At 34.7% G+C, this 56,359-nt stretch carries 55 protein-coding genes; 12 read left to right on the forward strand and 43 right to left on the reverse strand.

The window, feature by feature from the left end; translation table 11 throughout:
- Positions 1-238: 238 nt before the first annotated feature.
- From DER71_RS03495 to DER71_RS03525, 7 genes are all read right to left on the reverse strand, one after another.
- Positions 239-652 carry a DUF86 domain-containing protein gene (locus DER71_RS03495; RefSeq protein WP_158531787.1) on the reverse strand — a complete coding sequence of 138 codons (414 nt, stop codon included), beginning with the start codon at positions 650-652 and terminating at the stop codon, positions 239-241.
- A gap of 2 nt (positions 653-654) precedes the next feature.
- The gene (locus tag DER71_RS03500) at positions 655-1,077 is read right to left on the reverse strand and encodes a nucleotidyltransferase domain-containing protein (protein WP_114458822.1); all 423 of its coding nucleotides are present in this window, start codon (positions 1,075-1,077) and stop codon (positions 655-657) included.
- A 398-nt stretch (positions 1,078-1,475) separates the two neighbouring features.
- Positions 1,476-2,021 carry a site-specific integrase gene (locus tag DER71_RS03505; RefSeq protein ID WP_114458823.1) on the reverse strand — a complete coding sequence of 182 codons (546 nt, stop codon included), beginning with the start codon at positions 2,019-2,021 and terminating at the stop codon, positions 1,476-1,478.
- Positions 2,022-2,148: 127 nt separating this feature from the next.
- Positions 2,149-3,255, reverse strand: a complete 1,107-nt coding sequence (locus DER71_RS03510) for a Wadjet anti-phage system protein JetD domain-containing protein (protein WP_158531788.1) — start codon at positions 3,253-3,255, stop codon at positions 2,149-2,151.
- Positions 3,230-7,714 carry a hypothetical protein gene (locus DER71_RS03515; RefSeq protein WP_114474318.1) on the reverse strand — a complete coding sequence of 1,495 codons (4,485 nt, stop codon included), beginning with the start codon at positions 7,712-7,714 and terminating at the stop codon, positions 3,230-3,232. The genes DER71_RS03510 and DER71_RS03515 overlap by 26 nt, the downstream gene beginning before the upstream one ends.
- Positions 7,698-8,471, reverse strand: coding sequence for a DUF6063 family protein (locus DER71_RS03520; protein ID WP_114474319.1), 774 nt, complete (start codon positions 8,469-8,471; stop codon positions 7,698-7,700). The genes DER71_RS03515 and DER71_RS03520 overlap by 17 nt, the downstream gene beginning before the upstream one ends.
- A 1-nt stretch (position 8,472) precedes the next feature.
- Positions 8,473-9,963, reverse strand: a complete 1,491-nt coding sequence (locus DER71_RS03525) for a hypothetical protein (RefSeq protein WP_114474320.1) — start codon at positions 9,961-9,963, stop codon at positions 8,473-8,475.
- Between the two features lie 313 nt (positions 9,964-10,276).
- Here DER71_RS03525 and murQ point away from each other — a divergent pair, with 313 nt between their 5' ends.
- The 4 genes from murQ (at position 10,277) to DER71_RS03545 (ending at position 14,706) form a co-directional block, all read left to right on the forward strand.
- The gene (gene murQ / locus DER71_RS03530) at positions 10,277-11,179 is read left to right on the forward strand and encodes an N-acetylmuramic acid 6-phosphate etherase (protein ID WP_114458828.1); all 903 of its coding nucleotides are present in this window, start codon (positions 10,277-10,279) and stop codon (positions 11,177-11,179) included.
- 43 nt (positions 11,180-11,222) lie between these two features.
- The gene (locus DER71_RS03535; RefSeq protein WP_114458829.1) at positions 11,223-12,647 is read left to right on the forward strand and encodes a PTS transporter subunit EIIC; all 1,425 of its coding nucleotides are present in this window, start codon (positions 11,223-11,225) and stop codon (positions 12,645-12,647) included.
- Positions 12,648-12,760: 113 nt separating this feature from the next.
- Complete coding sequence (locus tag DER71_RS03540) at positions 12,761-13,822, forward strand: MupG family TIM beta-alpha barrel fold protein (protein ID WP_114458830.1); 1,062 nt, start codon at positions 12,761-12,763, stop codon at positions 13,820-13,822.
- 32 nt (positions 13,823-13,854) lie between these two features.
- Entirely contained in the window at positions 13,855-14,706 is an 852-nt protein-coding gene (locus tag DER71_RS03545) for a MurR/RpiR family transcriptional regulator (RefSeq protein ID WP_114458831.1), read from the forward strand.
- Between the two features lie 41 nt (positions 14,707-14,747).
- Here the strand turns inward: DER71_RS03545 and DER71_RS03550 are convergent, their stop codons facing one another.
- The 6 genes from DER71_RS03550 to DER71_RS03575 form a co-directional block, all read right to left on the reverse strand.
- Complete coding sequence (locus tag DER71_RS03550; RefSeq protein ID WP_114458832.1) at positions 14,748-15,125, reverse strand: type II toxin-antitoxin system VapC family toxin; 378 nt, start codon at positions 15,123-15,125, stop codon at positions 14,748-14,750.
- Complete coding sequence (locus DER71_RS03555; protein WP_114458833.1) at positions 15,126-15,350, reverse strand: hypothetical protein; 225 nt, start codon at positions 15,348-15,350, stop codon at positions 15,126-15,128.
- A 67-nt stretch (positions 15,351-15,417) separates the two neighbouring features.
- Positions 15,418-15,909: a hypothetical protein gene (locus DER71_RS03560; RefSeq protein ID WP_199505613.1), complete on the reverse strand. Its 492-nt coding sequence runs from the start codon at positions 15,907-15,909 to the stop codon at positions 15,418-15,420.
- A gap of 69 nt (positions 15,910-15,978) precedes the next feature.
- Positions 15,979-16,233 (reverse strand): DUF3343 domain-containing protein, encoded by a 255-nt coding sequence (locus DER71_RS03565; RefSeq protein WP_114458834.1) that lies wholly within the window; start codon positions 16,231-16,233, stop codon positions 15,979-15,981.
- 188 nt (positions 16,234-16,421) lie between these two features.
- The gene (locus DER71_RS03570) at positions 16,422-17,186 is read right to left on the reverse strand and encodes an acyl-CoA dehydratase activase (protein ID WP_114458835.1); all 765 of its coding nucleotides are present in this window, start codon (positions 17,184-17,186) and stop codon (positions 16,422-16,424) included.
- 13 nt (positions 17,187-17,199) lie between these two features.
- Positions 17,200-18,351 carry a double-cubane-cluster-containing anaerobic reductase gene (locus DER71_RS03575; RefSeq protein WP_114458836.1) on the reverse strand — a complete coding sequence of 384 codons (1,152 nt, stop codon included), beginning with the start codon at positions 18,349-18,351 and terminating at the stop codon, positions 17,200-17,202.
- A 318-nt stretch (positions 18,352-18,669) separates the two neighbouring features.
- Here DER71_RS03575 and DER71_RS03580 point away from each other — a divergent pair, with 318 nt between their 5' ends.
- Positions 18,670-19,047: an aminotransferase class V-fold PLP-dependent enzyme gene (locus DER71_RS03580; protein WP_233487368.1), complete on the forward strand. Its 378-nt coding sequence runs from the start codon at positions 18,670-18,672 to the stop codon at positions 19,045-19,047.
- Between the two features lie 178 nt (positions 19,048-19,225).
- Here DER71_RS03580 and DER71_RS03590 read toward each other — a convergent pair whose 3' ends face one another.
- The 8 genes from DER71_RS03590 to DER71_RS03625 all read right to left on the reverse strand — a co-directional run bounded on the left by DER71_RS03590 (position 19,226) and on the right by DER71_RS03625 (position 25,827).
- Entirely contained in the window at positions 19,226-19,558 is a 333-nt protein-coding gene (locus DER71_RS03590) for a hypothetical protein (protein WP_147267761.1), read from the reverse strand.
- Positions 19,533-21,023: a [FeFe] hydrogenase H-cluster radical SAM maturase HydG gene (gene hydG / locus DER71_RS03595; protein ID WP_369834983.1), complete on the reverse strand. Its 1,491-nt coding sequence runs from the start codon at positions 21,021-21,023 to the stop codon at positions 19,533-19,535. The genes DER71_RS03590 and hydG overlap by 26 nt, the downstream gene beginning before the upstream one ends.
- A 736-nt stretch (positions 21,024-21,759) precedes the next feature.
- On the reverse strand, positions 21,760-22,437 hold the full coding sequence (locus DER71_RS03600) for a fructose-6-phosphate aldolase (protein WP_114474322.1): 678 nt from the start codon (positions 22,435-22,437) through the stop codon (positions 21,760-21,762).
- A gap of 104 nt (positions 22,438-22,541) precedes the next feature.
- Complete coding sequence (locus DER71_RS03605; protein WP_114458513.1) at positions 22,542-23,084, reverse strand: cob(I)yrinic acid a,c-diamide adenosyltransferase; 543 nt, start codon at positions 23,082-23,084, stop codon at positions 22,542-22,544.
- A gap of 110 nt (positions 23,085-23,194) precedes the next feature.
- Positions 23,195-23,596, reverse strand: coding sequence for a hypothetical protein (locus DER71_RS03610; protein ID WP_114474323.1), 402 nt, complete (start codon positions 23,594-23,596; stop codon positions 23,195-23,197).
- Between the two features lie 144 nt (positions 23,597-23,740).
- Complete coding sequence (locus DER71_RS03615) at positions 23,741-24,223, reverse strand: hypothetical protein (protein WP_199505595.1); 483 nt, start codon at positions 24,221-24,223, stop codon at positions 23,741-23,743.
- Positions 24,220-24,564, reverse strand: coding sequence for a nucleotidyltransferase family protein (locus DER71_RS03620; protein ID WP_114458515.1), 345 nt, complete (start codon positions 24,562-24,564; stop codon positions 24,220-24,222). The genes DER71_RS03615 and DER71_RS03620 overlap by 4 nt, the downstream gene beginning before the upstream one ends.
- Before the next feature lie 96 nt (positions 24,565-24,660).
- Positions 24,661-25,827: a nucleotide sugar dehydrogenase gene (locus DER71_RS03625; RefSeq protein WP_114474324.1), complete on the reverse strand. Its 1,167-nt coding sequence runs from the start codon at positions 25,825-25,827 to the stop codon at positions 24,661-24,663.
- A gap of 237 nt (positions 25,828-26,064) precedes the next feature.
- On the opposite strand from DER71_RS03625, the gene DER71_RS03630 reads away from it, so the two are divergent.
- Complete coding sequence (locus DER71_RS03630; RefSeq protein WP_114458517.1) at positions 26,065-26,319, forward strand: AbrB/MazE/SpoVT family DNA-binding domain-containing protein; 255 nt, start codon at positions 26,065-26,067, stop codon at positions 26,317-26,319.
- A gap of 129 nt (positions 26,320-26,448) precedes the next feature.
- Here DER71_RS03630 and DER71_RS03635 read toward each other — a convergent pair whose 3' ends face one another.
- The 4 genes from DER71_RS03635 to DER71_RS03650 form a co-directional block, all read right to left on the reverse strand.
- Complete coding sequence (locus tag DER71_RS03635) at positions 26,449-28,200, reverse strand: GNVR domain-containing protein (RefSeq protein WP_158531751.1); 1,752 nt, start codon at positions 28,198-28,200, stop codon at positions 26,449-26,451.
- Positions 28,201-28,558: 358 nt separating this feature from the next.
- On the reverse strand, positions 28,559-29,194 hold the full coding sequence (locus DER71_RS03640; protein WP_114458519.1) for a hypothetical protein: 636 nt from the start codon (positions 29,192-29,194) through the stop codon (positions 28,559-28,561).
- Between the two features lie 282 nt (positions 29,195-29,476).
- On the reverse strand, positions 29,477-29,815 hold the full coding sequence (locus tag DER71_RS03645; RefSeq protein WP_114458520.1) for a phage holin family protein: 339 nt from the start codon (positions 29,813-29,815) through the stop codon (positions 29,477-29,479).
- Between the two features lie 166 nt (positions 29,816-29,981).
- Positions 29,982-31,424: a PLP-dependent aminotransferase family protein gene (locus DER71_RS03650; protein WP_114458545.1), complete on the reverse strand. Its 1,443-nt coding sequence runs from the start codon at positions 31,422-31,424 to the stop codon at positions 29,982-29,984.
- 236 nt (positions 31,425-31,660) lie between these two features.
- Here DER71_RS03650 and pdxS point away from each other — a divergent pair, with 236 nt between their 5' ends.
- Together pdxS and cysK are read left to right on the forward strand one after the other, a co-directional pair.
- Entirely contained in the window at positions 31,661-32,539 is an 879-nt protein-coding gene (gene pdxS / locus DER71_RS03655) for a pyridoxal 5'-phosphate synthase lyase subunit PdxS (RefSeq protein WP_114458521.1), read from the forward strand.
- Between the two features lie 267 nt (positions 32,540-32,806).
- Positions 32,807-33,721 (forward strand): cysteine synthase A, encoded by a 915-nt coding sequence (gene cysK, locus DER71_RS03660; RefSeq protein WP_114458522.1) that lies wholly within the window; start codon positions 32,807-32,809, stop codon positions 33,719-33,721.
- A gap of 108 nt (positions 33,722-33,829) precedes the next feature.
- Here the strand turns inward: cysK and DER71_RS03665 are convergent, their stop codons facing one another.
- The 5 genes from DER71_RS03665 to purB all read right to left on the reverse strand — a co-directional run bounded on the left by DER71_RS03665 (position 33,830) and on the right by purB (position 39,615).
- Positions 33,830-34,459, reverse strand: a complete 630-nt coding sequence (locus DER71_RS03665) for a class I SAM-dependent methyltransferase (protein WP_114458523.1) — start codon at positions 34,457-34,459, stop codon at positions 33,830-33,832.
- A 132-nt stretch (positions 34,460-34,591) separates the two neighbouring features.
- Positions 34,592-35,248 carry a serine O-acetyltransferase gene (gene cysE / locus DER71_RS03670; protein WP_114458524.1) on the reverse strand — a complete coding sequence of 219 codons (657 nt, stop codon included), beginning with the start codon at positions 35,246-35,248 and terminating at the stop codon, positions 34,592-34,594.
- Between the two features lie 421 nt (positions 35,249-35,669).
- Positions 35,670-36,956 carry a phosphoribosylamine--glycine ligase gene (purD, locus tag DER71_RS03675; protein ID WP_114458525.1) on the reverse strand — a complete coding sequence of 429 codons (1,287 nt, stop codon included), beginning with the start codon at positions 36,954-36,956 and terminating at the stop codon, positions 35,670-35,672.
- Between the two features lie 26 nt (positions 36,957-36,982).
- Positions 36,983-38,254 (reverse strand): adenylosuccinate synthase, encoded by a 1,272-nt coding sequence (locus tag DER71_RS03680; protein ID WP_114458526.1) that lies wholly within the window; start codon positions 38,252-38,254, stop codon positions 36,983-36,985.
- Positions 38,255-38,316: 62 nt separating this feature from the next.
- Positions 38,317-39,615 (reverse strand): adenylosuccinate lyase, encoded by a 1,299-nt coding sequence (gene purB / locus DER71_RS03685; RefSeq protein ID WP_114458527.1) that lies wholly within the window; start codon positions 39,613-39,615, stop codon positions 38,317-38,319.
- A gap of 581 nt (positions 39,616-40,196) precedes the next feature.
- On the opposite strand from purB, the gene DER71_RS03690 reads away from it, so the two are divergent.
- From DER71_RS03690 to DER71_RS03705, 4 genes are read left to right on the forward strand one after another with little or no spacing between them, the layout of a single operon-like run.
- Entirely contained in the window at positions 40,197-41,291 is a 1,095-nt protein-coding gene (locus DER71_RS03690) for a DnaD domain protein (RefSeq protein WP_114474326.1), read from the forward strand.
- 14 nt (positions 41,292-41,305) lie between these two features.
- Positions 41,306-42,328, forward strand: a complete 1,023-nt coding sequence (locus DER71_RS03695) for an ATP-binding protein (RefSeq protein WP_114458529.1) — start codon at positions 41,306-41,308, stop codon at positions 42,326-42,328.
- A gap of 2 nt (positions 42,329-42,330) precedes the next feature.
- Entirely contained in the window at positions 42,331-43,722 is a 1,392-nt protein-coding gene (locus tag DER71_RS03700; protein ID WP_114458530.1) for a replicative DNA helicase, read from the forward strand.
- Positions 43,709-43,909: a hypothetical protein gene (locus DER71_RS03705; protein ID WP_114458531.1), complete on the forward strand. Its 201-nt coding sequence runs from the start codon at positions 43,709-43,711 to the stop codon at positions 43,907-43,909. The genes DER71_RS03700 and DER71_RS03705 overlap by 14 nt, the downstream gene beginning before the upstream one ends.
- A 26-nt stretch (positions 43,910-43,935) precedes the next feature.
- On the opposite strand, the gene DER71_RS03710 is transcribed toward DER71_RS03705, so the two are convergent.
- The 13 genes from DER71_RS03710 to ychF form a co-directional block, all read right to left on the reverse strand.
- Positions 43,936-44,178, reverse strand: a complete 243-nt coding sequence (locus DER71_RS03710) for a PspC domain-containing protein (protein WP_233487033.1) — start codon at positions 44,176-44,178, stop codon at positions 43,936-43,938.
- Positions 44,179-44,740: 562 nt separating this feature from the next.
- Positions 44,741-45,925: a dihydrolipoamide acetyltransferase family protein gene (locus DER71_RS03715; RefSeq protein ID WP_114458533.1), complete on the reverse strand. Its 1,185-nt coding sequence runs from the start codon at positions 45,923-45,925 to the stop codon at positions 44,741-44,743.
- Positions 45,918-46,631 (reverse strand): class I SAM-dependent methyltransferase, encoded by a 714-nt coding sequence (locus DER71_RS03720; RefSeq protein ID WP_114458534.1) that lies wholly within the window; start codon positions 46,629-46,631, stop codon positions 45,918-45,920. Before DER71_RS03720 ends, DER71_RS03715 begins: the two co-directional genes overlap by 8 nt.
- Positions 46,632-46,633: 2 nt before the next feature.
- Entirely contained in the window at positions 46,634-47,653 is a 1,020-nt protein-coding gene (locus DER71_RS03725; RefSeq protein ID WP_114458535.1) for an ATP-NAD kinase family protein, read from the reverse strand.
- A complete protein-coding gene (locus tag DER71_RS03730; RefSeq protein WP_114474327.1) occupies positions 47,653-48,627 on the reverse strand; it encodes an alpha-ketoacid dehydrogenase subunit beta in 975 nt (324 codons plus the stop codon). Before DER71_RS03730 ends, DER71_RS03725 begins: the two co-directional genes overlap by 1 nt.
- Positions 48,627-49,613, reverse strand: a complete 987-nt coding sequence (locus tag DER71_RS03735) for a thiamine pyrophosphate-dependent dehydrogenase E1 component subunit alpha (RefSeq protein WP_114458537.1) — start codon at positions 49,611-49,613, stop codon at positions 48,627-48,629. The genes DER71_RS03730 and DER71_RS03735 overlap by 1 nt, the downstream gene beginning before the upstream one ends.
- A 361-nt stretch (positions 49,614-49,974) precedes the next feature.
- Entirely contained in the window at positions 49,975-51,933 is a 1,959-nt protein-coding gene (locus tag DER71_RS03740) for a sigma-54-dependent Fis family transcriptional regulator (protein WP_114458538.1), read from the reverse strand.
- A gap of 503 nt (positions 51,934-52,436) precedes the next feature.
- Positions 52,437-52,880 (reverse strand): 50S ribosomal protein L9, encoded by a 444-nt coding sequence (gene rplI / locus DER71_RS03745; RefSeq protein WP_114458539.1) that lies wholly within the window; start codon positions 52,878-52,880, stop codon positions 52,437-52,439.
- 26 nt (positions 52,881-52,906) lie between these two features.
- Positions 52,907-53,791, reverse strand: coding sequence for a DUF2232 domain-containing protein (locus DER71_RS03750; protein WP_114474328.1), 885 nt, complete (start codon positions 53,789-53,791; stop codon positions 52,907-52,909).
- 99 nt (positions 53,792-53,890) lie between these two features.
- Positions 53,891-54,103, reverse strand: a complete 213-nt coding sequence (gene rpsR, locus DER71_RS03755) for a 30S ribosomal protein S18 (protein ID WP_114458541.1) — start codon at positions 54,101-54,103, stop codon at positions 53,891-53,893.
- A gap of 15 nt (positions 54,104-54,118) precedes the next feature.
- Positions 54,119-54,574: a single-stranded DNA-binding protein gene (locus tag DER71_RS03760; protein ID WP_114458542.1), complete on the reverse strand. Its 456-nt coding sequence runs from the start codon at positions 54,572-54,574 to the stop codon at positions 54,119-54,121.
- Positions 54,575-54,600: 26 nt separating this feature from the next.
- Positions 54,601-54,897 (reverse strand): 30S ribosomal protein S6, encoded by a 297-nt coding sequence (rpsF, locus tag DER71_RS03765; RefSeq protein WP_114458543.1) that lies wholly within the window; start codon positions 54,895-54,897, stop codon positions 54,601-54,603.
- A 194-nt stretch (positions 54,898-55,091) separates the two neighbouring features.
- Positions 55,092-56,183: a redox-regulated ATPase YchF gene (ychF, locus tag DER71_RS03770; protein ID WP_114458544.1), complete on the reverse strand. Its 1,092-nt coding sequence runs from the start codon at positions 56,181-56,183 to the stop codon at positions 55,092-55,094.
- Between the last annotated feature and the right edge of the window lie 176 nt (positions 56,184-56,359).

A 56,359-nucleotide genomic window follows, 5' to 3' on the forward strand; every position in this document is an offset into this window, starting at 1 on the left:
AATATTTTTCTGTAGGACTAAGGTATATTTTAGAAATTGTAGACTATGATGTGGATATTATGAAACAAAAAGTAGATACTATTATTCCTGAAAGGATACTTAAATTAAGAGCAGATTATTCTGCTCTTTTTTTATTGAAATTATTTCCTGCATAAATAATGTGAAAAGTCAATAAATCCCAAAATGCTTCAGCATAAATAGCTATATTTTTTTAATCTAATCAACATTAATTAAACATCTAAGAAATATAATCTCTGTACCATTTAAATATAGCTTTAAGATCAGAAATATTTTCTTTAATAATTCTCAACAGAATCTCTGGATCAATTTCTGCATAATCATGAACAATAATATTTCGAAACTTTGCCATTCTAATATAATCGTCAGCATTTTCTTTTATTATATTATTATCCGCCAGTATCTCAATAATTTCACTGTTAAATTTAGGGTTACCCAGCCGCTCATCACTTATAATATGACTCCCAATATCGAGTACAGCTTCTACAGCCAGATGCAGAGTCCTTTCTAAGTATCGAAATAGTATTTTGTCTGCAGCCAGCTTTTTGAATTCTAGATCTCTATATTCATCCAAATCATTTATATATTCTTCTAAATGTATTAATTTCTCTTTAACTATTTCTACATCTACCACAGTTAAAACCCCTTCCCTAATTTTTTTTCATAAATATCATAAAATCTCTTCATATCTATATAATTTAAAATAGCTTTTTTCTCCAGCTTTACTCTTCTGCTCTGATCAGTACAGTAAATCAACTTACCATCCAAAATCTTATGTTTTAACTTAAGATCAGCACTAACAAAATCCACAATGTCGATATTTCTTCCAAGCAGTTTCTCCAGCCCAGCCATAAATTCTAATTTTAAATTGAATTTTTCAAACTTATCAGCTGCCTCAAAATATATTAAAGCCAGATCTAAATCACTATTATCATTAAATCTATCCATATTAAAAGAGCCAAAAATATAAACAGCTGAAACCTCAGTATATTTAGAAAAATATTCTACCACTTTCTTTTCTATTTCTTCTCTATTTAACATTTTACCACCAGACTGCATATGTCTCACCTTCTTTAAAATGTACTTTCTTCTGTCAACTTATTTTCTTTCTGACTTTCCCCATTTTTTATATACTGCTGCAAAAAGGGGAGATGCAGGAATATTGAAATTTTTAGTCAATGAATCTTAACGAAATGAAGGAAGAAATAGGGTTGAACTACAGGATGGAGTGAGCTAATCATGAGTCAGGAGGACTCATTGATTAGTGTGCCCTATTTCACACCCGAATTGAGTTTTAGATAAATCTAAAAATTTCATTGATGACTAAAGCCCCCTTTTTGCAGCTTGAAAATAAATTTTTGGGAAACTCCTAATTTTCTTTTTCTATATTATATCACTTATACTGTATTTTATAAATTCAATCTGCAGAATAATCAATTTTCGATCTATTCTAATGTCTAAAGAGAAAAATCCTCTATTGATTCATCAATTATATCCTGAGTTATACCGATATAGTCTAAAGTTATTCTGGGTGAAGAATGGTTAAATAGTTTCTGCAGCAGTGCTACATCTTTATGCTGTTTATAATGGTGGTAGCCAAAAGTCTTTCTTAGGGAATGACAGGCAATCCTGTCAAGTCCAACTTCTTTCCCAGCACTACTCATAATTCTGTATGCCTGAAATCTTGTTAGGGGTTTATTGGTACCAATCCGGCTCTGAAATAAATACTCATGATCTTCCATATCTTTGATATATTTATCCAACTCACACCGCAAATTTGAATTAATTAAAAATCTCTTATTTTTAGAAGTCTTCTCTTCTTTAATGACAATATGACTTTTATTACGTACATCTTTAACCTTGATTTTAAGCAGATCTCCTATTCTAAGTCCGGTGTTAATACCTAAAACAAAGAGAATATAGTTTCTATAACTTTTTTTCAGCAATAATTTTTTAATTTCTTCAATTTTTTCTTTATCTCGAATTGGCTCAACTTTATTCATTTTAACCTACCTTTCAGCAAAATATTGCTTTTACATCTTTAGTATACCACCTCTCACATGAAATTTTAAGTAATTTTTCCATTATTATCTATTTATAATAATTAAAAACCGCTCCCAAAAGGAACGGCTAAACAAAATATTTTTGATAAACTTCCAGTGTTACAAGTTCCTGGGGCAGACGCAAATCATTTTCCCAGGCCTGCCGCAGCTCTGCAGCCATATTAGCAAATCCCTGCTCTTTAAATTCAGCCAGCACCTCTTCTAAAACTTTCTGCTTTTTATGCTGCCGCTTTTGAGATGGGTAAAAATTATCTGTTTCATCTAATAGCAGCTGATAATACTCACCCAGTAATTTAATTTCAAACTCAGGATATTTATCTTTCAGAGAAGTATAAATTGCCAGACCTTCTGGATCAAAATCACCAGCATAGTAAATATTTATACTGTTCAGCACTTCCTGCCGCTTATTATTTCGCAGACTAACTCCCAGCAGTTCTTCCAGAAAAGAAAAACTTCTGATAATCTTTTTCCCCTGACCATAAATAACAGTATCAAAACCTCGAGCAAAAATATCAATCCCAGCAGCCAGAGCCTTTTTGGCACCGATAAAGGCTGAATGGTTTTCCATAATTAAAATATTACTGATTTGAGTTGGATCCACTGTCCAGTAAACAAAAAGGTGATTGTACTGCTGGGCCTTTAAGTCAGCCAGACTCAAATTTAAATTGCTGAGAAGCTTCTTTCCCTCAGCTCGACTTAAATATTTCTCATCTGCAAATATTTCCAGAGAGCGTTCCTCGCGGCTGGCCCATTCCCGTTTAGATTTACTATTTAAAAATTCCACCAGCTTAAAAAGCTTCTGCTTTAGCTCCCCTGTCTGCTCAGCCGGTCTTTTTAGATAATAGCCGAGGTCAAGCTGGCGGGAGAGCTTTAGAATATCTTTATCTGACCAGCCCTTCGGCTCTTCTCTGACCAGAGTCCAGCGTTTTTTAAGCTGTGGCTGGCGCTGATTAAAATCAGAACTTTTAATTGTTTTTATTTTATTTTCTGCTTCCAGCTTTTTTAACAGCTTAAAGAAAGTCTGGTAGCCACCGGCTGCCTGATAGGGAGATGCTCCGCCCAGTCTGGTTTTAATAAAATTTTCTAAATCAGCCAGCTGAAAGCGGAGCCTGCCGTCCAGCACTTCCCTTTTATATTTTTCGAAAAGTCTAATCCACTTTTGCTCGTCTTTCACCATAAATCACCTGTCCCTGTACAACTCCCTGATTACGCTCAGTATCCCCAATCTCTAAGGCCCAAAAAACCGGAAAGCGCTCACTAATTTCAGTTTTGATAATCTCGGGAGCAGCAAATGTTATCAGCTGAAAATTAAGCTTATCAGCAATTTTGAAAATCGGATCCAGCACATGAGCTGCCGAAGCCTTACCAAAGGGATTATCCAGAAAAAGCACTGTCCAGGGATTTGATTTATCAAAGCGCTGTTTTTTGTAATTTAAAAGCATCATCATCATAAAAGCATTTATAGAAAGGGACTGACCACCACTTCCTTCAGGTCCATTACCCTTGCCCTGAATAACGGATTCCCAGTCAGAATAAAAATAATCCTGAGGACGGGCATGAAGAAACTCATTCTTTTCCGTCATCTTATAGACCTGAAGTACTGGATATCGTCCCCGCAGAGCTCTGGAAAATAGAGCTGTATCTCCACAGTATTCCTTCAGCTTATAATCAGGCAGCTGTTCAACATCAATCTCCTCCCGGTTAAATTTGTTGATCAGCTCTAAAAAATATTCCTTAAGTTCAGCTGTAACCTCATCTTCATTATCAGGCAGCAGATCATCCCGGCGCAGTTTAACTAAGGGAAAAGCAAATCCCCTCCTGTTGTGATATACCATATTGCTGATCATTTCTTTCATTGAAGTTACAAGCCGCATTACTTGGATTGCCGAGCGCTCTGCCCACTGCTGTCTTGCTTCTTCTGCCTCCCTTTTGTTGCGGTCAATTGTATTCAGCTCATTATTGATATATTCTTTAAATGAATTTAACATCTCAAAGTTATACTGATAATCACTTACTCTAAAATTATGCAGCAGTTTTTCATTAATGCTGTTTTTTAAAGTATTATTTTCCACCACATCTTTAACATCATTTTTAAATTTATAAAAATTATCTTCAGTCTTTTCTCTGAGATTTTTGAGCTTATTTTCAATATTTCTATAATCATTCTCCCAGCTCTCAATTACTGCCGCCGGTGAATCCTTAAGTTCTTCCTTAACTCCGACATTGAGTTCCCCTTTAGCTGCATCAAGCTGATAATATTCCAGCTTATTGATTAAATTATTATATATCTGCAGTTTCTCTTTATAATTTAAAATCATCTCTTCTAACTTTGAAAGATATTCTTTATTTTCACTCAACCCTTTTTTGATTTCTAACTCTTTAATATTAAGGTCAACCTCTTCCCAGCTCTGAACAGAACGCTGAAACCGTTCTTTTATTTCAGCTGACTTTTCTTCCAACTCGTTTTCCAGTGTTTCCAGCCGACCACTGCGGACCAGAATTTTTTCCTTCATCCTCTGAGCTTCCTGAGCAGTTTTTTTGAGCTGTTCTTCTATCTCTTCCAGGGCAGATTTAAGCAAATTCTGATTTTTGAAATCATAATTTCTCTCTTCCCAGTCAGCTGCCAGCTGCTTTAATTCAGCTTTCAGCTCATTGATCTCAGCTAAAACTTTCTGCAGTCCCTCTTCTAAATACTTAAGCTCAGCTGCTTTTTCTGCTTCTTTTTTCTGCAGTAATTTAATCTCCTCATAATTTTGATATACTCTGTGCTGCTGAAATTCAAATAGTTCCGGATACTGCTTTTGCGCAGAAATATTTAGCTCTTCTTTCCGATATTCAGCCTTAAACTCAGCTCCGTAATCACTTATCATTTCATTTAAGCTGACTGCCAATTCCTGCCAATTTTGAAGCCAGTTCTGATAATCATTTTCCAGCCTGAGTTCTTCTTTCTGCTTCTTGTTCCGCTCAGATTTGTTTTCACTAAGCATTCTGTCCAGGTGTTCAATTTCAGCCAGTGCTTCCTGATAGCTGTTTTCTTTCTTTTCCAGCTCTTTTTTAGCTTCAAGATAATCCTTAACTTTTTCCTGATTTGCTTTAAGCTCATTTAGCTTTTTTTCTTTCTTTTGATATTCTTTATTAAGAACCCGGATCTTTTCGGCTGAATTTTTAATTTTCTGCTCATATTTTTTCATCTCACCCTGTAGAGATTCCAGCTTATATTCTTCTTTTTCCAGTTTGGTCTTAATTGCAGCCGCTGACTCTTCGGCCAGCAAGGTTTCTGCCTGATAATTCAGCTGATTTAAGTTTTTTATTTTTCTCTCCAGAATGGAAATTGTTTCTCTAACCTCAGCCTCTTTATTTTTAAGTCCGCTCAACCACTGTTCAAAATTATTTTTATCTTCAATAAAAGTCTTTTCTTTACCGGTAAGCAGTTTAAAAGACAGTTTAGAACCACTGCTGTCCAGCCTGTGATTGATAAAAATTGGTACTGCAAAATGAGAAATTTCATCTAAAGAAATATTAGCTTTAATTTTTTCCCAGTCTGATTCATAAACTACCACCAGCCCATAAGGAAGCAGTGGATAGTCATTTAAATATTTCCCCCGATCATCAGCCAGCTCAAATAGAAATTCACTTCCATAATAGACGCGGATATCAAGTTCTTTGATTTTCTGATAGAGTCTTTTTTGTTCTAAACTGGACACCCAGTATTCTCTGTCATTTAGGTTTAAATCAAGCTGGAGTTCAAACTTATCTGCATTCAGTTCCTGCAGGCTTTCTTTTTTTTCGTTAATTAATTTTAAAAGCTCATTTTTCTGCTGCTGGAGCCACTGCTTACTGTAAAATTCCTCAAATTTATTAAGATTTAAGCTTTTTATAAGCTGAGCAAAAATCTTATCTTCTGCCTGTTTCTGTTTTTTTAGTTCTGTTTTTAAATTTTCAATCCTGCCTGTTTCAGCTGCAGCTTCAACTGCCTTCTGCTGTTTTTTATCCTTCAGTTTTTCTGTCTGCTCATGTTCTTTTTTTAAATCTTCTTCCAGCTTTTCCAGCTTAAGATTTATATTATTTATATCTTCTTCCACATTCTGCAGCAGATAGTCCGGAGTTTCCAGCTCCAGTGGATTAAAAAAGCGGGCCAGCCCTTCTTTTTTCCTGCATAAATTTTTCTCAAGATGCTCATATTCTAATTTCAGCTGCTGTTCACTTCTTATTTTTTGCTCTATATTATCTTCCTGTTTCTCCAGTTTATTAATCTGCTGCTCAAGATATTTTTGATAGGAATAGTAAGCAGCAGCTGAGTTTTTAATTCTGCTGTTTAAATCCCTGCTCTTATCTGCTGTCTGTTTTTTTAAACGCTTAATTTCTGCTTCCAGATCTTTAAATTCTGATCCTGCTTTAAGAGATTTGATCTTTTCTCTTTTTGCGGCAGTTTCTGATTTTAAATTTTCTAAAATGAGATATTTCTGATTCAGCATTAACTGAAGTTTTTCTGCTTCTATCTCCTCAAGCTGCTGCTTAATTTTCTGATGTTCTGCTTCAGCTTTTGACTGCTCTAATTTTAAACTGTTTAAATCACGCAGTTTTTTAACATACTTTAAATTCTCAGCCTCAAAATTAAGTTCTTCAATTTTGCTTTCAGATTTCTCCTTTTCCCGCTGACTGCGGCGCAGTTCATTTTCTAAAAAAGTTTTACTATCTGCAATTCCTCTGAGATAATTATTTCCCCTCTCTCTGATCATTTCCCCTGTTTCGTTAAGCCGCAGTCCTTCTTCAGCATTATTCAATAGGGGATCTGCCATCTGGGATAAGGTTTTTAAATCTTCTCTTCTGGATAAGAGTTCCGGCAAATTGCGTGCAATCTTTACATTATCCACAAAAATATTGAGCAGCGAATTCTTCTCCGGGTCATTATAATAGCTGATACTCTCACTGACAGCCGGGATAATCAGCTGATCAAAAAGTGCCTTATTATCCTTAGCCTGGGAAAAATATTTTTCCAGGCCCCCCTCACTGCGGTTGATATTTTTCATGATTTCCCACTCAGATCGGTAAATACCGTGGCTGCTTAAATACTGATAATATTCTGAATTAAGGCTGGAAACTGCTGTTTTGGAATATTTGATAAAATCAGCCCTGTTCTGATCAATAAATTCTTCCAGACTTTCATATTGAAGAACCTGATCACTGCTTTTAGTGTAAAGAGGAAGATTAGTCAAACTAAAGCGGCTCTCGCCCTGGTATTTGTGGGTATATAAAAAATATTTTAAGCCGACTTTTCCTTCTTCGTCAGCTGTACTCTGCTGTTTATGGGCGGAGACACAGATGCCTGTTAAAAGTTTTTTGTCATCACTGCCGTCAAGCCTCCACTCCAGGACTACATGAAAGGTATAGGGCTGAAAAACCTGGTAGCGGTCGTAAAACATTCCCTCCAGCTTATTCCCATTCATTTTTCCCCAGGCAGTTCCCGGAAGCAGCAGCTGTGAAATAAGCTGCATCATTACACCTTTACCACTCCCGTTCTGCAGAGTAAAAAGTGTGTGATCAGACTCCAGATCAAAAATAGAATTGCGGTGCTGTTTCTGAAATCCGTCATATTTATTGCCGGTAATCCTAATTTTACTCAGTCTGGGCATGTTCTTCTTCCTCCTTTAAATCTTTTCTGCTTTCTAAAATTAATTCCATAAATTTATTATATCTCTTCTGATTGTGGTAAAGATTGTCCAGACGCTCATATAACTCTGCTTTGGGTATCAGCCTCAGCTCATCAGTCTGGTCAATAATCAATCCCTGCTCACTCAGCGGCTTTAAAGCTGTGTTAATAAAAGATAGGCGGTTTCCTTTAGTTCTCGTCACATCTACCTTTTCTTCTTTGTTCAATCTGTATTCGCTGAACTCTGTCAGCCACAGCTCTGCTATTTCCTCAACTGCAATAGACCAGTTTTGAGTAAAGTTTTCGTCTTCTTTTTTTCTATCCAGCCAGCTTTCCAAAGTTGCAGTTACCAAATCAGAAAGCCTGTGATAGGAAATTCCTTCTTCTTCCCAGCGTATTCGGACATGACTCTCTTTATCAACCTCAGCTAAAAAGACGGAAATAATAATGTTGGCCAGATAAAAATAGCGCTTTCGCTTTAAACCGGAGTACTCCTGCTTCATCTGGGTATAGGAATTGGCAAAACTTGAGCCTCTAGCCTTTGAGACCAGATGCACATTTTTGGCTGTCGAAAAAACTCTTAAGCCTGCTTCAGCAGCCATGGTATTAACAATATTGTGTATTTCACTGTTTTTTCTGTACTTTTCTGCCAGTGGATCAGAAACTGAAAGAATCTGTTCCTCTAATAATTTGAAAAATAGGGCAGCTCCATTTTCTAATTCTTCCTGGTTAAATGCCATTTTAATCTTCCTCCAGATAAATTTTATAAGGTGAGATAATAAACTGATCAAGCAGATTAACTTTTTTGCTGCTGTCTGTAAGCCTGGCTGATATTTTTCTGCCTTCCAGTTCTGCCAGTTCAGGCTCAGCTTTTACTAATTTATTGAATAAAAGCAGCCGTTCATCCAGACCGGGATATTCTTCTACAATCCTTAACCTGATATCGGTAATAATAAACATCATAAACAATTCTAAATTAATCTGCTGGCTGAGCCACTTCTCTTGCTGAGCTGAACTCAGCTTATTTAATTCAGTCAGCTTAAATTCTCCCTCTTTAAGCAGTTTAGCAAAAACATCCTGCCACAGCCGAACCACCAGCTCCCAGTCGATTTCCCTCTCCGGTGCTGATTCAATTTCCACAGTTTCTATTTCACCTTCACTTTCTTCCAGATAGCTGTAAAGCTGCTGTTCTGACCAGGCCCAATCTAAAGGAAAGATAAAGTCCTGCTCAGGTGAAAAAAGTGGATTCAGCATTTTTTCCAAATCGTCGATCTTGGGCAGTCCGGATTTAAGCACCATATTCTGCCAGAAATCTTTTTTAAAACTCAAACGAGAAGTCTGCCAGAAAATATCGGGGTTTTCTCTCCTCAGCTGCAGTTCTAAAGATAAATTAGAAACTGTAAGCTCAGCCAGATAATCATGAAGTGCTCTTGCCCTCTCCAGCTCTTCAAATAGAAGTTCTCCTTCTTTTTGATCAGCATTTTCAAAACTGTCCAATCTGTCCCGCCAGACAAAAATATCACTAAAAACTTTTTTTTCCTCTTTAAACTGTTCCCTGACTTCAGATTCTGTCCTTCTCCGGCGCTCTTTATAAGCAGAAAATATCAGGCCGGGATTGCGCAGAATATCTTCTCTCCAGTCTTTTTCTTTCTTGATTAAATTGCGTACTCTTGCAATTAGATTGCTGACACTTCCTTTTGCTTCTTTAAAGTTGCCGTTTTTAATCAGCTGCAGAGTATAGAACTGTTCTAAGTCAAAACCAAATTCCTGCAGAATCTCACGGGTAATAAAAATTATTTCCTGTGAAATCTCAGAAAGCCTGTAAACTGTGCTGCCACCCTCCTGCCAGCTGGAAGCTTCTCTGTCAGGAATTAAATAGCGGTATTTAAAATTTTTAAAACTACCAGCAGTTTCATCATATATTTTTACATTAAAGTAAGACTGCTGTCTGGGATCACCTGAATAAAGAACTCCATCTACCAGTCTTTCTACTTCTTCTAAATTTATTTCCAGCTGCATTTCTTTTAAAATTTCGACAGTCATCTGGATTAAATCACTTCGGCTGCGCTGATCGTTATTATTTATCTCTCGTTTAAAAATTTTAAGCAGTAGATAAAGGGCAATCTGATGGGAATATTCGTTCAGTGAACCAGCATCCATTCCCCTACCCAGCTCAGCTACTGCTTTGGTTTTTTTTAGCCGCTCATGTAAGCCTGTATTTGCTCGATCCATATAATCCTCTCCAGATAATAAAATTAGTATATTATTAGGTTTAATGTCTTGAAATATATTATATCATTTAAAAATCATTTGACAAAATACAAAATTTTTAAATATAAATGCTCTTTTTATTCTTAAATATTATACTCTTCAATTAAATATTATACTCTGGAACATATTTTGACTCTATTACCTCTGTCTAATAGAAGTTTCCACTCCTTTTTGAAAATATATTTCGTAAATTTAAAAAATACTTGAAAATATATTTCATAAATGTTAGGCTTGTATTAATAAATGAAAGAATATTTTGAATGGAGGCTTAAAAATGAAAAACAATCTCAATGATCTGGTAACAGAATCAGTAAATGAAAATTCTAGAAATATTGATAGAGTTGGTACTAAAGAAATAATAGAGATTATTAATGAAGAAGATAAAAAGGTTGCTTATGCTGTAGAAAAGGAAAAAAATAATATTGCAGAAGCAGTTGATGCTATAAGTAATGCCCTAAAAAATGGCGGAAGATTAATCTATATAGGAGCCGGCACAAGTGGTAGACTGGGAATTTTAGATGCCTCAGAATGTCCTCCCACATATGGAGTCAACACTGAAATTGTACAGGGTTTAATCGCAGGTGGAGAAAAAGCCATACAAGAATCAATAGAAAATGCAGAAGATAACAAAGAAGAAGCTGTTGCCCAGCTTGAAAAAATTAATTTTAGTAAAAAAGATGTTTTAGTAGGCATTGCAGCAAGTGGTACAACACCCTATGTTATCAGTGCATTAGAATATGCAAGATCCTTAAAAGCAGCTACCGTCTCCCTTAGCTGTAATCCTGAGTCACCAATAGCAAAAATTGCAGATATCTCTATTGCACCTGTTGTTGGCCCTGAGGTAATTACAGGTTCTACCCGCATGAAAGCTGGAACTGCACAAAAGATGGTTTTAAATATGCTGACAACTGCTTCAATGATAAAACTCGGAAAAGTATATGAAAATTATATGGTTGATCTACAGGTTAAAAATAAAAAGCTGGCAGAAAGAGCCAAAAATATGATAATGGAAGTAAGTGAGGTGAGTTATCAAAAAGCAGAAGAATTTTTGGAAAAAACAGATTATCAGGTAAAACTTGCAATTATGATGATTAATACTGGACTAGAAAAAGAAAAAGCTAAAAAAGAATTAGAAAAATATGAAGGGCACCTTGCTAAAGCAATTAATAATAATTAATTATCTCTAATAACATCAGCAATATTTTATGAGGAGGAAAATAATGAAAAACGAAAATCTCGTTAAGGAAATTGTAGAAAAATTAGGTGGAGAAAAAAATATTCTTGCTGCTACAAATTGTATGACAAGATTAAGACTTGACCTAAAAGATCAATCTAAAGTTGATCTTAAAAAGTTAAAGGCTATTGAAGGTGTTATGGGAGTTGTGGAAGATGATACTCTGCAGATAGTAGTTGGTCCCGGTACAGCAAAAAAATGTCTTGATATCTTAAATAATCAATATAATATTGGTTCTGATATTAAAGTTGGGGAAGATTGGAAAAAAAACAAAGAAACAATTAAAGGCAGACAAAAACAGAGTAAATTTAAAGAAGGATTAAAGACTATTGGAAAAATATTTATTCCTTTGATTCCCGCAATAATAGCTGCAGGTATTTTTAATGGATTTTCTGGTCTAATAACAAATCTGCAGAATACTGGAAATCTGCCAGCAAATCAGTTCTGGAACATAACTCAATTACTTTTATCTCTACTTGGTGGCTCATTTCTTGGCTACTTTACAATCTTTACTGGTATCAATGCAGCCAAACAGTTTGGAGCAACAGAAGGTCTGGGTGGAATGATCGGTGCCCTAACAGTAATGGGACAGATAAACGAAATATCACAATCTATCGGTATGTTCGATTCTGCTTCTCCACTTAATTCTATCTTAAGATCTGGTAAAGGTGGAATCATTGGTGTTATCATCGGTGTTTATATACTGGCCTTTTTGGAAAAGAAAATAAGAAGAATAGTACCAGATGTTCTAGATTTAATAGTTACTCCAGTAGTAACCATGCTAATTATGGCAGTTGCCATGATCTTTATCGTAATGCCGATCTCAGGAATTTTATCTGACTGGTTGGTAGGTGCATTAACCTTACTTGTAGCTTCCGAAAACCCTGTAATAAGTGTTATCTCTGGTTATGTTCTTTCAGCAGTATTTTTACCAATGGTTTTACTGGGACTGCACCATGGCTTGATTCCTATTTATGCTCTTCAATTAGAAAATATGGGGGGTGTCTCATTATTCCCTGTATTGGCCATGGCAGGTGCTGGTCAGGTAGGTGCAGCTATTGCAATTTATCTTAAAGCTAAAAAAACAGAAAATCACAAATTAAAACAGATTATTTCTGGTGCACTTCCTGCCGGAGTTCTTGGTATAGGTGAACCGCTTATCTATGGTGTCACACTTCCTCTCGGAAAACCATTTATCACTGCAGGCTTGGGAGCAGGGTTTGGTGGTGCATTTGTAATGGTGCAGAATGTAATGGCGGGTGCCTGGGGCCCATCTGGTATATCAGCAATCCCACTGATGCAGCCTGATTCAATACTCAACTACTTTTTAGGTCTTATCATTGCTTATATAGGTGGCTTTGTAATTACACACCTCTTTATAAGAGAAGAAGAAGTTGCAGAACTTAAATAAATTTAAATAAGTTAAAGAGATCAAATATAGACTTTCTCATCTTCTCTTTAAGGTGGGAAAGTTTATAATATAATTAAAAATACATAAATACTAAAATGAAAGGAATATTTTTAATGCTGGGAATATCGCTTTATGCAGGACTTGATTTAAACTTAGAAGAAAATATAGATTACCTTAATCAAGCACACAAACTTGGAATTAATAATATATTTTTCTCTCTCCATATACCTGAAGTAAATAAGAATTTTCTTAAGGAAGCAAAAATACTTTTTAAAGAAATGAATAAACTTAACTTTAATATAACTGCAGATATATCTAAAAAATATTATGAGAAATTAGATCTCTCTCAATTTAATCTGAATGCCCTCAGACTTGATTTTGGATTTAAAAGTAAAGAAATTGCCATTTTAACTAAAAATAATGATTTTAAAATTAATATTAATGCAAGCACAATTACAGAAAAAAATTTGGAAGAAATAATTAAACATGGAGGAAAATTAGCAAATATAGAAGCTTTTCATAATTATTATCCCAGACCAGAAACTGGAATTTCTAAATCGCTTTTATTAAAAAAGAACAATATATTTAAAAAATATGATATAGAAATTGCTGCCTTTATTCCAGCAAATTACAAAAAAAGGCCCCCCATAAAAGCTGGCCTGCCTACTCTGGAAAAACACAGAAAACTATCACCAATAATTACCGGCCAGGATTTATTAAAATCAGGAGTCGATAAAGTATATATTGGAGACAGCAGAGCTTCTTTAGAAGAATTAAAAGATTTTTCTTTAATTAGAAAATATGATAATATAATCCCTATAAAGATATTAACTAAGCTCAGCAGAGAAGAAAAACGATTAATTAATTTAGAACATATAAATCGCCAGGATCCTGGTGAATACATGATCCGCTCCAAAACAGCACGCAAAAACAAAATAGAAAAAATTGAAACAAATAATACAATAAAAAGATTTAAATATTCTCTAACAATTGATAATTATAAATATAAAAGATATGAAGGAGATTTACAGCTCCTTAAAAAAGATTATCCCGCTAATAAAAAGATTAATGTATTAGCAGATGCAGGTGAAGCTGCTCTCATTATAGAAAAAATAAAAGAAGGAGAGACTTTTAAATTTTTAATTAAAGGAGATGAAAGTTCAATCTGCCAGTAAATCTCGTAAGTTTATAGAGGAGGTCAAAACTAATGAAAGTACTATTAAAAATCAAAAATATGTATAAAGATCTAACAAAAACGGAACAAAAAATTGCTGATTATATATTAAATAATAAAGATAAAATAGTAAAAATGTCAGTGAACGAAGTGGCCAGAGCCACTGGAAGCAGTGCAGCCTCAGTAGTTAGATTCTGCAAGAAAATTGAATATCAGGGGTTTCAGGATTTTAAAATCGAATTAATTAGAAATTTAAGAGACTTGGAAAATAATGATGATATCAAAATTTACGATGATATATCAGTAGAAGATAGTATAGAAAATATCATGCAAAAATTATCTTATGATAATAGAAAGGTAATAAAAAATACCATAGATCTATTATCTGTAGAAGAACTAGAAAAAACAGTTGATGCAGCAGAAAACGCAGATAGAATATATATTTTCGGTATTGGAGCATCTGGTCTAGTAGCCATGGATCTGCAGTATAAATTAATGAGGGTCAAAAAAACAGTCATCTATTATCCTGATACACATGCACAACTATCATCTGCTGCAAACATGGATTCTAATGATCTGGCAATAGCAATATCTTATAGTGGAGAAAGCCTCGAAGTATATAATGCTCTAAATACAGCTAAAAAAAGAGGCGCCATAACTATCGCTATCACTAAATATGGAGAAAATCCATTAAATAAAATGGCAGATATAAAATTACAGGTAGCCGGAAGCGAAAAAAATCTGCGCCTTGGTGCTATAACATCTCGTATAGCTCAGCTTACAGCAGTTGATATACTATTTGTAGCATATGCAAAAAATGACTTTGATAAAATAAACGAATACCTTAAAAACACCAGAGAAAGTGTAGAAGCCTTTAAAATATAAAACCGCTCCCAGAAGAAGCGGTTTATACACAAATCCATTTACTATTTAAATGGATTATATAATTTAATGTTTTTTATATTAATAAAATCATTCTCATTTCTTGTAACTAAAGTAAAACCATTTCCCAGAGCAGTAGCGGCAATAATTGCGTCAGGTAATTTTATTTTGTATTCACGTCTTAAAGAAATAGTTTTATCTGCTATTTTATCATTTATATTATATATAGAAGAATTTAACAAAAATTCCTGTGACTTTTTAAAAGAAACCGGAGTATGTCGAGGGAATCCTAAGAATTCCATCTTTGTTATTATAGAAATGTTAAAATCATTTTTTAAAATATTAGTTATATCTTCAAAAGAATATTCAGGAATATTATTATTGAAATAATAAATTAAAATATTAGTATCCAGCAAATACATCTAGAATCTCTCCCATTCGTCTCTCATATTCTTTAAATCCTTATCCAATTCATCTAATTTGATATCCATAACTCCTCTATACTCTTCTGGATTAAATTCTTTCTTTATCACTTCTTCTTCAATTGGTAAGATTAATATTTCAACTTTTTTATTTTTAAGTTCTTCTGGAAGTTTAATTATAGATTCTATATCATTACTACTGATTATTTTTCTTACAAACTCCATCATTTATACCTCCCAATTTTTACTTAATTTTTTAACTTTATAATGTCCTCTAATACTATTATACCACCTATAATATTTTTATTAAACTTATATAAATATGAGAATATATTTCAACAGGCAGTGCTTTTTTATCAGTTAGAGCAGATATTTCAAAAGTATCATAGCCTTTTTCAGTTTCACCTTTGCTGCCATCTCTAACCCGATCAAGAGCTTCTAATTTTTTGCTATATGGTTTAACTGCATCTGATTTGTCACAGCAGAAAATAGTATTATTATCAACATGAGGCCTTACTTCATTTATATATTTTTCAATCAAGTCTTCCTGTTCATTAAAATTTTCCAGATCTCTGGATAAACGCTCAACGGTCTTTTTTAAAAGATTATCTTCTTTTAAGGATCTGCCAATATTACTTAAAAGTACTGATTGACTATCTAATAGTCCGTAAATTATTTGAGATATGAATTTAGTTTTAGGTTTTGATAAGTCTTTTGATAATTTTTTAAAGAAATTACTTACTTTTCGTTTAATTTCATAGATTAATCTGGTATAATTAGTCACGGTGAAACTACTTTATATAATAGTTAAAAACCGCTCCCAGAAGAAGCGGTTTATACACAAATCCATTTACTATTTAGAAATGTTAACAAAATTATCTCCATCAATTTTATAAATAGCTTCATATTCTATATTTTTTTCTTCACATAAAGCCCGCACTTTTTCTAGATCCTGATCATTAATTCTTCCTGATAAACCACAGGAAGAGCTTATATGACGGGGAACGGGAGTGATTCGCAGATTTATTTCTGCAGATTTTAACTCTCGTTCAAATTTCAAGGCCAGATGTGTAGAGTAAAAGGTAAATACGAGATTATATTCTTTCAAAATTATAGCTCCTTTACCATAAATTTGATATACCAAATTACTAAAATCATTCTAATATACAAGTAAACAAACAGCTCTAATTTCAACTAAAACAGCCAGGAAAACTCCATCTAAATCTTGTTTTTTATTTAAGTGGAGAGGTTCACAAGCACAAAAATTGTATCTGTAAATTTAAAGTTTAAATTTATTTATGCCATATTTTTTGAAATCAAAGCAGCACCAATAGCACCGGCAAATTGAGAATCCGGGTAACTAAATACTTCTGTTTTTAATTTTTTACTCAACTCATTTTTTATAACTTCACTCTGGGCCAGCCCCCCTGTGAAGAGAACCTGCTCCTGAAAAGTTGTTTTGCTCAATAGAATATTAATTCTATTTATGATAGAGGCAATAATTCCACCGGCAATTTCACTTTTACTAACTCCATCAGCTAAAAGAGAAATTATCTCTGACTCTGCAAAAACAGCACACATACTGCTGATATTGGCTTTTTTCTCGTCTTTGACTATATTATCTAAATTATCAATTTGTTCTTCCAAAGAGTTAATTGTCATCTCCAGAAACTTCCCTGTTCCGGCAGCACATTTATCATTCATTGCAAAGTCAATTACATCTCCAGAATCATTGAGAGATATTACTTTACTATCCTGTCCACCTATATCAATAATAGTTCTAATATTATTATTAAGATAATATCCACCTTTTCCGTGACAGCTTATTTCTGTCACAGTTTTATCAGCAAACTGCTGAGAAACTCTTCCATATCCTGTCGCTACAACTGCTTTTAAATCTTTAGCTTTTAAATTATTCGCCTCCAGTAAATAATTAAGGGTCTCTTCTCCACTTTTCTGTGGATTCCACCCAGTTGGTGCCAATTTCTTATCTATAACCCTATCTTTAAAGAGAACCCCCTTACAGGCAACTGAGCCAATATCAATCCCAATATAATACATTTTAAATCTCCCTTTACATCATTTCTAAAAACGCAGTTAAGCGTGTCTCTAACTGGCCTTTATCTGACTGAGAATAATCTGTTTCAATATTAAGATAAGAAGTATTGGATTTTTTAAGCTCATCTTTAATTCTCTTTGTTTCGACATTATAAGTATGACATGCCTGTAAGACCATATCCACAACACCGTCAACCTGATATTCTTCCACTAATCTATTAATTAGCTCTACCCGATTATCATTGGGACTTATACAGGAACAGGGAGTATTTAAATATTTTTCTGCAATTGCATCGACCGGGCTTTTATCCTCAGATACAGTCTCCTCATTTGGCTTTAAGCCAGTACAGTTTTCCAGACAAACTACAGAACCACCATTATTTTCAATAGCTTCTATAACTTTTAAAGTGGCAGCACCCATTGGACAGCCGGTAACTAAAATCCTGGGTGCATCTGCGCTAATTCGTTTTTCCCCCTTTTTATAGTTTTTTAATATTTTTTCAGTTATTGCTTTAGTTCTTTTATTGGCTATTTCTTTATCAAAGGTATAGCTTGAAATATTTAAAACTTTAAAAATCTCACTGCCATAAATAGGTGAAGGCTTGAGTTTTGCCAGCTCATAAAATTCTTTTAAAGTATTTCTTTCTTCATTTTTAATTTTAATTTCTTCTTTTAAGCGCTGTTCAGTAATTTCTGTCTCAAATTTTTCTTCTAAAGTATCTTTTAACAGCAATACTTCGTTTTTCCAGAAATCAAGATCAACTTCTCTATGCGAAGATTGCGGCAGTTTCATTACATGTACGGGAGTAACCTCATTTAAGTATTCGTACATCTTCTTTTTTCCATCACAGGTTGTCTCTCCAACAATTATATCTGCAAAATGGAAATATGGACATTTATCGGTAATTGCAAATCCATAGCTTGATTTAATAAGTGGACACAAATTTCTGGGCAAATCTTTTTCTGCTTCATCAATAGTATCATTACTGGTACTGCATAATGTTACCGGTACAGCACCAGCTGCCCTTATTACTTCATAAGGTGTAAAGACACAATAAGTTCCAACAACATTTTTCCCTTCTTTTTCTACCATATTTTTCATGACAACTGGACCATGTCCTTCTAATTCTCCATCTAAATTATTGAAAATTTCTTCTATACTCTGCATATTTTATTACCCTCCAATTATTTATTTCATTATTCTTTTATAACCAGTTTACAGCCATATTAGCTGGATTACCAAAAACAGCCAGCAGTCCACCTAAAAGACCCATCATCCCCCAGTAATAATAATGCCTTTTTTACTATTCATTTCTATTCCCCCCAAGCTATAAATATATGTATTATATTTCACAACAATTATAGCATAAATAGTTTGTTTTATAAAGTATTATTATTATTATTATAAAAATTTATTATAATCTATTGAAATAATATCATTGCAGACATATAATAAATATAAATACTGATTGTGAGGAGGAAAAAAATGAATAAAATTTATCTTGATAATGCAGCTACAAGTAAAGATAAAGCTGAAGTAGTTAAAAAAGCAATTCTTAACTATTATGATAATATTGGCTGCAGTCCTGGGCGAGGAGGATACGAAGATTCTCTTAAAGCAGGTCGTTTAATTATTGAATCAAGAAATACAATTGCTGACTTTTTTAATGTAGATGATCTAAAACAGATAATTTTTACTCATAATGTAACCTATGCTTTAAATATTGGAATTAAAGGAATTTTAAAAAAGGGAGATCATGTAATAACCTCAACGATGGAACATAATTCTGTTTTAAGACCATTAAATAGACTGAAAAAAGATGGAATAATAGATGTTGATTACATAAAATGTGATCAGGAATAATTATTTCCTCTTTAAGGGGAATATTGCCTCTAACTAAATAAGGACCATCCTTAATAATTTTAATCTTTTTCTTTTCCATTTTATCACCTAATTAATAATTATTTTTAATTAACTTGTCACTTTAAATAGTATTAGAGGGAGCAGTTTCCCCGCTCCCCCTGATAGTTTTTATACAATTTTAATTATAACATAATTCTTTTATTAAAGAAATAAACTGATCCCAATCATTTTCATTCAGCTGACTGTAGTTTTCAACAACCAGGCCGAGTTTATCATTAACCTTAATTTTTCTCTTATTAACCATCAGTCCTTCATAACCTGCTGTATAAGACCAGCGCCTTCCCCCTTTTATCTGACAGAGATTAAATTTGATATCATAGTCAGCTGCAAGTTTTTTAGACAGCTTATCGATATTTTCTCTGAAAGGAAGTTCAAAATTGATTTCTTTTTTAAGTTTTTTTACATCTAAACTTTTTTCTCTATTTTTAGATGTAGATGTCTCTTTCACCATTTTTAATCCTTTCATAAAAGTTTTTAAAGTCAGCCAGCAGTTTCTTATCCTCAAAAAAGGGGTCATTTTCAATCTGCTTTAATTCTTCCTGCAGAACTTTTTCTCCAACTTCTTTTGTTTCCGGAGAGGCAAAGTCATCAAGCCATTCTCTAAAGGTTAAAACAGCATTTAACTTGCAGAACTTCCCTTCAGTTCCACACTTTAAGAGATTCATGATCTTATCACCGGTTCTGCCGCAGCGGTAACCTGCTGTACAGAAGGAAGTTATCATTCCCATTTCGGCAAATTCTTTAATTACGATATCTAAACCTCTGGTATCTCCCAGCATAAACTGCTGTTTTTCTTTTTCCTGTTCGGTAAGCTGCTCACTGTAAGAACCAATACCCAGTTTTGTTGAAGCATCAGTCTGAGTTGAGCCGCGTTTAATTGCCTCTCTCCTCATCTCTGGAGTTTCTCTGGCTGTAACTATTAAACCAGTATAAGGAACAGCAAGTCTGAGCACAGTTACCAGTTTTTTAAATTCTTCGTCAGATACACTGTACCGGCTGCTTGCAGAATAATCCGTACCACTGGCATCCCTCAATCTTGGGAAGGAAATTGTATGAGGACCTATACCATCAAACTGCTTTTCTAAATCCATTGTATGATACAGAAGACCCATTACCTCAAATTTCCAGTCATAAAGACCAAATAAAGCACCGATTGCCACATCATCAATTCCAGCCTCCATTGCTCTATGCAGAGAATATAATCTCCAGCGATAATTTGATTTGGGACCAGAGGGATGAACTTTATTATAGGTGGGGCGGTGATAGGTTTCCTGGAATACCTGATAGGTTCCTACTCCAACCTCCCACAGTTTTTCTAAATCTGCAACCGTCATTGGAGCTGCATTGATATTTACCCGCCTAATTTTACTGGTCGAATTACCTGTAGGTACTTCGACATCATAAACTGATTTAATAGAATCAACAATATAATCCACATCAGATGCAGGGTGTTCACCATAAACTACTATACTTCTTTTATGACCTTCTTTAACAAGTGCCTCTGTTTCTGCTTTAATTTCATCCATATTTAAAACCCTGCGCTTTTCCTCTTTGTTATCTTTTCTAAAACCGCAGTACTTACAGTTATTAACACAGAGGTTGCTGCAGTAAAGTGGGGCAAAGGTTACTATTCTATTGTCATATACCTTCCTTTTTACCTCAAGTGCCGCTTCATCCATCATTTTTAAAATTTCTGGGTCATCTACATTTAAAAGTTTTGCCGTTTCTATTGGTGAGAGTCTCTCTATATCTAAAGATTTCTGAATAATTGCTTCTACCTCTTCTTTAGAGGGAGATGTATTTTCCTGCAGCTGTCTTTTAATCAGATCTTCATTCATAAAATCTTCACCATCTATTAGATACCTATCAATTTCATCCTGTTTAATTACATTTTCTGCCCATTTCTGTGGTGACATTGTACTCATTTTTTAAAGTTCCTCCTTCAAGATTGCTCTAACAATCTCTGCTTTCATATTCAAAGATTAATGATTCCAATTACCCAATTACCGACTCTGCTATCTGCTTTCAAATTTAGGTCTGCTGCTTACAATAAAGTCCTTATAAAATGAAAATAACTTATCATAAAAGATAAGTTCTAAAAATTAAATAATATCGGTGACTCTTCATGATCAGGAAATCCCCCTTTCAATTAGAACCATATCTTTTGGCACCCTTCAGCTCAGATTTCTCCCAGCTGGCAGGAAATAATTATTTTTTGAATATTATTTTGAAATATTATTCACAATATAATAATAGCACATCTTTCTCCTTCATTCAAGAATATATTCACATAGACTTTCCCCATTTTTTATATACTGCTGCAAAAAGGGGAGATGCAGGAATATTGAAATTTTTAGTCAATGAATCTTAACGAAATGAAGGAAGAAATAGGGTTGAACTGCAGGATGGAGTGAGCTAATCATGAGTCAGGAGGACTCATTGATTAGTGTGCCCTATTTCACACCCGAATTGAGTTTTAGATAAATCTAAAAATTTCGTTGATGACTAAAGCCCCCTTTTTGCAGCTTGAAAATAAATTTTGGGGAAACTCCTATATATTCACAAATTTTTCGCACTTACTTCTATCACACTGAACAGATACAATTTTATCTCTTACAGCCGAAGGAATATCAAAGCAAAAATCACCTGTTATTAATATTGATACATAAATTTGTCCCCATATAAACTTTTCCAGTCAGCATCAAACTGCTCAACTGCCTGATAAGTTAATGGATGTGCAGCAGCTTCCTCATATAATTCTGCACTAACAGTAGCAGTATCTGCACCTGCAAGACAGCATTCTTTAATTTGATTGACATTTTTAAAACTTGCAGCAATTATTTTGCTTTTAATATTATGTATTTTAAACATCTCTGCTATATCTCTTACTACCCCTACTCCATCAGCTTCTATATTATCCAGTCTGTTCACATATGGTGCAATAAAATCAGCGCCAGCATTGGCCGCTATTACAGCCTGCTGGGTAGAAAATACTGCTGTTGCAGCTGTATTAATCCCCATGCCGTTTAATTTTTTGATAGTTTTTAAACCTTCAGGAATAACAGGTATCTTAATATATAAGTTTTCTCGAATATTTTCTACCAGAAACTCTGCTTCTTTAATCATTTCTTCACAATTAGAAGCAGTTACCTGGACAAACAACAGCTGTTCAGAAGAAAGAATTTCATCAATACTTTTAAGCAGATCAAGCCAGCTTTCTGCATTTTCTCTGGTCAGTATAGTTGGATTAGTTGTTACTCCTCGAACAGGATACAGATCATTCAGTCTTTTAATATCTTCTAAATTAGCAGTATCAAGTAAAATTTTCAAAGTAATCACCTTTTTTAATAGATTTTACTGTTATTTCTCTTATAATCAAAGTAAAGCTGCAGAGAGAGTTTTCTTTTATTCACATTAAGAAGCCATATCAGAAATTATTCTTCCTTTTTAAACTCTACATAATTAAGAGCACCTTCAAGATAACGGGCCAGAACATAAAGTAGATCAGATAATCGGTTAATATATTTCTGCACAAGTAGACTTATCTCTTCTTTAGCTGCCAGAGTTGTAATTCTTCTTTCTGCTCTCCGGCAGATTGTACGCGACATATGCAGAGCTCCACTGCCTTTTGTACTACCTGGTATTATGAACATAGATCGCTCTTTTTTATTCATCTGTTCAAGATAATAATCAATTTTTTCTTCCAGTTCTTTTATATCTTTTTCATCAATTTTATCCGGAAAAGACTCATAATTAGGGGTGGCAAGCTGTCCTGCTGCATTAAAAAGCTTTCTCTGTATATTTTTTATTAGTTCAACGATTTCTTTATCATCAACAAAATTTTTTGCAAATCCAAGGGAGGAATTAAGTTCATCAACAGTACCATAACTTTCCACACGCGGAGAATCTTTATTTACTCTGCTGTTGTCAAAAAGACTCGTCTTACCTTTGTCACCGGTTTTTGTATAAATTTTCATTTAATACACCTGCCTTAAAAATTAATTAGATTGTTGATAATATTATATCATCTTTAAAGCAAAAAGAAAAAGCAGCCTGGAAAAGACTGCTTTATAAATTCATTATATAATTAACTGGCTTTTTCTTCAGGTTTTCCTGTTTCGATAACTATTGTATGTGTATGGTGGATAAATCTATCCTCAAGTTCATCTACTTTTTCATACTTCCCCAGGAGATGAGCTATATCATTCTCCATCCTGTCCATCTGTGCACTGCGAATTTCATTATTTTCTTCCAAAGATCTAAGTATAAGGGTATTTTCACTAACCTGTTTTTTAAGTGAAGAGACATCTGTTTTAAGTGAAGAGACATCTGTTTTAAGTGATGAGATATCGTCTCTCATATCTGCAGTTTCCTCACGCACTATCTTTCTGGTTTCTTCGCGAACTATTTTTCTGGTTTCTTCACGAACAATTTTCTTTGTTTCCTCACATACTATTTCTCGAATACTATCCAGAAGTTCCTGATCCAAAGTCTTCACCACCTATCTCTTAATAGTTTCCACATGCTGTATTAGCTGTTATATCAAAACTATGTTTAGTGCTTCAAGTATTATATTAATACATATAGTATTCAAAACCAATCTCCCTTATTAAGAATTAGATATATTTTCCTTTTAATAGCTGGTTTCTTCTTCTAAAAACTCCAAAAACCTTTTAATATCCCCAATTATTTTATCAATATTTTCATCAAGATCTTCTACAAGAACTTTAATTTTTTTAGCTGAATAATTATAAGAATAAACATTCCTTACTATATGCCTGAATCCTCGATATTCATCAAGTATCTTTTTAGTATTTTTATCAATAATAGAAGGACGTATCTTTTTTATTTTTATAGCCATCTGCTCTAATAATTCCTGATGCCATGAACCACCTTCCGGTACACTCTCATCTATTTCCCGTGCAATTAACAAAAATATCTTCTCAAGTCCAGAGTAAAAACCATGCAGATTGAGTGCAACACTATCTAAATAAAATTCTTCTGATTCCATATTATATTTTTCCCAGGCTCTATCAATTTTATTTTTTAATAATATGAGTTCTTCTAGATCATCATCAATTCTAGAAATTAATGTTAAAAAAGCTTTCTCAGTCATAATTTCACCCCATTATTCAAAATTGATTCCTTAATAGACTCTCTACAATCTTTAACATCAATAAAATCAACAGATATCCCTTTATATAGTGAACTTATTTCTCCATAAGCTTTAAAAAATAATTCCTCCTTCAAACCATCAACTGCAATATCTATATCAGATTCCAGAGAAAAATCCTCACTTTTAAGCACAGAACCAAATAAAATTACTTTTTTAACATTATATTTTCTATATAAAAGTTCCGCAATTTTTTTGGCTTTAAAAAGTGCTAACTGTCTTTTTTCTTCAACCTTTTCTCTAGATTTTTTAGGTTTGTATAAAAGAGGATATTTATCCACCATATTACTCTCCCCTTTCTATTGTTCTATTTTTATTATATCACAGCAAACTAAAAAAGACAGCTCCATAAAAAGGAACTGCCTCCCATTCTTTATTATTTAATTATTGTTAAACAGGTCTCTCGTATATACTTTATCTTCAACATCTTCTAATTCTGGAGCCATTCTATTGGCCACAATGACATCTGCTTCTTTTTTGAATTCGTCTAAATCTTTAATTACTCTGGAACGATAAAATTCCTCTTCTTCCAGTACTGGCTCATAAACAATTACTTCAATACCTTTTGCTTTTATTCTCTTCATTACACCCTGAACTGAAGACTGTCTAAAGTTATCAGAGTTTTTCTTCATAGTTAAACGATATACACCAACTATTTCTGGCTTTTTCTCTATTATCATTTTAGCAATATGGTCTTTTCTGGTTCTATTGGCATCAACAATTGCCTGCATAATATTATTTGGCACATCTTCATAATTGGCCAGCAGCTGTTTTGTGTCTTTAGGAAGACAGTAACCACCATAACCAAAAGAAGGATTATTATAATGGTCTCCAATCCGTGGATCAAGTCCAACACCTTTTATGATCTGCTCTGTTTTTAGATTCCGCATTTCAGCATAGGTATCAAGTTCATTAAAAAAAGCAACCCTCATGGCCAGATATGTATTGGCAAAAAGTTTAATTGCTTCTGCTTCAGTAGGATCAGTATAAAGTACAGGTATATCTTCTTTTTTGGCACCTTCTACAAGTAATGATGCAAATTCTTCTGCTCTTTTTGACCTTTCTCCCACAATAATTCTTGAAGGATAAAGATTATCATAAAGTGCCTTCCCTTCCCGCAAAAATTCAGGAGAAAAAATTATGTTTTCTGTATCAAACTTTTCTTTGGCCTCTTCTGTATAACCAACCGGTACAGTTGATTTAATAATCATAACTGCATCTTCATTAAGTGATAGAACATTGGCAATCACAGCTTCTACTGTTCTGGTGTTAAAATAATTCTGTTCTGGATCATAATTTGTTGGTGTTGCAATAATAACAACTTCAGCTTCCCTGTAAGCTTTATATCCCTCAGTAGTGGCTTTTAAGTTAAGGCCATTATTGGCCAGATAATCTTCTAATTCTGGATCAACAATCGGTGATTTTAAATTATTGATCATATTAACTTTTTCTTCAACAATATCAACAATAGTAACATCATGGTTCTGAGCAAGTAAAACGGCATTGGATAGCCCTACATAACCTGCTCCTGCAACAGCAATTTTCATTTTATCATTCCTTTACAGCTAATTTTAAAAATATGTACAAAAAATTTCTTTATAATTTTCAGTTATTAGTATTTAATTCAATATGAAATATTTTGTCAAAATTTCTTAACCTCTATCATATATTCTATCATAAAAAAAAGAAAAATAAAGGCTGTGATTATTTGCTTTGTTAATTTATATGATGTATAATTTAATTGTGGGTAAAACCCACAAAATGATTAAAAGGTGGTGTTTACTTTGAGCAAAAAACTTACAGTTAAAGTTGATTCCCGAGGTCGAATTACTATTCCTAAAGAAGCTCGCAAAACTGCACAAATTGAAAATGGAGATACTTTATTTATGAATTTAAAACCAGGCAAAATTGAATTTATCAGAGCCGTAGAAGATCCTGTAGTTGTTCTTCGTGAGTATTCTGAACAAGAATATGAAAATGGTAGAACAAAAAATTTAAGAGATTATGCAGAAAAATCAGGAATAAAACTTGATGAGTAATTTTAACGTAGAAATAACAAGAGCTGTGGAAAAAGATGATTTATTATAAAATCCCCTTTTTAGTAAACAGATTTTCAATGTTTAATCTGTCCACTTTAAGGGGATTATTTATATTAATTATAAGTTTTTCTATTCTTCTTTCATAAATTCTTTAAAGAATACTATAAATACTCCCAGCATTAAGGCTAGTACTCCGGCAATGGCAAGATTTAATTTCAAATTATTTTCTACTGGTTCTGTTGGCTCTACAGCTTTTGCAAAGAATTTAACATCACTGGTTCTCTGGGCTTCTGCTATTCTTGCTTCTTCTACTCTTTTAGCAAGCATAGAATATGTATTCTTTACATTATCAATTTCCTGCTGAAGTCTGTCCTGAATGTTTTCCGCTTTCCAGATATTGTTCTGCAGTGTTTTTATTTCTACTTTTAAATTATTTCTAGAATCTTGATAAAAATCAAGTTGAGCACTTAATGATTCAACCTCAAGTTTTGTATTCATTTCCGCAGCAAGTAGTTCCTTATATTTATTTGCATGATTTAAATATATTTTTTTATATTTATCCAGATCACTTGCTAAATGATCTTTCTTAATACTAAGCTCTTTATATCTGGCATTATATCTATTTAATTCCATAACTTCATTATTAAGTTCACTTCTATAATATTCTATTTCCTGTGGTAAAGTTTCTAAAGTAACTTTGTTGTCTGAATATCTTACTTTCAACCTTTGAAATACAGGATTTATAATTTCATTACTTAGTTGTAAATCTTTAAGAATCTCTATTTTCTCTTTATTTAGTATATTTTCCCAAAAAGCATCATTGCTTAAACTTTTATTTAAATTCCATTTTTCCGGTTCTTTATCTAAAATATTTTTAATATTTTTATTTTCTTCTTTTAATTTTTGCAGACTATTATTTAAATTAGAAATCATTTCTTTATATCTTTGTATTCTATTCTGCTTAAGTTCAATTTCCTGTTTCATTAATTCTAAATTATTATTTTTATTAAAATCAAGCAGCTTATTTTCTGTTTTTAGATAATTATTTTTTGCTATCTGTAATTCGTTATTCTTATCTGTATCCAGATTTAAATCACCGGACCAGTATCCCTCTTTCTGTAAATTATTAATCTGCTTTTGCAAATTGGTATATACTGCTTTTTGTGATCCTAATTCAGACTTCAAATCTACAATTCTATTATTTAAATTATCAAGTTTATTTTGTTTAGAATTTAATTCAGAATTTGCTATCCTCAATCTATGTTCTTTTTTAAACTGCAGTAATTCATCTTTTAAATTTTTAAGTTTAATTTCTGTTTCTGAAAACTGATTCTGTATAACTTCACTTACTTCTTGAATCTCTCCAATTCGTATTTGTTTACTATCACTAATAAATTTTTCAGCCCAGAGATTTGCCATTTTTGTTATCAATTCTGGATTTTTTCCTTTGACTGTAAGCACAATCAAAGGAGCATTTTCTTGAGAATTATCGGATGCTCCTCCAATAATTACTTCTATATGCATCATTCTTTCCAGCTGTGCAGTAGTCAATTTTTCATTTTTTTCATTTTTCAAATCCAATTCATCTATAATTGACTGTTTAATTGTATCTGTAGTCGCAAGATTTTTGTATGTTTCAATCGGCAGTGTAGAAACTTCTAACGAGGTCTTATATTTAGGGGGCAAAATAAGCAGTGTTGATTTTGCTTCATAAACTGGGCCAGCTAGAAAAAAGCTATAAAAAAATGTTATTATTAAAGCAGCAGCAACTAGTCCAGCAATAAACCATTTATTATCCCACAAAAGCATTATATACTCTCTTAAATCTATTTCATATTCATCATAATATTCAGTTCTTATATTTTCATTGTTCTCATCCACTACAATATCCCTCCAATAAATTATTATCAATGATAAAGCTATATTAAAATAAATAAAGATAAAAATCAAGTATAAAAATTGTAAGGAGTTTCCCCAAAATTTATTTTCAAGCTGCAAAAAGGGGGCTTTAGTCATCAACGAAATTTTTAGATTTATCTAAAACACAATTCGGTTGTGAAATAGGGCACACTAATCAATGAGTCCTCCTGACTCATGATTAGCTCACTCCATCCTGCAGTTCAACCCTATTTCTTCCTTCATTTCGTTAAGATTCATTGACTAAAAATTTCAATATTCCTGCATCTCCCCTTTTTGCAGCAGTATATAAAAAATGGGGAAAGTCTATTAAAAATTGTTATTAAAAATTAATCTCCTTTAAATCAGAAGCATTAACAGAAAATATGCGGCCTGCACCCGGTTTTATTACAAAAGTTTTAAGTGTGATCTCAGTATCTCTTTTTTTGCCATCTTTTAACATAATTACAGCTTTATTCCCACTGTTAAATTTAATGTTTTTAATCTGATCTGATGCAATTTCTAAATTACTGCCAAAAGGACTTTTTATAGTTATAGTTTTATTCATCAATTTACCTAAAAAAGAGTCCTTATTGTTCATTTTAAACACTGTTTTATTATCTGCAGCTATTTTTTTTACTTTATCAAACAATATTCTTTTTATATCTTCATTTTTGATTGTTAAAATTTCTCCTTCAGCATCAAAAACAAGGGCTTCCCCTATTATTTTACCCGAAAATATATTTCTATCTCCAGCTGCAATAACAAAACTATCCCCTCTGTTTTCAACACCTGTAAGGTAAACTTCCACCAGTCTTATATCAGCATATGGAGTTTTTATTTCCAGATATTCATTTAATACATCTCCAAAATAATTTTCTCCAGAGTTGAGATAAAGCCTATCAGCATTTGCTGTAAGAGTAAGCATAATAATAGTAAATATTATTAAGAATATTACAGATGAATATTTTTTAAACATTACTTTCACTCCTTCTTACTTCTATATTATACAGATTTAATTTAATTCCTTCTTAAAATAGCTAAATTTGGCCAAACTTTATCAGATCAGTTTGTATTCTAATCAAAACTATTTATCTAAAACAGCCAAGAAAACTCCATCTAAACCTGTGATTTAGGTGGAGAGGTTCACATTATAGCCAAAAACATGAGATAAATAAATGAAAAAGCCCTACTTGAGGGCTTTAAAAATAATAACATCAATAATAAATAATCATTTTAATACAATATCTTACTGATAAATCTATTCTAAAAATCCATGCAGTATACTAGAAGCAAGACTGATAATTACAGACCCTAAAATTGCTGAAAATATACCCTGAACAATAAAACCAGGTACTAAAACTGCAGTTAAGGCAAGCATGATTCCATTTATCACCAGCAAAAATAGTCCAAATGTCAATATCGTAAAAGGAATAGTAAGAATTGTAAATATAGGGCGCAAAAACCCATTTATAAAACCTAATACCACTGCTGCAAAAAATCCTGCCCAGATGCTCGTTACAGTAATCCCTGGTAAGACATAAGCTGCCAGCAGTAAAGCCACCATCGTTGTCAATACTTTAGCAAAAAATTGGGACATTTCTATCTCTCCTCATTTTTAGAGTTTAACACTCCAGTATACATAATTCGACAGTTTGCAATTTTTTCCTGCATAAAGAAAAAATATTTTTAAAAAGCAGCTGTTAATCTTTTCCCCTAAATCAAAATAAAAATTTAGAGTGAGTTTTCTTTTTAATGATAATTTTTTAAAGAAGAGGACTAAAATCATCTTCATCAGAACTTCCCAGATAATCTCTAACTACTTCACTAAGAATATCCATCCCTTTTTTAATCTCTTTTTCATCTACAGCAGCAAAGCTCAGCCGAAAATACTCTGATTTTGCAGATGAAGCAGTAAATAAATACCCAGGAGAAAAAACAACTCCTTTTTCTGCAGCCTGTTCGTATAATTTGCTACTATCTTTACCCTGCGGTAATTTCAGCCAGAAATAAAGGCCGCCTTCAGGCTTAATAAAACTTTCTATCTCTTCTGGCAGTTTTTTATCAATCTCTTCTGACATTACTTCAAATCTTTTTTTAAATAAATTCCTTTTTAAGCTTATATGTTTTTCAAAAAATCCTTCTCTTAGATAATAATCAAAAGCTCGTTGAGTTAATCCAGCGCTAGAAATATCAGTTGCATACTTTGTTTCCAGCATTTCTGGAAGAAGTTTTTGGGGCAGAACAATCAAAGCCAGCCTTAATCCCGGCATAAATACCTTAGAAAAACTCTTAATATAAATTACTCTTTCATTTTTGTCAAGCTGCTTAAGAATAGATGGTGCATTTTCAGTATAGTAAAGATCCGAAAGAAGATCATCCTCTACTATAAAAAAGTTGTATTTTTCGGCAAGTTCTAAAAGATGCTGCTGCTTTTCTCTGCTCCAGTTAACACCAGTTGGATTCTGGAAATTCTGCATGGTGAAAAAAAGCTTAATCTTATTTTTCTTAAGATAATCTTCAAGTTCATCAAGATCCAGTCCATCTCTTTTTATCTCTATGCTTTTTATTTCCGCTTTCCGAGAAGCAAAAGCCTGTAAAGCTCCGAAATAAGTGGCTTTTTCCACAACAACTTTATCACCATAATCCAGCAGTATTTTGGCAATTATATCGATCGCCTGCTGTGCACCAGAAACAATCTGTATTTCTTTTAAATTATTATAAATACTTTTACTCTTTAAATAATCCTGAATATATTTTCTTAAAGGTAAAAATCCCTGACTTTTTTGATAGGTAAAAGCTTCACCCTGATCTCTATCTAAAACATGATTTATGGCATATTTAAAATCATCTACTGGAAAAAGATCAGTACTTGGTGTAGCACTGGCAAAATTAATGCTCTTATCTAGCTTTATCTGGCCATGATTTAACATACTGTCATTTTTATCTTCTTTAAAGCCTGCTGAAACTGCAGCTGGTGCAACAAAACTACCACTACCAACTTTTTTGTAAATTAAATTATCCTGGGCCAGCATATCATATGCTTTAACAACAGTAGCCGGATTAATCCCCAGCATATCGCTCAGCTTCCTAATTGGCGGCAGCTTTGTATCAGCACTCAGTTCATCTACTATTTTCTCTTTTAGCTTTCTGTAAAGCTGTAGATAAAGAGGCGTATTACTTTCTTTATCGATTTTAATTTTAAGCATATCTCCTTCTCCTTCTATTACAAAATTGTTTAACACTAAATATAATTTACCACCATTTAATTAATTAACCTTTTCCAAATTATATTAGCACAATAAAAATTATATTATTTTGTATTATACCATTGACAATTTGTACTATATTATTCTATAATTGTATTAGTTTGAAGCTAAAAAAAGCTTTATTTACCTATATTGTATCATTACAATTTTAAAAAATCAACTTAGGAGGAATTAAAATGTCAAAAAATAACCATGTTAACAAGGACTTAGCTCAGAGGTTAAAAGGTGGAGTAATTATGGATGTGACAAATGCAGAAGAAGCAAAAATTGCTGAAGATGCAGGGGCGGCGGCTGTTATGGCCCTGGAGAAAGTTCCAGCTGATATCCGTAAAGATGGTGGTATTGCCCGTATGTCTGACCCTAAAATGATAAAAGAAATTGTCGAAACCGTATCAATCCCGGTTATGGCAAAGGTAAGAATCGGGCATTTTGTAGAAGCACAGATTTTAGAATCACTTGCTATTGATTACATAGACGAAAGTGAAGTACTTACCCCTGCTGACGAAGAATTCCATATTGATAAAAATCAATTTAAAATCCCTTTTGTCTGTGGTGCCCGCAATTTAGGTGAAGCACTCCGCAGAATAGGTGAAGGTGCAGCAATGATCAGAACTAAAGGTGAAGCTGGCACTGGTAATGTAGTTGAAGCTGTACGCCATATTAGAAAAATAACATCTCAGATGCGTGCTTTAACCCAGATGGGCAGTGAAGAATTAATGACTGCTGCTAAAGATATGAAAGCTCCCTTTGAACTTGTTAAATATGTTGCAGAAAATGCTGAACTACCTGTGGTTAATTTTGCTGCCGGTGGTATTGCCACTCCTGCTGATGCAGCACTAATGATGCAGCTTGGCTGTGATGGTATATTTGTTGGTTCAGGTATTTTCCGCTCCGGGAATCCTGCCAGACGAGCAAAGGCAATTGTTGAAGCAGTAAAACATTATCAGGATGCCGAAATAATAGCAGAGGTTTCTGAAGATCTTGGTAAGGCAATGTCAGGTCTTGATATCAATGGCCTTACAGAGGCTGAAAAAATGGCCAATAGAGGCTGGTAATCTGGAAAATTTGTACAGAATTCACCGGAGAAGATAGCTGCAGTTAAAAACGCCCCTCTACCTGTGCTCCGTTTCATCCTTAGTAAAAAAATAGCAGCAGTTTTGGCAGTTTTTTATAAATATTAAGGAGTTTCCCCATTTTTGCAGCTCTAAAAATAATTTTGGGGAAACTTTTTTTATAAATATTTTGTTGACAAAAACACTCATCTATAATATAATATAAATTAAAGTAAAGTAGTCAAGTTTATTATTGAGGAGGTTTTATGGATGAAGATCTATGATGATATTACAGAAATGATTGGCAGTACTCCTGTAGTTAGATTAAATAAGCTCACAGCTGAAAATGATGCAGAAGTGCTTTTAAAATTGGAAAGTTTTAATCCTGGTGGAAGTATTAAAGATAGAATAGCATATAATATGATAATTGAGGCAGAAAAATCAGGAAAGTTAAAAAAGAGTGACACCATTATTGAACCTACCAGTGGTAATACTGGTATTGGACTGGCCATGGTAGGAGCAGCTCGAGGATATAAAGTAATTTTAACAATGCCCGAATCCATGAGCAGTGAGAGGAGAAAACTCCTTAAAGCATATGGAGCAGAACTTATCCTAACTCCTGCAGATAAAGGTATGAAAGGAGCAATTGCTAAAGCAGAAGAAATTGCAGCCGAAAAAGGCGGCTTTATTCCCGATCAATTTGAAAATCCGGCCAATCCTGATATACATGCCCGTACAACAGCAAGGGAAATAATTTCTGCTGTTGGCGGTAATCTGGACTATTTTGTTGCAGGTGTTGGTACAGGTGGTACTATCACAGGTACAGCAAAAACCCTTAAAGACATGATTAAAGATATTAAAATTGTTGCTGTAGAACCTGAAAATTCTGCGGTTTTATCGGGCGAAAAGGCAGGCTCCCATAAAATACAGGGTATTGGAGCTGGATTTATACCAGAAGTACTTAATATAGATTTAATTGATATGATAGAAAAGGTAAGTGACGAAGAGGCATTTAAAACCACACGCAAATTAGCAGTTGAAGAAGGTATATTTGTCGGAATTTCTTCTGGAGCAGCAGTTTCTGCAGCCTTAAAGCTGGCTTTAGACCTTGATAAGGATAAAAGAATTCTTGTCATAGCACCAGATAGTGGTGAAAGATATTTAAGTACAGACATTTACTCATAATTGAGATAAAATAGATTTCCCCTGTGATAAGTCCTGATGGCTCCCCACCGTCAGGACTTAATTTTTTTATAAAAAAAGAGAGCAGTTTTTATACTGCTCTTTCGTATTTTATATTTTTCTAAAAGTAATATAATTTTTATTATTTGTATAAATAATCTCAAGTGGAAAATTATCTGCAATCCACTGAAAGGTCTTTAAACTGTATAAACTTATATGTGTATCATCTCTTATATACCACCAGTCTGCAAAACTGTCAGCCTCAGTATAAAAATTAGTCATCACTGCCAGCAGTCCACCATCTTTTAAAATTGAGCATAGATGCTCTATTTCTCTGTGCGGATTTAAAAAGTGCTCATAAACCTCAGTTGAAGTGATTAAATCATATTTCTTTTCCTTATAATCAAGATTAGGAAAAAAATGCGGATCATAAATTGTAGTGGAAAACCCTTCTCTCCCCACAAGCTCTGCTAAAACTGGGCCAGGGCCAGCCCCAAAGTCAAGCATATCACCATCAGGATCAGCAAAAGGCAGAACAGCTGAATCCAGAAACTGCCTGAACATATTGACATAACCCTCATTTTTAATAGAATTATTGTGTTCCTGATACCGCTTTTTTTCAGCCTCAGCAGTCAAAATATATTTCTCATCTTTAAAGATTAAACCACATATCTGACATTGAAAAAAACGCCGCTCATCCTGCCGGCGCTCTGCTGTACTTCCACATAATTTACATTTCAAAATAATTCCTCCTGCAGGATTATTTTAACACAAACCTTATATATATTCTTAAACTGGCTGATAAATTTTTCCAGACTTTTAAAAAGTTAGAGATGATTTTTGCATTTTCTGTCATTTTCTGTTAAAAATGATTCAACTTATATTCTCGTAAGCTGTCTGCTCTACCAGTTTCTTTTTCAGCTCTATTAATTCTTTTTCCAGTTCCATCATCTTTTCTTTAATCGGATCAGGCAGATCCGCATGTTCCAGATCTCTTTCTGCATGAATTTTCCTGCCATTTTGGGCAACAACACGTCCCGGTACTCCTACAACTGTTGCATTTGCTTCTACTTCTTTGAGCACAACTGAACCTGCACCCACCTTTACATTATCACCGATCTTCATGGATCCAAGCACCTTTGCCCCAGCACCGATTATTACATTATTTCCAACGGTCGGATGGCGCTTACCTTTTTCTTTGCCTGTTCCACCAAGTGTAACACCCTGAAACAATGTTACATTATCACCTATTTCGGCAGTTTCTCCTATTACAACTCCCATACCATGATCAATAAAAAATCCCTGCCCAATTTCAGCACCTGGGTGAATCTCTATTCCGGTTAAAAATCTGGTCAGCTGTGAGATGATTCTGGGTAACGTTCTCAAACCTCTTTTGTAAAGAAAGTGAGAAAAGCGGTGAAAAAGCAGTGCATGCAGCCCTGAATAAGTCAGTATAACTTCCAGCAGATTATCTGCAGCAGGATCCCTATCAAAAACAGCATCTATATCAGCTTTAAACGTTTTAAACATAATAAAAAAACCTCCCTGAAGATATTTATAATCAATAAAATAATTAATATAAATATAAGTAAAATGCTCAACTTATATTTATATTATAACATCAGAGAGGCCAAATGCAAGTAAAATATTAATAGGAGTTTCCCCAAAATTTATTTTCAAGCTGCAAAAAGGGGGCTTTAGTCATCAACGAAATTTTTAGATTTATCTAAGACTCAATTCGGGTGTGAAATAGGGCACACTAATCAATGAGTCCTCCTGACTCATGATTAGCTCACTCCATCCTGCAGTTCAACCCTATTTCTTCCTTCATTTCGTTAGGATTCATTGACTAAAAATTTCAATATTCCTGTATCTCCCCTTTTTGCAGCAGTATATAAAAAATGGGGAAAGTCCAGAAATATTAATATTTAATTATTTTTATTCTGCCCAATCAGCCTTCTCTCTTTAACTGCATAGCAGTAAAGCCAATATCAGTTCTGTAGTGCATGTCTTCAAATTCTACTTCTTCGATATACTGATAAACTTTATCTACTGCCAAAAATAATCCTTCAGTAAGTACAGTAAGATTAAGCACTCTGCCTCCATCGGTTATAAACTTCCCGTTTTCCAAACGTGTGCCGGCATGAAATAACAGCAGATCATCAAAATGTTTTAATCTGTCAATTCCCTTTATTTCCTTACCACCAATATATGTCAGCGGATATCCTGCAGAACAGAGTACAACACAGGCAGCAGCTTTACTGTCAAATTCTATTTTCTCTTTTTTGTCTAATTTACCTTCAATAACCATTTCCAGAAGATCTATAAGATCTTCTTTTAACCTGGGCAGTATAACCTGAGTTTCTGGATCACCAAAACGGGCATTATAATCCAGCACCTTTGGCCCCTGTTCGGTAAGTATAATACCAACAAATAATACACCCTTATATTCAATATTTTCCGCCTCAAAGGCAGCAAACGTAGGGAGCAGAATTTTTTCACATATCTCTACCATTATTCTCTCATCCACAAATGGAGAGGGGGAATAAGCTCCCATCCCACCGGTATTGGGTCCTTCATCACCATCAAAAACAGCCTTATGATCTCTGGCTGTGGAAAAGGGGAGCATTGTCTCTCCATCACTTAAAGCAAAAACAGATACTTCTTCACCCTGCAAAAAGTCTTCTACTACAATACGGTCTCCTGCATCTCCAAAAACTTTATCTTCCATAATTCTCTCTACAGCATCCTGAGCTGATTCAAAGTTATGAGCCAGAATTACACCCTTACCGCGGGCCAGCCCTTCAGCCTTAATGACAATCGGGTAATCAGCATTTTTAAGATAGTCCAGTGCAGAATCAGGATCAGTAAAAATTTCAAATTCAGCTGTCGGTATATTATATTTTTTAAGAATATTTTTTGCATAAACTTTGCTTCCTTCCAGCAGAGCAGCCTGTTTTTTAGGGCCAAATATCTTTAAACCCCTCTCTTCAAAATAGTCAACAATACCTGCCACCAGAGGTTCTTCCGGCCCCACTACTGTGAGATCTATTTTATTTTCTTCTGCAAAATCTGCCAGCTGCTCAATATCATCTGCAGCAATATCCACCAGTGAGGCAAGTTCGGACATGCCGTCATTTCCTGGTGCGGCATAGATCTCCTCCACCCGTTCACTCTGGAATATTTTCCAGACTAATGCATGTTCTCTACCACCACTGCCGACAACTAAAACCTTCATAAACTGATCCTCCCTCCTTATCTAACTTATCTAACTATTGCTTCTTCTCTTTTTGGGCCAACACCTATTATTTTTACCGGAATACCACTGAGTTCTTCAATACGTTCTACATATCTTTTTGCATTTCCCGGCAGCTCTTCATATCTGCGGCAGCCTGTTATATCTTCCTCCCAGCCGGTCCAGCTTTCATAAACAGGTTCATAAGGTATTTCACTTTCTAAATAGGGTGGAAATTCTTCTACAGTTTTACTGCCGTGTTTATATGCAGTACAGATTTTTATTTCTTTGAGAGCTGAAAGTACATCAAGTTTGGTCAGAGCAATCTCAGTCAGTCCATTAACCCTTGCTGAATGCTTTAATACAGGTATATCAAACCAGCCACATCTTCTCGGCCTACCTGTTGTTACACCATATTCATGTCCTTTTTCCCGCAAAAATTTTCCCCATTCACCGTGCAGTTCTGTGGGGAATGGACCTTCTCCTACTCTTGTAAGATAGGCTTTGGTAACCCCGATTACATTATCAATAGTGGTCGGACCCATACCTGTTCCTGTACAGACACCACCTGCAGTTGGATTGGAAGATGTTACAAATGGATAGGTCCCATAATCAACATCCAGCAGAGTGCCCTGTGCTCCTTCAAAAAAGATTTTTTCTCCCCTTTTATATGCTTCATTTAATAATAGAGAAGTGTTGCAGACATGGCTTTTGATCTTTTCAATATATGGTTCATATTCTGCAATAAGATCATCTGCAGACAGTTTTTTAACACCATATATTTTTTCCAGAATAAGATTGTGATATGCCAGGGATTTTTCCAGCTTCTTTTTAAAGCGCTTTTTATCAAGTATATCTGCTATTCTGATACCGCGCCTTGCAGTTTTATCTGTATAACAGGGGCCAATACCTTTACCGGTGGTGCCTATCTTTTCATCCCCTTTTCTTTCTTCTTCCAGCTTATCAAAAAGTCTGTGGTAGGGCATTATTACATGAGCGGTTTCACTAATATAGAAATTTTTAAGATTTACTTCTCGCTTTTCCAGCCCTTTCATTTCCTCTACCAGAGCAGCCGGATCTATAACAACTCCACCACCTAAAATAGATTTTTTTTTGGGATAAAGAATACCAGAAGGTATGAGGTGTAGTTCAAATTTTTCGTCACCTACAATTACTGTATGTCCTGCATTATTTCCGCCGCCATACCTTACTACAATATCTGCTGTTCTGGCAAGCATATCTGTTATCTTGCCTTTCCCCTCATCTCCCCATTGAGCACCAACCACTACTTTATTTGCCATATATTCATCCGTTTATCCTAAAATAAGCGGACTTCCTCCTCTCATATTTACATAATTCTTTTTTATATTAATAATCCCGTTCTTTTATAAATATAATTTATATTTTTTAAATACGCCTGCCAGTCAAATATTTTATCAAGTTCATCTTCACTTAAAATTTCCATTATCTCTTTATCATTTTGTACAAGTTTTTTGTAATCTTCTTTTTTATCCCAGGCTTTAAGCGCATTCCGCTGAGCGAGTTCGTAAGCTTCTTCTCTGCGCAGACCCTTTTCTACCAGAGCAAGCATCAGCCGCTGAGAAAAGATAAGTCCATGTGTTTTTTCAAGATTATCCAGCATATTATCCTTATTTACAACCAGCTCTTCAATAACTTCCTTAAATTTAACCAGCATATAATCTATCAAAACTGCACTGTCAGGAAGTACTATTCTTTCAGCAGAAGAATGAGTTAAATCCCTCTCATGCCAGAGAGCTACATTTTCTAAAGCAGGTATTACATTACCACGTACAGCCCGGGCCAGCCCTGTCAGCCTCTCACAGATAATGGGATTCTTTTTGTGAGGCATGGCAGATGAACCTTTCTGTCCTCTGCGGAATCCTTCTTCTACCTCAAGAATATCTGTTCTCTGCAGGTTTCTAATCTCTGTGGCAAATTTTTCTATTGATGCTGCCACAAGGGCCAGCCTCTCAATAAAATCTGCATGGCGGTCACGCTGAAGAATCTGACTTGTAACAGCAGCGTTCTTGAGAGAAAGCTTTCTGCAGACTATCTCTTCTACTTCAGGTTTTATGCTGGCAAATGTACCAACAGCACCAGAAATCTGTCCCACAGCAACTACTTTAAGCAGCTGTTCAAATCTCAAAATATGTCTTCCTATTTCCTGATACCAGGTAAGAACCTTAAGTCCCCAGGTAATTGGTTCTGCATGTACCCCATGGGTTCTTCCCACCATTATGGTATCTTTATGTTCTATTGCCTCTGCTCCCAGAACAGTTGATAGCTCCCCTAAATCTTCCAGCACAAGCTCTACTGTTTCTTTCATCTGTACTGCTCTTGCTGTATCTTTAATATCAGAAGAAGTGAGTCCTTCGTGAATAAATCTTGCTTCCTCTCCCAATGAAGCAGAAATACCTTCAATAAAAGCTATCATATCATGTCTTGTTGTCTTCTCAATTTCTTTTATTTCTTTCAGATCAAGCCGAACATTATCTTTTATCTTTTTTACATCACTTTTTGGAATCTCTCCCAGTTCAGCTCTGGCTTCCAGAACTGCAATTTCTATATCAAGCCATATTTTGTACTTATTTTCCTCACTCCAGATCCTCTCCATTTGAGGTCTGCTGTATCTAGGCAGCAATTCAATCTTCCTTTCTAAACTTATTTAAACATTTTAATCCAGTTTAATATTAGCAGATAGATATCCCAGTGTCAAGAAATAGGCGGAAGTCCAGTTGTTTTCTTCTGGACTTTCCCCATTTTTTATATACTGCTGCAAAAAGGGGAGATGCAGGAATATTGAAATTTTTAGTCAATGAATCTTAACGAAATGAAGGAAGAAATAGGGTTGAACTGCAGGATGGAGTGAGCTAATCATGAGTCAGGAGGACTCATTGATTAGTGTGCCCTATTTCACACCCGAATTGAGTTTTAGATAAATCTAAAAATTTCATTGATGACTAAAGCCCCCTTTTTGCAGCTTGAAAATAAATTTTTGGGAAACTCCTAGTTTTCTTTTATTGACATTTCCCTTTACTTAATATTATAATGGTTATCCGCAAAAAATTAAACTAAACAGCCGATTTCTGCTGTTATTTTTATATCAGCACTTAAAAATATAAAACTCTTGGTTTACTATTGGCTTTTGTTATCTTATAATTATAATATGAGTGAATTTTTGTACCCTCTGATCCACCTTACAAAATGAAAGGAAGAACAGGGATGATAAAACAGAAAGATTTTAATCCATATAGAAAAAATATTAACTTTACAGATGGAGAAAGCCGTCAGACAGTCAATATTGCTGATAATTTTATAGAAAAGGGAATTTTCCGCAAATTAAATGGTCTGGAGTTTAAAGTTTTTATCTATCTTATTACCCACAGAGAGCAGCAGAGTGAAGCTGTAATAGAGATTCCCAGAACTGCCGCAGCACTGGGGCTTAAAATATCTCAATTAAAATATGCCCTTTCAGAACTTGAAGACAAATCTATTATTTCTGAAGGAGGAGAAAAAACACGTTCTTTAAAAACTTATTTTATTCATCTGGATGTCCTTCTTTCTGCTGAAGCTCAACCTAAAAAGGAAGATGATGTCCCTCAGCATAAGGGCAGAGAGCTGAGAAAAGAAATTATCCGCTCAAATAAAGTCTCCAAAAATGAAATTGCAGCAGCTATTATTTCTTTTATCCCTCCAGACAGCAGAAGCCGCTACCGGAGGGATGAAATAAACGGGTGGCTGGAAGATTTTGAACTCAAAATGTTAAAAGAACTGGTTCGTCGGGTTGATAAGTGGATGGATCGTCAGGGTGGAAGTGATTATATGCAGGGTGCATATGCCTATCTTAGAGCAATCATTCAGAGCTGGTATGAAGATGAAATAACCAGCTATGAAGAGCTTCAGGAACAGGATAGGCTCCACCGGGAGACAAAAGAGCTGGCACAGGCTTATGGTATTAGAAGGTCTGATCTCAATACAGCCCAGCTTAAAACTTTTTTAAACTGGATTACCGGTAGTCAGGCTCTCAGCAAAGATCTGGCACTTGCAGCTATCCGCGAAGCTGTGCGCCGCAAAAGAGATGGTCAGCCTTCTTTAAAATATATAGAAGATAATTTTATCAATCCTATTAAAGAACTAGGTATTAAAAACAGGGCAGAGTTTAAACGCTGGCTGGAAAAAGAAATGAACAGCAGTCCGGCACAAAACTCAGGAAATAATAATTCCGGCAGCAGTAAAACTAAAAAGGACAGCACTGATGAAGCTGAAGAATATAAATGGAAGGACTTTTTTATCGATTTTGATAAATATAAAAAATAAAGGATGTGAAGCAGATGCCGTTTTCTTTTGAGGCCGATAAGTACAGAGGTAAGGCCAGAGAAAAATATCTGGAAGCAGAAAAAAGAATGATAAAAATACATAAAAAATATCCAGAAGTAAAACAGGCCTACAGCTACCTTCAGTCCTTAAAAAGAGAGTATTCTATGGCTAAGGTCGGGATTTTTAATAAAAATAAGATGCAGAAACATGAAATAAAAGAGCTGGAAGGTGCAATAAAAGAACTGGAAAAGCAGTATCATGCAATTCTCAAGAAAAATGATATATCTCTTAATTATAAAGAACCTGACTGGGACTGTGAGAAATGTCATGATACAGGCAGAATCTATGATGGTCAAAAATATGTAGTCTGCAGCTGTATTAAAGATGAGCTCAGAAAGAAAAAACAGCTGGCAGGCAATCTGCCCTCACATCTGCACAGTGCCACATTCAGCAGTTCCAATTTGAACTATTATGAACATAATATTATGAAAAACTCTGAACTCAGCTATTTTGAAAATGCAAAGAAAATTTACAAAATGGCAGCAACCTTTGTGCAGAACTTTAAAATTAATGAATTTAACCGCGGCCTAATTATTGAAGGTCCGATTGGAAGTGGAAAATCCTACCTTTTAGGCTGTATAGCAAATGCTTTAATTGATAGAGGTATCAGATTCCGCTATATTGTTTACTCAGATCTCCTTCAGCAGATAAGAAGTACATATAATGAAGAAAATCCCAGTCAGGATGAAAAAAAGATAATCAATGATGTTCAGGATATACCGGTACTGCTGATAGATGACCTGGGCACAGAAAAAGCATCTGATTTTGCAGCTTCTATTCTCTACCAGATTATAGATAAACGCTACCGTGAAGAAAGGCCGATTATACTTTCTACCAATTATTCTCTCGAAAATCTCAAAAAAAGATTCCCGATCATGGGAGAGCGGATCTTCCAGCGCCTTTTGGAAATGAACGAATATGTTGAATTAGCAGGTAATGTAAGAATTAAAATCATAGATGAACAGCAGGAGGCCTAGATATGTCAGGTAATTTAAGCTCATTAAATAAAAACGAAGATCGTTTTAACAAAAAAGAATATCAGCTTCTGGGTATACTGCTTCAGTTCCCAGATAAAATAGATGAAGTTGCCGATCTGCTGGAAGTAAAACACTTTTCCGATCCACAGGCACAGATAATTTTTGACATGCTTTTAAAACAGTACTATCACGAAAATCAGATTTCCAGAACCAAACTGCTGATAGATCTACAGGATCAGAATGCGGTATCTGAGCCAGAAGAAGTTATAGAAAGGCTTACTTCAGGTTTTAACTCAGAAGATGAATTAAAACCAACAGTAGATCTGATAAAAAAAGATTATCAGCGCTCACTTTTAAAAAAAGCAGCCTCCCGGATAAATGAGTTGGCTGACTCTAAAGATCTTTCTATTGATGATTATCAGGCAAGAGCTCAAGAACTTATCTTTGAAGCCACCAGTGAAAGTGATGATCTGCAGAAGCATGTTTATACCATGGAAGATGCACTTATGGAATCTTTTTCTAAATATATGGACCGCAAACACAAAAAAACCGATGTAGGTCTGCGGAGTGGTTTTATCTCCTTAGATAATCTGATCGGTGGTTTTAAACGCGGCCACCTTAATGTAATAGCTGCTTCGACCAGTATGGGAAAAACTGCTTTTGCCATCAATATTGCCAAAAATGTGCTGAAGAGAAATGCTCGGGTTGCTCTTATAAGTCTGGAGATGGATGCATCAGAGGTAATAGACAGAATGATCATACAGGAAGCACAGGTTAATGGCTGGAAATATAATCAGGGAGAAACAAATGATGAGGAAGATCAGCGGATTTCTAAAGCCCTGGATAATTTACACGATCTGCCGCTTATGATTTCAGATGAAAGAGGTTTAAACACAGCTCAGATAAGGGCACGGCTGCGCAAATTTAAAGCTCAAATGAATGGAATGGATCTTGCTGTTGTCGATTATCTGCAGATGATCCAGCTGCCGGAAGAACATGCTCAGAATACAGCTCGGGCTGTAGGAGAAATAGTTCTTCAGCTGAGGAATTTAGCTTCAGAACTGGATATACCTATTTTACTCATCTCTCAGATAAGCAGAAGCTTTACAGGCAGGACAGACAAAAGACCTGTTCTATCTGACCTGCGTGATTCCGGAAATATTGAAGAAGTTGCAGATGGGGTTATATTCCTCTACCGCTATGCACACACTTCTGCTAAAGCCAGAGAAGAAGCTGAAGCTGATGGAACAGAAAATGAAACCAATGTAATTATTGCTAAACAGCGTACAGGGCAGACTGGAGAAATTTTGCTTTACTTTGAAGATGAATTTATACGTTTTGCTGACCCCGAAAACATGTCTCTGGAAGGAATGATTCCTGATGATGAACTGTGATAAACTTGATCTTAAGGTTATTTTATCTTTTGCTAATTCCTACCGCAATCTTTATCAGGAAGGTACTATAAGTAAAGAACAGCTGAATAATGTTCTTTACTTAATCGACCACTATCAGGATTATAGGCCGGAAGAATTTCAACAAAATTTAAAGAATATTTTTCCTGACAGCACAGATAATCTCTAATGCTTTTTAGTAAAATCTTTTCCTGCTTACTGCCCGGGCCGATTATCCTCTTTTTGCTGATCCTCTCTGTAATGTGGATCAGCCTCTTTCTCTGCTGCATAATAATTGTTAGATCTGTTTTCAGATCTCCCTGCAGAACCAGGCGGCCTGTCTGGAATAATGGCCCATGCTATAAAATAAGCTATTAATCCTCCTCCACCTGTAGCAAAAATAAATATTATCGCTGCTAGCCTTACCAGAGTTGGATCAATATTAAAATATTCGGCCACACCACCACAGACTCCACCTATCTTTTTATCTTTTCTGGAACGATAAAGTCTTTTAATTTAAATCACCTCTCTCTAAAACAATTTCTTTTTTAACCATTCAAAATTATCTCCTTAAACGACTCCTGATTTATATTTAAATAATACTTAAAATCAAGAAACTTTCTTATTACAAGTGATTGATATGAAGCTGCTTCAAAATTTTATTTTTTTGTCCTCTTCCATAATTTTCCCCCAGATTTAGCAGATCTGTATATTCAACTTATCTGCTTTAATTATACAAAATTCACCTTATAAAAGCAAAATTATCTATGCAGGATTTTGCCAAAAATTTAATGAAACACAAAAAATCTCCCCCGGCAGACCCAGAACCTGTCTGTATTAAGGGGAGATTAATTTCTATAACTTAATCATATTTTATTATCTATCATATTTTATTGTCTAATGGACCTCTCATAATAATCCAGATACTATATGCTCCTTTTGCTTTAGATATTTTACTTTACACCATTCTGCTCTTTTTACACTCTAACATCCTATTCTTTAACATCCTATTTTTTAATGACTAAAACATCAAATAGGGTTCTTCTACAAATTCAGCAAATTTCTGCATAAACTCTGCACCTGCTGCTCCATCAACAGCTCTGTGGTCAACACCCAGGGTGAAGTTAATAATTTTTTTCTCCCTCACCAGGCCTTCTTCATTAAGATATAATTTGTTTTTGATAGTTCCTACAGCAAGAATTGCTGCCTGAGGTGGATTAATAATTGCGGTAAATTCGTCTATACCAAACATACCTAGATTTGTTATTGTAAATGTTCCACCTTCCAGTTCATCAAGATTCAGCCTGTTTTCTCTGGTTCTTGTAATCAGATCTTTACTTTTTTCGGCCAGCTGTTTTAGACTTAACTCTTCGGCATTTTTTACAACAGGTACCAGCAGACCCTCATCTACTGCTACTGCAAGTCCCAGGTTAACTTTATTAGAAACAGTTCCTCTTCCTTCTTCATCTACCACCATATTTAATTTTTTTGTTTCTTCTAATGCTTTAACTGCCACATAAGAAATCAAATCATTAAATGAAATATCCTTTCCTTTTTCTTTGAGATTTTTCTTTAGAACGAGAAGCTCATCAACTTCTATTTCTCGCCTCAGATAGATGTGGGGAGCACGCCAGCTTTCTGTGAGCCTTCTTGCTATCACATTTCTCATTCCACTTTCTTTTGGAACTTCTTTGTCTTTTTTAGCAGTTTTATCTTCTGCTTTACCTACATCTGACAGATATTTTTCGATATCTGCAACACTCAGACGGTCTCTGCCAAGAGCTTCTGCAGCATCTTCAAGTTTAATATTATTATCTGCTGCTATTTTTCGTGCCTTTGGTGCTGCCATTACTCTTCTGCCTTTTCTTTCTTTTCTGTCTGATTTATCTTTTTTTTCAGATTTTTCGGCTTTAGATTCTGTTTCTACTTCAACTTTTTTTTCTGCTTTTTTAGATGATTCATCTTCTTCCCAGCCGACAAGTTTTGCAACCGGTGTTTTTACCTTTACTGTTTCACCTTCTTCAACCAGAATCTCTTCTATTTCTCCATCTTCATTTGCTTCAACATCATTTGTAAGTTTTTCTGTTTCTACTGAGAATATAAAATCTCCTTTTTTGAATTTATCTCCTTCAGAAAGGTACCATTTTACAATAGTTCCTTCTTCCATTGTTAAACCAAGTTTGGGCATTACTAGTTCTTTAGCCATCAAAATCCTCCTTTTTCTCTACACTTCCAACAAGAAGAGCCCCTCTTTTTGGAAATCTTGTCTTAAATTCATCTTCCAGAGGTTTAAACCAGCGAAAATCTTCTGCTTTTTTAAAATATGGTGGTACAAAAAGGGTGGATTCCATTTCTACATCACCATATTTGGACAGAAGTGATTCCAGCTCTTCCCAGGTATAGAATTTACCTTCACTAAAAATAGATTCCTTTTCCAAACTTTCTGCTTTCCTTTTATAGGCCCAGGTGCTTTCTTTGTTTAAAACTCCAATAACAAGTTTTCCACTCTTCTTTAAAATTCTCCACATTTCTTTGCTTACTTCTTCTATCTTATCTTCATCTATAAATTCTATCATAGAATTTGAATAGACTATATCAAAATAATTATCAGGAAATGGCAGCTTTTTAGTGACATCTCCTTTTATAAATTCAATTTCTATTCCCTCAGCTTCAGCCAGCTCTTTTCCTGATTTAAGCATTTTTTCAGTTATATCAAATCCTACCACCTCTTCTGCTCTAACAGCAAATCGGCGCAGAAAATATCCTGTACCACAGCCAAGCTCTATTATTTTTTTGCCTTCACATTCTCCAATATGTCTTTTAAGACATTTATATTCATTTTCACCAACATATTTTCCTCTGTCAGTTCTGTACCAGTCTTCATAACCTTCTGCCAGTTCATCAAGTTCCATACCTACACCTCCAGCATTTTCTTTTCATCTGCCAGAGCAAGTACATCTTTATATTCTACAAATCTGACCGGTGCATAGCTGAGCTTAACTTCCAGCTGCTCTGTTTTCTTAACCGAAAGTTCTCGCTCCCCATCAAGGGCAATTATTCTCTGTTTTGAAGGCAGTTTTATTGTTTCCTCCTGCTCAATTTTGCGCCACCTTTTAATAGGTATCTCTTTAACCACACCAGGAGCAATTGCTGCTTTAACTGTTAGGCTGTTATTACCAATTTCAATAAAAACCCCACCTTCTTCATCTGCCCGCACCTGTGTCAGCCTGCCGGCAATTGAAACCATACCAATATCATGTGAGGTACTTCTGGTAACAAATAGTTCTTCCAGCTGTTCTGTATGCCAGAGCGCACGGCTGCCTATATAGGATTCATTTACTATTACAGCATCTATAAGGGCCATGTCTTCTACATTACCATCTCTGATAATATAAATACTCTTGATTGGACTGGTAACTTTTTGTCTTTCTTCTTCAGTAAAAAAGGTATAGAGACCTGCTGCCATTCCCAGCATTGTGCTTTCGGCCATGATTGGGAAAACATTATTGGTTCCGGTCGAAATTGACATAACAGGTGTTTTTTTCAGTGCTTTAACAACAACTCTATTTGTACCATCACCACCAAGAACGATAATTATATCAGTATCTTTTTCTTCCATCAGTTCGGCTGCATTAGAAGAATCTTCAGCTGAACCTCTGATGGACATATCCATAATCTCTACATCAAGTTTAAAGTTTTCTTTTTCCTCTCCCCAGAGCCCATTTAAAGCTTCATGCCCTATACCAAAAGAATCCGGCATTATATATACTTTATCAATATCCAGTTTGTTTAAGGCCAGCAGAATTCTTCTTACTATATTGACTTTTTCTGCATTATCAAATACTGAGCCATGTGCTACCAACCTCCGGATATCTCTTCCGGAGGCCGGGTTAGCAATAATTCCAACAGTTCTTTTTTTTCTTTCAGACTGCATTAAACCATCTCTTTAACTGCAGATATTATTTTTTCTGGCCCTGGTATATATACTTTTTCTAAAGCACTGCTGAATGGTACAGGTGCATCAGGAGCACAGATTCTTTTTATGGGTTGTTCGAGAAGAAATAGTCCTTCTTCTGCAACTACTGCAGATACCTCGGAAGTAAAGGAGCCTCTTTTTGTTTCTTCAGAAGCAATTATCAATTTACCGGTTTTCTCTACTGAATCCAATACAGTTTCTTTATCAAATGGAACCAGTGTTCTTGGATCTATAACTTCAATTTCTATTCCTTCTTCTGCCAGCTTTTCAGCAGCTTCCAGAGCATAGGTAACAAGTATGCCTGTGGCAACTACAGTAAGATCTTTACCTTCTCTTTTAACATCTGCTTTGCCGAGTGGAATAGTAAAATCTTTGTCATCCGGAACTTCACCTTTGTGATTATAAAGTATTTTGTGTTCAAAAAAGATAACAGGATTGTCATCTCTGACAGCAGATTTGAGAAGTCCTTTTGCATCAGCAGGTGTGGATGGATATACAACTTTTAGACCGGGAACATGGACAAACCAGGCTTCAGTTCTCTCAGAGTGCTGTGCTGCTGCACCAATACCTGCCCCATTGGGAGCCCTTAAAACCATTGGTACTTTTGCCTGTCCACCTGTCATATAACACATTTTGGCTGCCTGATTGAAAATTTCATCCATCGGTACACCCAAAAATCCAGCAAACATGATCTCTGCTATTGGTCTGCTTCCTGTCATAGCAGCACCGACTGCACTACCTACAATTGCTGTTTCAGTAATAGGTGTATCCCGTACTCTATCTTCACCAAATCTTTCTACTAGATCTCCTGTAACTCCAAAACATCCGCCAAAAACTCCAACATCTTCTCCCATTATAAATACTGATTTATCTCTTTCCATTTCTTCTGCCATTGCTTCTCGAAGTGCTTCTGCATAAGTTAATTTACTCATTAAACTCCCTCCCCATAATAAACATCTGTTGTGACTTCTGAAGGATCAGGATCAGGACTGTTCTGTGAAAAATCAACTGCTTCTTTAATCCTGGCTTCTACTTTTTCCTTCAGCTCATCATATTCTGCATCGTCGAGGAGTTCCTGATCTTTTAATAAATTTTTAAATCTGCTAATAGGATCTTTCTTTTTCCACTCTTCTAATTCTTCATCTGAACGATATACTGTAGGATCTCCTTCAAAGTGGCCGCGGTGGCGGTATGTCTTACATTCTACCAGACTGGGCCCTCCACCATTTCTAGCCTTTTTAACAGCTTCAGTTACAGCTTCATTTACTGCCATGACATCATTTCCATCTACTGTAACACCAGAAATACCATAGGCTACTGCACGATCTGATACATCCTTTATATTCTGACCTTTCCGGCCATCTGATCTGTACTGAGGCATAGAAATAGCATACATATTGTTTTCACAGACAAAAACTACCGGCAGATTCCATATAGAGGCCAAATTTATTGCTTCATGGAATGTACCCCTATTGGAGGCACCATCTCCAAAAAAGCATAAAGTTACTGCACCTGTATCAAGAATCTGACTTGTTATACCAGAACCTGCTGCAATAGGCAGGCCAGCACCAACAATACCATTTGCGCCTAAAATACCCAGGCTGACATCAGCAATGTGCATTGAGCCACCCTTACCTTTGTTATATCCTGTGGCTTTGCCAAAAATTTCAGCCATCATCTTGTTTACATCCCCGCCTCTGGCAAGCAGATGACCATGACCTCTGTGCGTACTTGTAATATAATCTTTTTCTTCCAGAGCATTACATGCACCAACTGCTACTGCTTCTTCACCTAAATAAAGGTGAACAAAGCCTGGTATTTCACCTTCTGCAAAATGTTTCTGCACTGTTGATTCAAATTCTCTGATTACCATCATATCTTCCAGCATTTGAATCATTTTATCTTTGCTTTCTTTCAAACTTATCTCCCCCTATTATTAATATTTCTGTCCAGCAGAAAAGATTGAGCCACCTCCCTTAAAATCATAATTTTTTTCCTTTTCAAAATATTAATAATGCATTAATCGTTCCATTAATTAATTAGTTATTAATTATTAATTAATTTGCTTTAAATTCCCTTTTATATCAAGGAACTTGTTTTTCATTTAAAAACAATAGTGATTAAATATAATTTATTAATATTGTGAATATTTTAATTTTTGTATCATTTTGAAACATTTATATAATTTGAAATCTTTTCTTTTTACTGGTTTGCTAATAAAAAAAGGGTGTATGTCTCATAATGAGACAATAAAATAATTTGTTTCATAATGAGACATATTAAAGGTCAATATTGTATTTTTGAGCTTTGCGGTAAATAGTTGACCGGCTGATTCCCAGCTTTTCTGCTGCCTGAGTAATGTTTTTTGATTTCTTTAATGAAAGATTTATCAAGATCTCTTCCATCTGATCTATTTTCAGCAGTGGAATTTTTTCGGGATTTAATGGCACACTGGTCTTTTCTTTTTTTAATTCATCAGGCAGCAGATCAGATCTTATTACACCATCATCAGAAAGAAGTGCTGCCCTTTCTATTAAATTCTGCAGTTCTCTTACATTACCCGGCCAGCTGTAATTTTGAAGGATTTTTATTACTTCTTCTTCTACTCCATAGATATCCTTATTACTCTGCTGATTGACAATAGAAATAAAATGTTCAATCAGCAGTGGAATATCTTCAGTTCTTTCTCTAAGTGGGGGCATCTTAAGATTAACAGTATTTAAACGAAAATAAAGATCTTTGCGAAAATTTCCTTTTTTAACTTCTTCTTCCAAAACTTTATTTGTTGAGGCAATTATCCTTACATCTACCAGAATCGGTTCAAGTCCTCCAATTCTGGTGATTTCTTTCTCCTGCAGTACCCGCAGCAGGCTGGCCTGCATATTGAGCGGCATCTCTCCTATTTCATCTAAATGAAGTGTCCCACCAGAGGCAAGTTCAAATTTACCGGGCCTGCCTTTTTTTCGAGCTCCTGTAAAACTACCACCTTCATAACCAAAAAGTTCACTCTCAAGCAGGCTCTGCGGTATAGCTGCACAGTTAATACTCAAAAACACCTGTTCACGGCGGGGGCTGCTGTTGTGAATGGCCTGAGCCATCATTTCTTTTCCTGTACCACTTTCCCCTTCTATGAGCACAGCTGCATCACTATCACTGATTATCTTAGCCATCTCCACAACCTCATTTAAACTGCTGCTGTTTCCTATAATATCATCAAATTTAAATCTTGCTTCTGATCCAGCTATTCTGTTAACCATTTTTTTAACAGCCTTCATCCGGCGCAGTATTATAATAAAACCATCCGGGATCCCCTTTCCACCAGGCAGCATTCTGGCTGATGAGTTAAAATATATTTTTTTCCCATCTCCGTGCAGATAAATATCTTCATCATTAAATATTCTGTGTTCAGAAAGCATCTTCTCAACTACTTTTTGTTCTCCTAAAACATCTTTTATATCTTTATTCAGTGCATTTTCTTTTTTTATATTTAACATTCTTGCAGCCGCCTGATTGATACTTATTATACTGCCCATTTTATTAATTGATATTAGGCCTTCTGACATAGAGTTAATAACAGCAGTTGCAAACTCATGTGCCTGCTCTAATTCTCTATTTCTTTCCATCAGGGCCAGCTGATGTTCAACTGCCTGAGCAGCTGCAGCCACCATCCCCAGAGTATGTGGATGAGCACATTCACAGGGGCCGGTCATATCCAGAATTCCAATCAGCTCTCCCTCTGGATTATGTATTGGAGCAGCAGAACAGGTCCACGGATGGTGTTTTTTACAGTAATGTTCTTCACCCACTACCTGAAGAGGTTTATCTACTTTAATACCTGTTCCAATTGCATTAGTTCCGACTTTTTCTTCTGACCAGTATGAGCCAGGAGTAAATCTCATCTCCATAGCTCTGTTCATAATTTTTTCGTCACCTGTAACTTCTACTATCATACCTCTGCTGTCAGTCAGTACTACAACAAAATTTGAGTTTTCTACTATCTCTGCCAGCTCATTCATAAAAGGTCTGGCTATTTCTATTAAATCTCGGTTGGCTTTCCTTATCCGCATGAGGAGTTTTTTTTCGATTATATTACCTTCTCCACCATATGGATCAACTTTTAAGTTTTTACACCTATGCCAGGATTCTGTTATTATATTTTTATCAAAATCATCTGATATCTCACCTTTTTCTACAAACGATTTCCACTCTTGATAAGCTTTTTTATTAAAAATATGCATTTTCTACTCACCTCATCTATTCTCATTTTTTAATACATCATTTTTCAAAACATGATAGTACAAATCTTTTGCTGCTAATATACTCTACTTCCCTATATATACTATTAAATCTCAAACTATCTTTTCCTGCTGTAGAAATCTCAAAAATCAGCATAAGGCTGTCTTTAATTCCTGTTCATTTTTTATCAGGTCCAAACCAATATTTCCAGACTTATTTTCGAATTCAGCTCTGCTGCAGGATCATCTGCCAGCACCAGTAAGGTAAGTTTTTGATGGTAATATCTCTGATTTGCCGAAAAGTCTGCAGAAAAAATTAAAGAACATGGATTAGCACAGATTATTGAATTTAAAAAACTCACCCTGTTAATATTATCTCATAAATTCATAACTTCTCTGAGATTATTAACAGAATGAGTTTTCTTTTTATATTTTATTTAAAACAGCCAAGAAAACTCCCTCTAAATCTGTAATTTAGGTGGAGAGGTTCACATTTTTTAACTGTCTTATTTTTCCTGAACAGATATTTTAAGTTCTGCAGATATATCATCATATATTTTTACATCAATTTTGTGCATACCCAGAGTTTTTATATGATCATCAAGATCTATTTTTCTTTTGTCGATATCATATCCTTTTTCTGCAGCTGCTTCTGCAATATCTTTTGTTGTAACTGAGCCAAATAATCTTCCACTTTCCCCAGCCTTAACTTTAACAACAAACTTTTCTGATTCCAGTTTTTCTTTTAACTGTTCTGCTTTCTTTCTTCTCTGTTCTTCTTTTTTCTCTTTTTTGCGTTCTTTCTGCTTTAGCTGTTTTATTTTCCCTTCAGTTGCTTCTACTGCCAGTCCGCGGGGAAAAAGATAATTACGTGCATACCCATCGGCTGCATCAACAACATCACCTTTACTGCCGAGTTTTTTTACGTCTTTTTTTAGTATTACTTTCATAACTTTTACCTCCTATTTCAGGAATTTTAACCAGGTTGATCATTCTGCTTTCTTAAATTAAACCACATATCTATAAATCCCAGCAATATCAATGCCATCGGAATAGGTGGCAGTATAAGTATTATAAATACTGCCAAAATTTTGGGTAAAAAAGAATCTGTTTTTGCGGAAATAAAATACATTAAAACAGCAAATCCCTGCAAAAATGCTAAAAAGAATAAATATATATTTAAATTAAAGAAAATAGGATTATTTTTTAGAAAAAGCGAAACAACTACGGCAGCAGAAATGGGCCAGCGGGGCATAAACCATTTATTGAATTTTTTATATATTTCAATGTTTAAACCACGCCTCCGCAAATACCAGGCAGATATATAATAATTAAAAATACCCGTTATTGTTGAAGAAACTGCCAGCAGAGCTGGTAAAATCATACTTATAAATCCGATCTGGGCATTTACCATCTGTTCTAAAGAAGCCTGATCCAGATCACTGCTGAAACTCTTTACTGCATTCTGAATAAAACTCTGCAGGTTAATTCCTAAAATTTGATCTGCAATAAGCATTATTAATGTCTGTGAAATTATCACAGCAACTACTGATACAATCAGTGTTTTTTTGGGAGACAGCCCCTCCTTAACTGCATTTCCTATAATAAAACCTACCAATCCAAATCCAATAACCGTCATTAAACCCATTAAAGGACCAAATAAAGCACCATTTATTAATGCTGCAATAGCAATAACAGTTATTACTCTGCCCGTTTTTTCCTTCTGGACCAGATAAACTACTGGCACCGGCCACAGAATCATTACTGCCAGACTAAAAATTGGCAAATAGAAATTTACCATTGTTAATAATATTATATAAATAATAGTTTTTATACTATCTTTATACTCACTAATATTCATCTGCCGTTATCACCTCATCAGACGGCAAAAGCTGTCCAATTATTATGTTAATATAACTAGAGGAGGCATAATTTAACATTTTGCCTCCTCAATTATTATTTACTCTTTTACATATGGTAGCAAAGCTACTGTTCTTGCTCTTTTGATAGCTTTAGTAATATCTCTCTGATGTTTTGAACAATTACCTGTTATTCTGCGCGGTATAATTTTACCACGATCAGTAAGGTACCTATTTAAAGTTCTTAAATCTTTATAATCTATTTTTTTATCACTGCCGCAAAAATGACAGGATTTATTATGTCCTCGTGCCATTATTCTACCTCCTTTTCAAAATGGTACATCAAAATCGTCTGGATCAAATTCATCATCAAAATTTTTGTCAAATTCATTCTGGGCGGAATTATTCTGCTTATTTTCTTTGTTTTGATCTGAATAATTGTTATTCTGACTCTGATTTTGATTGCTGTTGGCATAATCTAGAAAACGTACATTATCTGCTGTAACTTCTGGATTTATATAAGTACGGTTATTGTTTTCGCTTTTTCTAATATGCAGTGAACCATCTACACCAACCAGTCTTCCTTTTCCTAGATGACGGGCACAATTTTCTGCCAGTCCACGCCAGGTTACAATCTTAATGAAATCTACATCTCTTTCTCCCTGACGATTTGTATAGTTTCTTTCAACTGCAAGTGTAAAATTGCAGACTGGAGTTCCATTACTGGTATAGCGGAGTTCCGGATCACGTGTAAGTCTGCCGATCAGTACTATTCTATTTAACAAGGTTGTTCACCACCCCGGTATAATATTTAAGATTCCTGACGAATTACCAAGTAACGGAGTACACCATCCATAATTTTAAATATTCTTTCAAGTTCTTTTACTACATCTGTATTAGCATTAAACTGAAGAATTGTATAATCACCTGAACGGTAATCTTTAATTTCGTAGGCTAATTGTCTCTTGCCCCAGGCATCAACACCTGTTACTTCACCATCATGATCAAGAATAATTGATTTAACCCTTTCCAAAATCTCTTCTTTACCTTCATCATCTAGATCCGGCTTGAGAACAAAAGTTGTCTCATAAGCTCTTATATTTTCCATAATTTTCACCCCCTCCATGTGGACAAATGGCCCTGCTTCCAGCAGAGCATGGAAATTACCAATCTAAATTATAGCATTAATTTAGCCATGATGCAAATTTTTTTATTTTGTATTCGTGTATTCGTACCCGGTACTATAGACAGGTATTAGTACCAGGTACTAAAACTCCTATTGGTACCTGGTACTAAAAGGTACTATACATTAAATCTAAAATGGCAGACATCTCCATCTTTAATAATATAATCTTTACCTTCAAGCCTCAGCAGGCCTTCTTCTCTAGCTGCTGCTATTGAACCAACTCTTTTTAAATCATCAAAACTAACTACTTCTGCCCTTATAAATCCTTTTTCCATATCAGAGTGTATTTTCCCAGCAGCTTCTGGTGCAGATGCACCTTTCTGTACCGTCCAGGCCCTGCATTCCTGTTTGCCAGCAGTCAAAAATGTTATCAAATTCAGCAGCTCATAACTGGCACGTATAACTCTATCCAGTCCAGAGCTTTGGAGACCAAGTTCTTGCAAAAATATTTCTTTTTCTCCTTTATCTAGTTCTGCAATATCTGCTTCAATTTTAGCACTAATTTCTACAACACGAGCTCCATCTTTTACTGCATGTTCTTTTACCTCTTGAACCAGTTCATTATTGTCAGCACCTATATCCTCTTCATTAACATTGGCCAGATAAATAATCGGTTTAGCACTTAAAAGCTGCAGTTCTTTGATAATTCTTTTTCCAGTTTCATTTAATTCTAACTGACGAATATTTTTTCCCTCTTCAAGAGTCTCAGCAATCTTTTTGATAACTTCCAGCTCCTGAAGATATTTTTTGTTTCCACTTTTAGCCTGTTTTTCTGTCTTCTCCATTCTTTTTTCAACCACAGTTAAATCTGCCAACATAAGTTCTGTATTTATTATATCAATATCTCTATCAGGAGATATTTCTCCATCAACATGAGCTATATTTTCATCTTCAAAACATCTTACTACCTGAGCTACTGCATCGACCTCTCTAATATGGGACAAAAACTTGTTGCCCAATCCCTCTCCTCTGCTTGCACCCTGTACCAAACCTGCAATATCTACAAATTCTATAACAGTTGGGGTAGTTTTCTCAGGTTCATAAAGTTCAGAGAGCCAATCCAGTCTTTTATCTGGGACCGGAACTATTCCGACATTTGGATCTATAGTACAAAACGGGTAATTTTCTGCATCTGCCCCTGCTTCGGTTAATGCATTAAACAGGGTGGATTTTCCTACATTAGGCAGACCAATAATTCCTATTTTCATCTAAAAAAACTTCCTTCCTTCTTTTGTTCATTTATTTCTATATTGACGGTCATTATTGACCCTCCTCGGGGCAAGCCCACAAGGATTCCTGCTTCTTAGAAGTGGTAACCCACCATCTCCACAGGCTTAAAATCCTGTTAGCCCAACAGTATATCCTCTAACTTGCCTTTTGTATT

Source organism: Halanaerobium sp. DL-01, from assembly GCF_003338615.1.
GTDB lineage: Bacteria > Bacillota > Halanaerobiia > Halanaerobiales > Halanaerobiaceae > QPJE01.

Excerpts from the sequence above, each read along its gene's own strand:
- rpsF (WP_114458543.1), bottom strand. The coding sequence starts at position 54,897 with ATGGAAAATATAAGAGCTTATGAGACAACTTTTGTTCTCAAGCCGGAT.
- DER71_RS03605 (WP_114458513.1), bottom strand. The coding sequence starts at position 23,084 with ATGAAAATTTATACAAAAACCGGTGACAAAGGTAAGACGAGTCTTTTT.
- DER71_RS03715 (WP_114458533.1), bottom strand. The coding sequence starts at position 45,925 with ATGGCTAAAGAACTAGTAATGCCCAAACTTGGTTTAACAATGGAAGAA.
- DER71_RS03680 (WP_114458526.1), bottom strand. The coding sequence starts at position 38,254 with ATGGCAAATAAAGTAGTGGTTGGTGCTCAATGGGGAGATGAGGGGAAA.
- DER71_RS03720 (WP_114458534.1), bottom strand. The coding sequence starts at position 46,631 with ATGGAACTTGATGAACTGGCAGAAGGTTATGAAGACTGGTACAGAACT.
- DER71_RS03500 (WP_114458822.1), bottom strand. The coding sequence starts at position 1,077 with ATGCAGTCTGGTGGTAAAATGTTAAATAGAGAAGAAATAGAAAAGAAA.
- DER71_RS03645 (WP_114458520.1), bottom strand. The coding sequence starts at position 29,815 with ATGTCCCAATTTTTTGCTAAAGTATTGACAACGATGGTGGCTTTACTG.
- cysE (WP_114458524.1), bottom strand. The coding sequence starts at position 35,248 with ATGTTTAAAACGTTTAAAGCTGATATAGATGCTGTTTTTGATAGGGAT.
- DER71_RS03575 (WP_114458836.1), bottom strand. The coding sequence starts at position 18,351 with ATGCAGAGTATAGAAGAAATTTTCAATAATTTAGATGGAGAATTAGAA.
- DER71_RS03505 (WP_114458823.1), bottom strand. The coding sequence starts at position 2,021 with ATGAATAAAGTTGAGCCAATTCGAGATAAAGAAAAAATTGAAGAAATT.
- DER71_RS03570 (WP_114458835.1), bottom strand. The coding sequence starts at position 17,186 with ATGTATTATATTGGGATTGATATTGGCTCAGTTGCCTGTAAGGGGGTT.
- DER71_RS03525 (WP_114474320.1), bottom strand. The coding sequence starts at position 9,963 with ATGGATCGAGCAAATACAGGCTTACATGAGCGGCTAAAAAAAACCAAA.
- DER71_RS03640 (WP_114458519.1), bottom strand. The coding sequence starts at position 29,194 with ATGTTTAAAAAATATTCATCTGTAATATTCTTAATAATATTTACTATT.
- DER71_RS03750 (WP_114474328.1), bottom strand. The coding sequence starts at position 53,791 with ATGAATATTAGTGAGTATAAAGATAGTATAAAAACTATTATTTATATA.
- DER71_RS03690 (WP_114474326.1), top strand. The coding sequence starts at position 40,197 with ATGATAAAACAGAAAGATTTTAATCCATATAGAAAAAATATTAACTTT.
- DER71_RS03730 (WP_114474327.1), bottom strand. The coding sequence starts at position 48,627 with ATGAGTAAATTAACTTATGCAGAAGCACTTCGAGAAGCAATGGCAGAA.
- DER71_RS03515 (WP_114474318.1), bottom strand. The coding sequence starts at position 7,714 with ATGCCCAGACTGAGTAAAATTAGGATTACCGGCAATAAATATGACGGA.
- DER71_RS03620 (WP_114458515.1), bottom strand. The coding sequence starts at position 24,564 with ATGGTGGATAAATATCCTCTTTTATACAAACCTAAAAAATCTAGAGAA.
- DER71_RS03650 (WP_114458545.1), bottom strand. The coding sequence starts at position 31,424 with ATGCTTAAAATTAAAATCGATAAAGAAAGTAATACGCCTCTTTATCTA.
- rplI (WP_114458539.1), bottom strand. The coding sequence starts at position 52,880 with ATGAAAGTAATACTAAAAAAAGACGTAAAAAAACTCGGCAGTAAAGGT.
- DER71_RS03540 (WP_114458830.1), top strand. The coding sequence starts at position 12,761 with ATGCTGGGAATATCGCTTTATGCAGGACTTGATTTAAACTTAGAAGAA.
- rpsR (WP_114458541.1), bottom strand. The coding sequence starts at position 54,103 with ATGGCACGAGGACATAATAAATCCTGTCATTTTTGCGGCAGTGATAAA.
- murQ (WP_114458828.1), top strand. The coding sequence starts at position 10,277 with ATGAAAAACAATCTCAATGATCTGGTAACAGAATCAGTAAATGAAAAT.
- DER71_RS03520 (WP_114474319.1), bottom strand. The coding sequence starts at position 8,471 with ATGGCATTTAACCAGGAAGAATTAGAAAATGGAGCTGCCCTATTTTTC.
- DER71_RS03705 (WP_114458531.1), top strand. The coding sequence starts at position 43,709 with ATGATGAACTGTGATAAACTTGATCTTAAGGTTATTTTATCTTTTGCT.
- purD (WP_114458525.1), bottom strand. The coding sequence starts at position 36,956 with ATGAAGGTTTTAGTTGTCGGCAGTGGTGGTAGAGAACATGCATTAGTC.
- DER71_RS03615 (WP_199505595.1), bottom strand. The coding sequence starts at position 24,223 with ATGACTGAGAAAGCTTTTTTAACATTAATTTCTAGAATTGATGATGAT.
- DER71_RS03580 (WP_233487368.1), top strand. The coding sequence starts at position 18,670 with ATGAATAAAATTTATCTTGATAATGCAGCTACAAGTAAAGATAAAGCT.
- pdxS (WP_114458521.1), top strand. The coding sequence starts at position 31,661 with ATGTCAAAAAATAACCATGTTAACAAGGACTTAGCTCAGAGGTTAAAA.
- DER71_RS03700 (WP_114458530.1), top strand. The coding sequence starts at position 42,331 with ATGTCAGGTAATTTAAGCTCATTAAATAAAAACGAAGATCGTTTTAAC.
- ychF (WP_114458544.1), bottom strand. The coding sequence starts at position 56,183 with ATGAAAATAGGAATTATTGGTCTGCCTAATGTAGGAAAATCCACCCTG.
- DER71_RS03535 (WP_114458829.1), top strand. The coding sequence starts at position 11,223 with ATGAAAAACGAAAATCTCGTTAAGGAAATTGTAGAAAAATTAGGTGGA.
- DER71_RS03725 (WP_114458535.1), bottom strand. The coding sequence starts at position 47,653 with ATGCAGTCTGAAAGAAAAAAAAGAACTGTTGGAATTATTGCTAACCCG.
- DER71_RS03545 (WP_114458831.1), top strand. The coding sequence starts at position 13,855 with ATGAAAGTACTATTAAAAATCAAAAATATGTATAAAGATCTAACAAAA.
- cysK (WP_114458522.1), top strand. The coding sequence starts at position 32,807 with ATGAAGATCTATGATGATATTACAGAAATGATTGGCAGTACTCCTGTA.
- DER71_RS03590 (WP_147267761.1), bottom strand. The coding sequence starts at position 19,558 with ATGGTGAAAGAGACATCTACATCTAAAAATAGAGAAAAAAGTTTAGAT.
- DER71_RS03740 (WP_114458538.1), bottom strand. The coding sequence starts at position 51,933 with ATGCATATTTTTAATAAAAAAGCTTATCAAGAGTGGAAATCGTTTGTA.
- DER71_RS03625 (WP_114474324.1), bottom strand. The coding sequence starts at position 25,827 with ATGAAAATTGCTGTTGCAGGAGCAGGTTATGTAGGGCTATCCAATGCC.
- hydG (WP_369834983.1), bottom strand. The coding sequence starts at position 21,023 with ATGTCACCACAGAAATGGGCAGAAAATGTAATTAAACAGGATGAAATT.
- DER71_RS03555 (WP_114458833.1), bottom strand. The coding sequence starts at position 15,350 with ATGGAGTTTGTAAGAAAAATAATCAGTAGTAATGATATAGAATCTATA.
- DER71_RS03550 (WP_114458832.1), bottom strand. The coding sequence starts at position 15,125 with ATGTATTTGCTGGATACTAATATTTTAATTTATTATTTCAATAATAAT.
- DER71_RS03695 (WP_114458529.1), top strand. The coding sequence starts at position 41,306 with ATGCCGTTTTCTTTTGAGGCCGATAAGTACAGAGGTAAGGCCAGAGAA.